Source organism: Streptomyces sp. NPDC014870 (assembly GCF_043081505.1).
Classification (GTDB): domain Bacteria; phylum Actinomycetota; class Actinomycetes; order Streptomycetales; family Streptomycetaceae; genus Streptomyces.
Genome location: NZ_JBIBWQ010000003.1, coordinates 223,737 through 281,407, shown reverse-complemented (window position 1 = coordinate 281,407; position 57,671 = coordinate 223,737). Strand labels below are relative to the sequence as shown.

The window sequence follows — 57,671 nt, the reverse complement described above, 5'->3', positions numbered from 1 at the left end:
GACGCCCGTCCGACGCGATCCGTCCGCCCGCGAGCGTACGGGGCTGGTTGGCGTCGGGGGCGTGGCCCGTGCCGGAGCCGTTCCGCACACAGTCGGGGCACTGGAAGCCGACCGACGCCGAGACCATGCACTGCGGGCAGATCGGCTTGTCGCAGCGGGTGCAGCGGATGCCTGTCTCGACGTCCGGGTGGCGGTAACAGTGCGGCAGGCCGGACTGCGGCTCCATGGAGGTCCCTCCCGAGGAGATGGGGGCGGCGCGGCGAGGAAGCGCCCCGCCCTACCTGTACGGACGGGTGGGGCGGATTGGTTCCCCGGTGGCCGGCGCGTCGGCGGGGTCGCGGGCCGGGCGCCGGCGGGCCGGGGCGGCCGACAGGTCAGGAGGCCGACGGTTCGGCGGCGGCCGGGCGCGTCTCGATGACGACCGACTCCAGGACCACGTCGCTGAGCGGCCGCTTCGTGCTCGGGTTGACCGGGACCGAGGCGATCGCGTCGACGACCTTCCGACTCTTCGCGCCGACGACCTCGCCGAAGATCGTGCGCTTGCGGTTCAGCCAGGTCGTCGCGCCGACGGTGATGAAGAACTGCGAGCCGTTCGTGCCGGGCCCCGCGCTGGCCATGGCCAGCAGATAGGGGCGGTCGAAGAAGAGCTCGGGGTGGAACTCGTCGGCGAACCCGTACCCGGGACCGCCCGTGCCGTTCCCCAGCGGGTCCCCGCCCTGGATCATGAAACCCTCGATGACCTGGTGGAACACGGTGCCGTCGTACAGCGGGTCGGCGGCGACCCTGCCGGTCGCCGGGTGCGTCCACTCCCGCTCGCCGCGGGCGAGTTCGGTGAAGTTCCGGACCGTGTGGGGCGCGTGCTCCGGCAGCAGCCGGATCTCGATGTCACCCCGGCTGGTCCTGAGAGTGGCGTAGAGCTGATCGGCCACGGTCCGCCTTCCCGTCTGTCTGCCCACTGACGCGCATCGCATCCTCGCACGGAAGGCCGGAAGCGTCGTGAGTAGTCGTGCCTATGCCCCGGATGCCCGCCCCGCATGCCGGACCGCGATCGGGCAGGCATGATTTCGAAAAGGGTGGAAAGGCGAAAAACCGACACCACCACCGAGTAGGAGGATCCCGTGACCCGGATGGACAGCGTGCGCGCCGCGGCCGATTCGGCCAAGGACAGCTACCTGCACGCCGCGGAAGTGGTGGCGCCCTATGCGGAGTCGGCCAAGGAGCAGGCCGCTCAGTACGCCGGCGCTGCCAAGGACCAGGCCGCGCGTTATGCGCACGACGCACGTGTCCGGCTCGCGCCGAAAGTCTCGAAGGCCGCTACGCAGGCCCGTGTTCAAGCTCGTGTGCAGTACGACGCCCATGTGGCGCCGCATGTACCTCCCAGGGTCGACGACGCCGCGCACCGCGCCGCGCTGATGACCCGCAAGGCCGCCCGTCAGGCGGCCGACTACACCAAACCACGTGTGGAGCACGCGGTCGCCGCTACCGGTCCCGTTCTCGACGAGGCCGGATCGCGCTCGGTGGCCGCCTGGGCCGCGTTGCGCGGTCAGGTGACACCGAAGGAGATCGAGAAGCTCGTGCGCAAGCACGAGCGCCGTGTCAGGGCCGGTCGTCTCGCCAAGGGCCTCGTGGTCCTCGGCGTGGTGGCCGCCGGCGTCTTCTGTGCGTGGAAGTGGTGGGACAAGCAGGCCAACCCGGACTGGCTGGTCGAACCGCCCGCTCCTACCGAGGTCGATGAGGGTGTCACGGAACCGTCGTCCCGGACCTCGCCGCTGTCGTCCGTCGACGGCAGTGGGGCTCTCGATCCCGAGGTGGAGGCCAAGGAGGCCGAAGCCGGGGCTGAAGCCGAGGCCGATGTGGAGGGGGACACGGGACGCGACGAGCGTCGCTGACCGTGGGCTGCCTCCGTGATCGGGTCCGTCGGGACCTTCAGGGCTTCGAGGCGTTCGAGGCGCTCGGGTGGCGTGCGGCGGTGAACGTGGGGAGGAGCGAATCGACTCCCCGCGTCCTACGCCGCCGCGGCGAGCGCCAGGCCCGACAGCTCCGTCTGGTCCGCGAGCGTGGTCTCGGTCGGGGCGTCACCGCGCAGGTGGCGTACGGAGGGCGAGGAGTTGTGGGCCTCGGCGCCGATGCGCTGCTTGATCGTGGGCGGCAGCGAGCGCTCGCGGACCGTGGTGGGCCACTGATAGGCCGACCTCTGCGCCGGTACGAGGGCGGTGGTGCGCGCTCCGGCGGGGGCGGGCGCGGCGGCCGGCTCCTCCGGCTGCTGGACGGCGGGAGCCTGCGCGGCGGTGGCGGTGGACGCCAGGCCGACGGAGGCGAGCAGGGCGAAGAGTACGGAGATGAAGGCGGTCCAGAACTGCTTGACCTTGGCGGTGGCCATGGCCCCTCGCTTTCGTCGTGTGGTGCTCGGGACGTACGTGGTGTTCGTGGTGTTCGTCATGCTCGTGCTGTTCGTCAGGTTCTCGGATGGTTCATTTCGGATTGCGCGTTTTTAGTACATTCCTCATGATGGGGACGCGGCTCCGGATTGCCCGGAACGACGCCCTCCCCGCGCAGTTCTTCGGATGAACACCACTCGTCCGGCTCAGCGCGCGCCGACCGGCTCCCCCGAGTCCCGCGCGGCCGGCGCCTGCGTACGGGCCCGCTCGGCCCACCGCACGGCCGGTCCGGTGACCGCCGCGGTCAGCAGGAAGATCCCACCGAGCACCAGCCAGCCGGGCGCGCCCCAGGTGACCAGGAGCGCCGTGACCAGGAACGGGCCGAGGGTCCGCGCGACGGGGACACCGGTGCCGTAGAAGCCCTGGTACTGGCCGATCCGGCCGGCGGGCGCGAGGGCGAAGCCGATCTGCCAGGAGCCCGCGGAGTGGCGCATCTCGGCGACCACCTGGAGCGCCGCACCCAGCACGAGGACGGCGACGGTCGTCCACGGTCCGAGACCGGCCGCGGTCACCGCGAAGACGGCGCACGAGGCGAGCATGACGACACCGGCACGGCCAACGGCGCGCGTGGCCTCGCGAAGGCCTGTCACCTTCCGCGCCGTCCGCACCTGGAAGAGCATCACGACCCCGGTGTTGAGGACGAAGAGCGCCGACACGATCCAGCCCGGCGCGGAGGTGCGCTGCACGATCCACAGCGGCACCGCGAGGCTGAGCAGCGGCAGCCGCAGCAGCATCAGCGCGTTGAGGAGGGTGAGCAGCGCGTACGGGCGGTCGCGGAGCACCGCGAGGCGCGGCTCCCCGACGGCGGTCGCCGGGGCGGGGGCTACGGCGGGCAGCCCGCGCAACAGCAGGGCGCAGACGAGGAACCCGGCCGCGTCCAGGGCGAAGACGGAGAGGTAGGCGGTACGGGTGCCGGCGTGCAGGGCGAGGCCGCTCTGCGCAGTGGCGTACACCGCGGCGGCGACCAGGAACGGCACGAAGGAGCGGATGAGGAGGAACGAGCCGACGGCCGCCGCCGTGGCGAGGGCGAGCAGGACGGCGGTGGTGCGGGGACCGCGCCGGTCGGCGAGGTGGCCCAGCCAGACCCCCGCGACCGAGCCGACGGCCCAGGCGAGGGTCAGACCGATGCCGATGCGGGCGGCGGACAGGCCGACGATCTGGCTGAAGTAGAGGGCGGACGTGACATAGAAGGCGCCGTCGCCGATCGCGTTGCTCAGCTGGGCGAGAAGCAGCGCACGGGGAGCCCTGGAGGCCTGCTGTACCACGGAGTCGGTGTTCGCCATGGACACGACGCTACGGTTCGGTGGCCCAGGGAGGCAGGTCCAATCAGGGCCCGCGATCGTGGGCCAATCGACGGCGCGGAGAGCGGCCGAGCAGCCCGCCGGGCAGCCGGACACCGCCCCGCACGGGAACGGGCCGCGCCGAGCCGGCCCCTTCGCGCCCCGGAGCCCGGGGCGTACCACCCCGTCACACCGGTCCCGGGCACGCAAAACACCCCTCCCGACCCACGTTTTCGCAGGTCAAGAGGGGTGTGAGAAGTGGAGCCTAGGGGAGTCGAACCCCTGACATCTGCCATGCAAAGACAGCGCTCTACCAACTGAGCTAAGGCCCCGGAACGAGAACAGAGTACCGGGTCACCCCCTCATTCCCGCAAAAGGATTGGGACTCCCGGTCGGCGACCACGCTCCGTAAGATGCTGACCGAGGTTCGCAGTGGCGAACCTAAGGGATGGGGAGAAGAAGTAATGGACGCAGTTCAGCAAGAAGCCACGGCTAGAGCCCGCGAGCTTCAGCGCAGTTGGTACGGAGAGCCGCTGGGGGCGCTCTTCCGTCGGCTGATCGACGATCTCGGCCTCAATCAGGCCCGTCTCGCCGCTGTGCTCGGACTGTCGGCGCCCATGCTCTCCCAGCTGATGAGCGGTCAGCGGGCCAAGATCGGCAACCCGGCCGTCGTCCAGCGCGTCCAGGCCCTGCAGGAGCTCGCCGGCCAGGTCGCCGACGGCAGCGTCAGCGCGGCCGAGGCCACCGACCGCATGGACGAGATCAAGAAGTCCCAGGGCGGCTCCGTGCTCACCGGCACCAGCCAGACCACGACCAGCTCGGGCGCGCCGACCGTGCGCCGGGTGGTGCGCGAGATCCAGTCGCTGCTGCGCTCGGTCGCGGCGGCCGGCGACATCATCGACGCGGCCGACTCTCTCGCCCCCGCCCACCCCGAACTGGCAGAGTTCCTCCGGGTGTACGGCGCCGGGCGCACCGCCGACGCGGTCGCGCACTACGAGTCGCACCAGAACTGACGCAGAGCAGCCCGTCCGGCAGCCGGTGCCGGACGGACGAGGCATGACGGGGAGCGGGCGCAGCGCGATGGGTGAGGTCTTCGCTGGTCGGTACGAACTGGTCGACCCGATCGGACGGGGTGGTGTCGGAGCGGTCTGGCGGGCATGGGACCACCGACGCCGCCGGTATGTGGCGGCCAAGGTCCTCCAGCAGAGCGACGCCCACACGCTGCTCCGCTTCGTCCGTGAGCAGGCGCTCCGGATCGACCACCCGCACGTCCTCGCCCCGGCCAGCTGGGCCGCCGACGACGACAAGGTGCTGTTCACCATGGACCTGGTGGCCGGCGGGTCGCTGGCCCACGTCATCGGGGACTACGGCCCACTGCCGCCGCGCTTCGTCTGCACCCTGCTGGACCAGTTGCTCGCCGGACTTGCCGCGGTGCACGCGGAGGGGGTCGTGCACCGCGACATCAAGCCGGCGAACATCCTGCTCGACGTCACCGGAACCGGGCGGCCGCACCTGCGGCTGTCCGACTTCGGCATCTCGATGCGCAAGGGCGAGCCCCGCCTCACGGAGACCAACTACGTGGTGGGGACGCCCGGTTACTTCGCCCCAGAGCAGATGCTCGGCGCGGAGCCGGACTTCCCGGCCGACCTCTTCGCCGTCGGCCTGGTCGCGCTCTATCTGCTGCAGGGCCAGAAGCCCGATTCCCGCGCCCTGATCGAGTACTTCATGGCGCACGGGACGCCGGGAGCCCCGGAGGGGATCCCGGAGCCCCTGTGGCAGGTGCTGGCCGGCCTGCTCCAGCCGGATCCGGAGGCCCGCTTCAAGACGGCCACGGGCGTGCGCAAGGCGCTGACCACGGCCGTCGAGATGCTGCCCGGGGCCCGCGCGGACGAGGAGCCGGTCGAGGTCTTCGACCAGATCGGCCCGCTGCCCGCAGGCTTCGGCCCCGACGGCCCCGAGTCCCCGGCCGGCCCGCCCGCGGCCGCCCCCGTCGACGTACCTCCGCAGGCGGCGCACGGTCGGACTCAGCCGCACCAGGCCCAGCCCGAACAGGCTCAGCCGCACCAGGCTCAGTCCCAGCAGGTTCAGTCCCAGCAGGCCCAGCCGCAGGCGCCCCTGCCGAGCCCCTCCGAGACGGGCAGCTTCCATCTGCCCCCGCCGCCCCCACAGGCGGTCCCCACGTCCTCCGCGCACGCGGCCTCCCCCCTTCCCGCCGCCGCCCCGGACTTCGCCCAGGCCCCCACGGCCGCGGTGCCGTTCCCTCACGCCTCTACCGTTCAATACACCGCTCAGGCCGGACAGGTTCCCACCCAGGTGCCGTCCGCCGTGGCGGTGTCCGCCGCGGCCCCGCTCCCGGCAAAGCGACCGGGACCGCCCCCGAAGGTCGCGGTCCCGGTGCTGTTCCTCGCGCTGGTCTGCTTCGCGGTCGGCATCTGGGCGCTCACCCAGACCTGACCGCCCCAGCCGCCTCCGCCCCTACCAGGCGCCAGGCGGCCCGAACTGCGGCGGACCGCCCTGCGGACCGCCGTGCGATCCGCCCTGCTGTCCGCCCTGCACCGCCTCCCGCGCCGCCCGTCGCCGCCCCGCGAGGGTCCACACGCCGAGCCCGACGAGCAGCACCGTGCCGGCGCCGAGCCCGGCCGCCGCGACCAGGACCATGCCGTCGTTCCGCGCCGCCTCGGCCCCGCTCGCGCCGTTGGCGGCCGCGTCCCGGTCGTCGTCGGTGACCTTGAAGGGTCCGGCGTCACCGTCGTAGGCGGGGCCCGGCTTCGCCGTGCCGGTGACGTTCACCCGCAGGGTCAGCGGTACCGGCTTGTCCCCGTACTCCTTGACGATCTCCGGGCTGAGCGTCGCCGTCAGGTAGTACCAGCCCGCGAAGCGCAGGGCGTTGGTGTCGCTGCTGGAGGAGAAGCGGTTCTCGAAGGCGACCGGCCGCTGCGCGTCGAGCGCCACCGTCGCCGGCTTGCCGTCATAACTGGCGGTGTTCTGGTCGACATGGCCGCGGGCCGGGTTGTCGAGCGAGAGCACCAGCGCGTTCGAGACGTATCCGGTGGCGCCGGTGGGGCTGCTGCCGAGCTCCGCGCTGGCGAAGACCTGCTGCCCCCAGTCGACGGGCACCCGGTAGAACAGTGTCTGCCCGGGCTTGATGTCGGCGCGCCACTCGCCCTGCCGCAGCGAGGTGGCCCCGTGGAAGCCCGCCCCGCCCTGCCGCTTCTGCGGGCCGCCGGCCGGCGGCGCAGGGGTGGAGGAGGGCCAGTTCTCGGGCAGCTCGGTGGGCCCGGTCTGCTTCACGCCCGGCTCGGGGACGTACCGGATCTCCAGTTCCCAGTCGTCGGGCGTGGAGACGGCCTTGGAGGTCCGCTCGACGAGCACGTAGTAGGCGCCCGCCTGCTGGCAGGTGGAGCTGTCGGGCTCGATCGTGCGGTGGGCGTAGGCGGTGATCGGCCGGGAGTACGAGGCCGACTCGAAGGAGGAGTCCTGGTAGCCGCACTGGGCACCCGAGCCGTCCTGCAGGGTCACCTTGACGCCGTCGCCGTACTCCGCCTTGCCGCCGGGCTTGGGCACCGCGACCACGGAGACGTACGCGTTCTTCTTGTCGTCGAGGTCGACCCGGTAGTAGAGCTTGCCGTCCTTCTTGATGCTGTCGCGGTAGCTCTGCCCCGCCTTCAACTGACGTGCGTCCAGGCTGGAAGCGGCGCCCTTGATCGGCTGGGCGGCCCCGTCGAACCCGTAGGGGCTCTCCCCGGCCGCCCACGCCGTGCCCGCGGGCAGCACCGCCGCCGTGACCACGGCCGCGCACACCGCCCCCACCAGGCGCCGGCCCGCACCCGGCCCCACGCGCCGCGTACCCACGCCCGGCGTCCTCACGCGCTGCGTCTTCACGCGCCTCTCCTCGTGTCCGTCACTGTCCCGCTCCCGCCCCGTACGCGCCGCGTTCGCCGCGCTCGCCGCACGAGGAGGACGGCCCCCGCGATCAGCAGGACGGCCGCGCCGCCCGCTCCGGCGGTCCGGGCGACGGTCCATCCTGCCCCGCCCGTCCCTCCGCTGTCTGCGCGCGCGGCGCTTTCGCCCCGCTTGTCGGGGTTGCCCGCCGCCACCGGAGCCGCGCCGTGCTCAGGCCCCGACAGCTCCTCGCCGAGGACCGCGATCCGCAGGACCATCGCGATGCGCGGGTTCTCGGCGATCTCCGCCGCCCGCGCGCCCAGGGTGACGGCGATGTAGAAGCCGCCCGTGGTGTGCACGGGCACGACATTGGGGTGGTGCTCGTAGCGGTTGGTCCAGGCGACCGGCACCGTCCCCATGCCCAGCGCGGCGGGACGGCCGTCGTACGTGGTCCGGGAGCTGAACTCGCCCGTACCGCCACCGACCGGGTGCCGGGCCGGGGTGTAGACCTGCGTGCCGCCGTACGAGTTCACCGAGGAGGACCCGTCGACGGTCGGTTCGTTGGCGAACTCGACCCCGTACCGCAGCTGTTGTCCCCAGCCGACCGGCACCTTGTACCAGCGTGTCTGGGAGGGCAGCAGCCGGTCCCGCCACACGCCCCGCCCCAGCTCACGGGCGTCGTTGAAGCCGGTCCCGCCCCTGACCTCACGGGGGTCCCCGGTCGGCAGGGCGGCGTCCTTGCCGCCGATGCCGTACTCCGGCCTGGACTCCGCCGGGACCGTGCCGGCGGTCAGCGGCGCCTCGATGCCGAGGACCAGCTCCAGCGGCCAGCGGGCCGCGTCGGACGCGGGCTTGCTCCGCCGCTCGACCACGAACCAGTAGCGGCCCGCCTTGTCGCAGGTCGAGTACCGCTTCTCGGTCGGGATGCGGGCAACCGCCGAGGTCAGCGGGACGGCGCCCTCGTCCTGGTGGAACAGCTCGCTGTTGGTGGCGCAGGTGCCCTCGCCGCTGACGGAGGCGTACACCAGGCTGGTGGCCAGCGCGTCGACCGTGTCCACCACCGCGCCCGCCTGTGGCACGGCCGTCGCGGAGAAGTCCGCCGTGGACACGTCGTCCAGGTCGGCCGCGTAGTACCGCTTCTCACCGGGGCCGATGGAGTCCAGGTACTGCCCCGGTACGAGCACGGGTGCCTGTCGGCTCGTCGGCGTACCGGTCACCCGCTCGCCGCGCAGCCGGTAGCCGTCGGCCGAGAGCTGCGCGGCCCGCTGGAGCTGACGGGCCAGCGCGTCGGCGTCGGGCGCGTCGTAGTAACGCCCGTTGCCCGCCTCCGCGATGCACTCCAGCTGGCCGCGCGCCGCGCCCTTCACCTGGAAGCCGACGGTGTCGATGCGCAGCCCGACCCCGTCCTTGGCGAGCTGCGCGGCGACCTCGCAGGGCGCGGGGTCGCCGCAGGTGTCCTCGCCGTCGGAGATCAGCAGGATGGTGCGGCCTGCTCCGACGGCGCCGGCGCCGGGCTTGGGCAGGTCCTGGGCGGCCTTCTGCAGGGAGAGGCCGATGGGCGTGTCCCCGGTGGGCTTCAGCGCCGCGACGGCCGCCTTGAGCCCGGCCCGGTCCAGCGGCGCGACCGGGCGGACCAGTCGGGTGTCCGTGCAGCCCTCGGGCCGGTCGGCGCCGTAGACCCGCAGGCCGGTGGGGTGGCCGTCGGGGAGGCCGTCGACGACGGTGCCGACGGCGGTGCGGGCCGCCTCCATCCGGGTCCGTCCCGAGCCGTCGTCCTCGCCCATGGAGCCCGAGGAGTCGAGGACCATCACGAGGCTCGCGCCCCCGTCCGCCTCCCCGTCGGCCGCGGCCGCTCCCGGCGCCGGCGTGAGCAGCAGCGTGAGCAACGCCCCCACCACCCAGCCGGCCGCCGCTGTCCTTCGTACCCTCAGCGCTCTCACGCTCCCGCCCCCTTGACCGCGATCATTCAACTTTGCTCTCGCAACTTACTGATTTGCTCAGGTGAACTCAAGGGGGTTGGCGTCACGGTCCTGAAACAGCGCGCACACGCCTGCCGCGGCGCCCAGGACAGCGCGAAGCCCCGGTCGCTCGAACGCGACCGGGGCTTCGCCCTCAGACCTTGTGCGACTCAGACACCCGAACCCGCGGGCACGGAGTCGGTCGCCTCCGTCCACAGATCCTGCTCGGCGCGATCCGCCTGGATCTGGCGGTACACGAGGAGCCCGCCGATGGCGGCCAGTGCGACCAGGAGAAGCTTCTTCACCGCGCGACCTCGTCTTTCGTTGACGTAGGAGACTTCTGACGCCCACTCTACACACCGACCGATACCGATCGGTGACCTAGGCCTGGCACGTCTCGCCAAAAGCAATCGGCCCGAACGGGTGAACCGTTCGGGCCGATCGTCACTGTGGGGCTAACAGGATTTGAACCTGTGGCCTCATCCTTATCAGGGATGCGCTCTAACCAACTGAGCTATAGCCCCGCCGCGCTCTGCGGTGTGTGTCCCGCGCGCTGACTCCTGAAGGTTAGCGCACGTGGGGGCCAGTCCCAAAATCGGTTCTGTGCGGCCCCCGCAGGTCACCCGCCGCAGGTCACTCGTCCTCGGCCAGCGTCAGCTCGACACCGCCCACGAATCCGGCCGACAGGTTGTAGATGAACGCGCCCAGCGTCGCCAGGGCGGTCATCAGGACCACGTCGATCACGGCGATGACGGAGGTGAACATCAGCACGCGCGGCAGCGAGAGGAACGACTGCAGATCGAAGCCGTTGGACTCGTTCGAGCCCGTCGCCTCGCTGATCGTGCCGCCGACGGTCGAGAAGACGCCCATGGCGTCCATGACCATCCACAGCACCGACGCGGCCACGACCGTGCAGACGCCCAGCGCGATGGAGAGCAGGAAGCTCACCTTCATCACCGACCACGGGTCGGCCTTGGCCACCCGCAGCCGCGCCTTGCGCGTACGGGGCGTCGTCTTCGCCCCCGTCCGCGGCCGGCGCACGGCGCCCGTGTTCTGACCGCCCACGCCACCGACCACGCCGCCTGCCACCCCGCCGCCTCCAGTACCGCCTGCCACGCCGGCCGTCGTACCGCCCCCGCCGGTGCCCGGCGCCTGCGCGCCGTACGCCTGCGGCGGGTGGTACGGCCCGCTCGGCTGCTGCGCGCCCGCGCGCTCGCCGGGCAGCGGCCCGTTGTACGTCTCGTACGAGGGCCCCTGCCCTCGGGTGTCCGTCACCGCAACCCCCTGGGAGTCCGTGGCGGAGCCACGGGCACCGTTCGCTCCGGCCCCTGCGGAGGCTCCGGCCGAACCGGCGCCCGTGGCTCCACTCACGCTCTACTCCTCGTGCTCCCCGGCCGAGGACTCGTTGCCCTCGGCTGCCTCGGCCTCGGCCGCGGTCGCGGCCTCGACGCCTTCGCCGATCTCGGCCTCGGCCTCGTCGACCTCATCGGCCTCGCTGCCCGCCTCGGCGTTGCGCGCGATGCCGACGACGGCATCCCGCTTGCCCAGGTTGATCAGCTGGACGCCCATGGTGTCACGGCCGGTCTCCCTGACTTCGTTGACTCGCGTACGAATCACACCGCCGGACAGCGTGATGGCGAGGATCTCGTCCGTCTCCTCGACCACCAGCGCGCCCACGAGGGAACCGCGGTCCTCCACGATCTTGGCGGCCTTGATTCCGAGGCCACCGCGACCCTGGACGCGGTATTCGTCGACGTTGGTCCGCTTCGCGTACCCACCGTCGGTGGCGGTGAAGACGAACGTACCGGGCCGGACGACATTCATCGAGAGCAGTTCGTCGCCCTCGCGGAAACTCATGCCCTTGACGCCCGAGGTGGCGCGTCCCATCGGACGCAGCGCGTCGTCGGTCGCGGTGAACCGGATCGACTGCGCCTTCTTGCTGATGAGCAGCAGATCGTCCTCCGCCGACACCAGCTCGGCGCCGATCAGCTCGTCGTCGCTGCCGTCCTCCGCCTCACGGAGGTTGATCGCGATGACACCGCCCGAACGCGGGGAGTCGTAGTCCTTCAGCGCGGTCTTCTTCACCAGACCGGCCTTCGTGGCGAGCACCAGGTACGGCGCGGCCTCGTAGTCGCGGATCGCGAGGATCTCGGCGATCTGCTCGTCCGGCTGGAAGGCCAGCAGGTTGGCGACGTGCTGACCGCGCGCGTCCCGGCCGGCGTCCGGCAGCTCGTACGCCTTCGCGCGGTAGACCCGGCCCTTGTTGGTGAAGAAGAGCAGCCAGTGGTGGGTGGTGGAGACGAAGAAGTGGTCGACGATGTCGTCCTGCTTCAGCTTCGTCCCGCGCACGCCCTTGCCGCCGCGCTTCTGCGAGCGGTAGTCCTCGGTCTTCGTCCGCTTCACATAGCCGCCACGCGTGATGGTGACGACGATGTCCTCCTCGGCGATGAGGTCCTCGATGGACATGTCACCGTCGAAGGGCACCAGCTTGGAGCGGCGGTCGTCGCCGAACTTCTCGACGAGCAGCGCCAGCTCCTCGCTGACGATCTGCCGCTGGCGCTCCTCGGAGGCGAGGATCGCGTTGTACTCGTTGATCTTCGTCTGGAGTTCGTCGTGCTCGGCGACGATCTTCTGGCGCTCCAGGGCGGCGAGCCGGCGCAGCTGCATCTCGAGGATGGCGTTGGCCTGGATCTCGTCGATCTGCAGCAGGCCCATCAGGCCCTCGCGCGCGACCTCGACGGTGTCACTGCGCCGGATGAGCGCGATGACCTCGTCGATCGCGTCCAGCGCCTTGAGCAGACCGCGCAGGATGTGGGCGCGCTCCTCGGCCTTGCGCAACCGGAAGCGGGTCCGGCGCACGATGACCTCGATCTGGTGCGTCACCCAGTGGCGGATGAACGCGTCCAGGGAGAGCGTGCGCGGCACGCCGTCGACGAGCGCCAGCATGTTCGCGCCGAAGTTCGTCTGCAGGTCGGTGTGCTTGTACAGGTTGTTGAGGACGACCTTGGCGACGGCGTCGCGCTTGAGCACGATGACCAGGCGCTGGCCGGTACGGGACGAGGTCTCGTCGCGGACGTCGGCGATGCCGCCGACCTTGCCGTCCTTCACCAGGTCGGCGATCTTCTGCGCGAGGTTGTCCGGGTTCACCTGGTACGGAAGCTCCGTGACCACCAGGCACTGGCGGTTCTGGATCTCCTCGACCTCGACGACCGCGCGCATCGTGATGGAGCCACGACCGGTGCGGTACGCCTCCTCGATGCCCTTGCGGCCCACGACCAGCGCGCCGGTCGGGAAGTCCGGCCCCTTGATCCGCTCGATGAGCGCGTCGAGCAGCTCCTCGTGGCTGGCGTCGGGGTGCTCCAGCGCCCACTGGGCGCCGGCCGCGACCTCGCGCAGGTTGTGCGGCGGGATGTTGGTCGCCATGCCGACCGCGATACCGGCCGAGCCGTTGACCAGCAGGTTCGGGAAGCGCGCCGGCAGGACCGTCGGCTCCTGGTTGCGGCCGTCGTAGTTGTCCTGGAAGTCGACGGTCTCCTCGTCGATGTCCCGGAGCATCTCCATGGCCAGCGGCATCATCTTGCACTCGGTGTACCGCATGGCGGCGGCCGGGTCGTTGCCCGGGGAACCGAAGTTGCCGTTGGAGTCGACCAGCGGCAGCCGCATCGACCAGGGCTGGGCGAGGCGGACGAGCGCGTCGTAGATGGAGGAGTCGCCGTGCGGGTGGTACGTACCCATGACGTCACCGACGACGCGGGCGCACTTGTAGAAGCCCTTCTCGGGCCGGTAGCCGCCGTCGTACATCGCGTACAGCACGCGACGGTGGACCGGCTTGAGGCCGTCACGGACGTCGGGCAGCGCACGCGACACGATGACGGACATCGCGTAGTCGAGGTACGAGCGCTGCATCTCGGTCTCGAGCCCGACGGGCTCGATCCGCAGCACCGGCTCTTCTTCTTCGGTGGTCACAGGGGGGTTCTCGTCGGCCATTGCTGGTCGTCAGTCCTTTCGTACGGTCAGCTGAGACCGACTCAGATGTCGAGGAAGCGAACGTCCTTGGCGTTGCGCTGGATGAAGGAGCGCCGGGCCTCGACGTCCTCACCCATCAGCACCGAGAACAGGTCGTCCGCCTGGGCGGCGTCGTCCAGGGTCACCTGGCCGAGGACACGGTGGTCCACGTCCATGGTGGTGACGCGCAGCTCCTCGGCGTTCATCTCGCCCAGACCCTTGAAGCGCTGGATCGAGTCTTCCTTGATCCGCTTGCCGTTCTGCTTGCCCAGCTCGACCAGGGCGTCCCGCTCGCGGTCCGAGTACGCGTACTCGAAGTCGTCCCGGCCCCACTTGATCTTGTAGAGCGGGGGGCGCGAGAGGTAGACGTGACCGGCCTCGACCAGCGGGCGCATGAAGCGGAAGAGGAAGGTCAGCAGCAGGGTGTTGATGTGCTGGCCGTCGACGTCGGCGTCCGCCATCAGAATGATCTTGTGATAGCGGAGCTTCTCGATGTCGAAGTCCTCGTGGACTCCGGTGCCGAAGGCCGAGATCAGCGCCTGGACCTCGGTGTTCTGCAGGATCTTGTCGACCCGGGCCTTCTCGACGTTCAGGATCTTGCCGCGGATCGGCAGGATGGCCTGGTACATCGGGTTGCGGCCGGACTTGGCCGAGCCGCCGGCGGAGTCACCCTCGACGATGAAGATCTCGCACTTGGTGGGGTCGTTCGACTGGCAGTCGCTCAGCTTGCCCGGGAGGGACGCCGACTCCAGGAGACCCTTGCGGCGGGTCAGGTCGCGCGCCTTGCGGGCCGCCACGCGCGCGGTGGCCGCCTGGATCGACTTGCGGATGATGTCCGCGGCCTCGTTGGGGTTGCGGTCGAACCAGTCCGTGAGGTGCTCGTGGACGACCTTCTGCACGAAGGTCTTCGCCTCCGTGTTGCCCAGCTTGGTCTTCGTCTGGCCCTCGAACTGGGGCTCGCCGAGCTTGACCGAGATGATCGCCGTCAGACCCTCGCGGATGTCCTCACCCGTGAGGTTGTCGTCCTTCTCGCGCAGCAGCTTCTTGTCGCGCGCGTAGCGGTTCACCAGACCCGTCAGCGCGGCGCGGAAGCCCTCTTCGTGCGTACCGCCCTCGTGTGTGTGGATCGTGTTCGCGAAGGAGTACACACCCTCGCTGTACTGCGAGTTCCACTGCATCGCGATCTCGACCGAGAGCGTGCGCTCCTTGTCCTCGGCCTCGACGTCGATGACGGTCGGGTGGATCAGCTCGCCCTTGCGCGAGTTGAGGTACTTCACGAAGTCGACGATGCCGCCCTCGTAGTGGTACTTCACCGTGCGCGCGGTCGGCTCGGCGGCCGCCTCGGCGTCCGGGTCGTCGGCGCCGACCGTGGCCTTGGCGGACTCGCGCTCGTCGGTGAGCGAGATCGTCAGGCCCTTGTTGAGGAAGGCCATCTCCTGGAAGCGGCGCGAGAGCGTCTCGAAGGAGTACTCGACCGTCTCGAAGATGTCCGGGTCGGACCAGAACGTGACCGAGGTACCGGTCTCGTCGGTCTCCTCGTGCTGCGCGAGGGGGGCGGTCGGGGCGCCCAGCTTGTAGTCCTGGGTCCAGCGGTGCCCGTCGGTCTTGATCTCCACGGAGACCTTGGTGGACAGGGCGTTGACGACGGAGACGCCGACACCGTGCAGACCGCCGGAGACCGCGTAGCCGCCGCCGCCGAACTTGCCGCCCGCGTGGAGGACCGTCAGCACGACCTCGACGGCCGGCTTGCCCTCGGACTCGACGATGCCGACGGGGATGCCGCGGCCGTTGTCGACGACGCGCACGCCGCCGTCGGCCAGGATCGTCACGTCGATGGTGTCCGCGTGACCCGCCAGGGCCTCGTCGACGGAGTTGTCGACGACCTCCTGCACCATGTGGTGCAGGCCGCGCTCACCGGTCGAGCCGATGTACATACCGGGGCGCTTGCGCACCGCATCCAGGCCCTCGAGGACCTGGATGTTGCTGGCGGTGTACTGGTTGTTCTCGTTGGGGTTGCCGGAATCGGCCACGAAGCGCCCTTTCTGGCACAGCACAGGCCGTTCTCCGGGCATACGGGAGCGGCTGCGTCGTTCGACTTGTTCCGCAGGGTGGCGGGATTACCCACCAGTCTACCGGTAGCGCCGACATGAATGGGGGTTTGCCGGTACCTGAGTCCGCATGTGCCGCCCTGCGCGGGAGCGAGACGACTCCCCATATCCGGGGAGGGGCTCCAAAGGGCTCTGACGGCCACCCAGCGCTTCGAGCGGTGACCCTTCGCGGTGGACTACGGCTTCGATCGCTGTGGGCGGTGCCCCGCCGCTGTGAGCGACGACTCCGCCCCCCGCCGTCACCCCGCTGTGGGCAGTCGTTCCGCTGGGGCTGGGGGTCCCCCCGGACGAAGTCTGGGGGAGGGTGGGCACAGCGGAACGGCGCCCCTGCGGGCGCGCTCCGCACCGGTCCCTGCCCGCACCACGGGGGGCCCGCACGTCACGGGGCCCCGCACCACGGGGCCCCGCGCCGGGCGCCCCGCACCCGCCCGGCGCCCTAGCCGTACGTGTCCCCCGGCCCCACCGACCCCGGCGCCCGCAGCGGCCCGTACCCCCGCCGCGGCCCGGCGCCCGGTCCGAGCACCTTGATCACCCGTACCGTCCCGTGCCCCAGGTCCTCGTTCAGCCGCGCCACCAGCCTCGGCGCGAGCAGCCGCAGCTGCGTCGCCCAGGCCGTCGAGTCGCACTGGACGGTCAGCACCCGCTCCTCCGGGTCGTCGTCGTAGCGCAGCGGCACGCAGTGCTTCGCCAGGTCCTCGCCGACGATCTGCGGCCAGCGCCCCATGACACCGCCCACCGCGGCCGGCGTCTCCCAGCCGCGCTCGGTGATGAGCCGGTTGATCGCGGCGCCCAGGCCGACCGGATCCCGCCCGTCGGCGTGCGCGCCCGAGCGCAGTCCGCCGCCGCGCCGCGCCTGCTTCTTCTGCTGGGCCGCCGCGCCCCGCGCCTTCGCCTGCTCCTTGGCGGCGCGCAGCGCGACCCGCGCCAGGTCCACACCCGAGGGCTCGGGCGCCGCCTCGGGGGCGGGGCCGCCCTGGCCGGTGGTTTCGTTCTCGCTCACGCGCTCACACCCCTCACAGCCTCTCCACCGAACCCCCCGCGACCCCGTACCGAACCCCCGCGAGCACCCCCGGCACGTCGTCGTCCACCGCGGCCGTCACCAGCACCTGCTCGCCCGGGGCCACCAGCTCGGCCAGGCGCTCCCGGCGCCGGGCGTCAAGCTCGGCGAAGACGTCGTCGAGGACGAGGACCGGCTCGTTCCCCTCGGCCCGAAGGAGGTCGTACGAGGCGAGCCTCAGCGCCAGCGCGTACGACCAGGACTCCCCGTGGCTCGCGTACCCCTTGGCAGGCAGGTCGCCCAGCTTGAGCAGCAGCTCGTCCCGGTGCGGCCCGACCAGCGTCACGCCGCGCTCGACCTCCTGCTTGCGCACCTCCGCGAGCGCGGCGATCAGCTGCTCGTAGAGCTCCTCGCGCGTGTGTCCCGGGCCCGGCGCGGACGGCCGGTACTCCAGCAGGATCGGTCCGCCGCCCGGCGCCAGCTGTTCGTACGCCTTGTCGGCGAGCGGCTGCAGGACACCGATCAGGTCCAGCCGCTGCGCGAGCAGCTCGGCGCCCGCACGTGCCAGATGCTGGTCCCACACGTCGAGCGTCGACAGGTCCATGCCACGCCCGCCGTGCCGCCGCGCCATGGCCGCCGACTTCAGCAGGGTGTTGCGCTGCTTGAGGACCCGGTCGTAGTCGGAGCGCACGCCCGCCATGCGCGGCGCACGCGCCGTGATCAGCTCGTCGAGGAAGCGCCGGCGCTCGCCGGGATCGCCCTTCACCAGGGCCAGGTCCTCCGGCGCGAACAGCACGGTCCTGATGATCCCCAGCACGTCACGGGGCCTGACCTGCGAGGACCTGTTGATACGGGCGCGGTTGGCGCGTCCCGGGTTCAGTTCGAGCTCGACCAGCTGGGAGCGCTCGCCCTGGGTGACGGCGGCGCGGATGATCGCCCGGTCCGCCCCCATCCGTACGAGCGGTGCGTCGGAGGCGACGCGGTGGCTGCCGAGCGTGGCGAGATAGCCGACGGCCTCGACCAGATTGGTCTTGCCCTGGCCGTTGGCGCCCACGAAAGCGGTGACGCCCGGGTCGAGCGGGACCTCGACCCGGGCGTAGGAGCGGAAGTCGGCCAGCGACAGATGCGTGACATGCATGGTGGGCGCCGACCTTCCCCCGGCTGCTGTGCACCGAGGGGTGCACAGCCTGTGGATTACTTCTTGGACTCGACCGCGTGGCCACCGAACTGGTTGCGCAGCGCGGCGATCATCTTCATCTGCGGGGAGTCGTCCTGACGGGACGCGAACCGCGCGAACAGCGACGCGGTGATCGCGGGCAGCGGCACCGCGTTGTCGATCGCGGCCTCCACCGTCCAGCGGCCCTCGCCGGAGTCCTGCGCGAAGCCGCGCAGCTTCTCCAGGTGCTCGTCCTCGTCGAGGGCGTTGACCGCCAGGTCCAGCAGCCAGGAACGGATGACCGTGCCCTCCTGCCAGGAGCGAAAGACCTCGCGCACGTCGGTGACGGAGTCGACCTTCTCCAGGAGCTCCCAGCCCTCGGCGTACGCCTGCATCATCGCGTACTCGATGCCGTTGTGGACCATCTTCGCGAAGTGGCCGGCGCCGACCTTGCCCGCGTGGACCGAGCCGAACTCGCCCTCGGGCTTCAGGGCGTCGAAGATCGGCTGGACGCGCGCGACGTGCTCGGCGTCGCCGCCGTACATGAGCGCGTAGCCGTTCTCCAGGCCCCACACACCGCCGGAGACGCCGCAGTCGACGAACCCGATGCCCTTGGCGGCGAGTTCCTCGGCGTGCTTCTCGTCGTCGGTCCAGCGGGAGTTTCCGCCGTCCACGACGATGTCGCCGGGGGAGAGCAGGTTCGCCAGCTCGTCGACGGTGGACTGGGTCGCGGCACCGGCCGGGACCATGACCCACACGACGCGCGGACCCTTCAGCTTGCCCACAAGCTCTTCCAGGCTGTGGACATCGGCGAGGTCCGGATTGCGGTCGTATCCGATGACGGTGTGACCTGCGCGGCGGATGCGCTCACGCATGTTGCCGCCCATCTTGCCGAGACCGACGAGACCGAGCTCCATCAGAGATTCCTTAAGCGTCGTGTGCGGTTTACCCGGGTCCGAGCCTACGCCCGGACCCGGGTGCACACCTGTGGGGTCAGCCGCTCAGTCGACAGCCGTCCCAAAGGGTCATCCGGAGAGCCGAACCGGCGTCAGCCGCTGAGTCGCACCGGCATGATCAGGTACTTGTACGCCTCGTCCGCCTCCGCGTCCACGGCCGGCTTGCCGCTCAGCAGCGCGGGCTTGGTGGAGGTGGTGAAGGAGAGCTGGGCGACCGGGGAGTCGATCGCGCTCAGGCCGTCCAGGAGGAAGGTCGGGTTGAAGGCGATCGAGATGTCGTCGCCGTCCAGCTGCGCGTCCACGCGCTCCACAGCCTGTGCGTCGTCGCTGGAGCCGGCCTCCAGGATGAGCACGCCCTGCTCGAAGCTGAGCCGGACCGGGGTGTTGCGCTCGGCCACCAGGGCCACACGCTTGACGGCCTCGACGAACGGAGCGGTCTCGATCACCGCGACCGAGTTGAACTCGGTGGGGAACAGCGTCCGGTACTTCGGCAGGTCGCCTTCGAGCAGCCGGGTGGTGGTGCGGCGGCCCGCGCCCTCGAAGCCGATGAGGCCCTCGCCCTTGCCGGAGCCCGAGAGCGCCAGCGTGACGGTGTCGCCGCTGGTGAGCGCCTTCGCGGTGTCCAGCAGGGTCTTCGCGGGCACCAGGGCGACCGCGGAGGCGTCCGGGGACTCCGGCTTCCACAGGAACTCGCGGACCGCGAAGCGGTAGCGGTCGGTGGAGGCCAGGGTGACCGTGTCGCCCTCGATCTCGATGCGCACACCGGTGAGCACGGGCAGCGTGTCGTCGCGGCCGGCGGCGATGGCCACCTGCGCGGCGGCGGAGGCGAAGACCTCGCCGGGCACGGTGCCGGTGGCGGTGGGCATCTCCGGCAGGGCCGGGTACTCCTCCACAGGCAGGGTGTGGAGGGTGAAGCGGGAGGAGCCGCAGACCACGGTCGCCCGTACACCGTCTGTGGAGATCTCGACAGGGCGGTTGGGGAGGGCGCGGCAGATGTCGGCGAGCAGCCGGCCGGAGACCAGGACGGTGCCGTCCTCCTCGACCTCCGCCTCGACGGAGACCCGGGCCGAGACCTCGTAGTCGAAGCTGGAGAAGCTCAGCGCGCCGTCCTCGGCCTTCAGCAGAAGGCCCGCGAGTACGGGCGCCGGCGGACGGGCCGGGAGGCTGCGGGCCACCCAGGCCACCGCCTCCGCGAGTACATCGCGCTCCACCCGGATCTTCACCGGAACCGCCTCCTGCTGTTGCTGGCTCTTCGTCGACTGCGGGACCCAGTCTGACGTACGCCGCCGACACTCGGTGCGGCTCGGGGTCAAGTCGCGACAAGAGCTCGATGAGGCTCCGGCGCCGAGTTGTGCACAGGCCCCACTTCGAAGCGGATTCCGGGCTAACTCTAGGGGGCAGTAGTAGTAGGGCCTGTGGAAACCGTGGAAAACGTCGTTTTCCCAGGTCAGCAGCTGTTTTTTGTCCACTGCCCCTGTGGGTGGAGCCGGTGGACAACCGGGGTGTTCTGTGGACACCCGAAAGTTCTGCACACCCGGTACACAGGCCATGGGGACTTCTCCCCAGCGCTGTCCCCAGCTTTACCCACGTTCCCCACAGCCCAACCGTCCCCCTTGGTGTGACGGCTTTCACTCGACGCGGTGACGCCGGGCGTTTCGTTGCCGAACAGTGGACAGCGGTGTGGAGAACCTGTGGGCAACAGACCCGCCCCTGTGGGTTGCCGGTGGACAACCGCCGAGAGGCCCTGTGGACGAAAAAATCATCCACAAGCTGTGGATCAAGGTTGCCAACAAATCCACACCCCTTTGACCTGGGGTGTTGCCCTGTCGGTCGATGCTCCTGTGGATGCGATCCGGATAACTCCTGAGTCCCCACCCTGTGGACGGAAGATCATCCCGCAATCTGTGGAGAACGCGCCACCGCCTCGACGGAATCGAACAGCGCGGCTGCGCACAGCCGTGTGGACAACGGTCCGAGCCGCCGCGGGAGCCCGCGCAGAGCCCTGCCGGAGCCCTGCCGGCCCCCCCGGAAGAGGTCTCGGGAGGCGTCGAGGAGTGTCCCCGGAGTCGTTGTGAGGAGCGTCCCCCGCCCCTCGCCGAGGGCAGACGCCGAAGGGCGCCCCGGAAGCGTTCCCGGGGCGCCCTTGGAGAGGTGCGGAGCGGCTCTCTCAGCCGTTCTTGATGCGGTTGGTGAGTTCGGTGACCTGGTTGTAGATGGAGCGGCGCTCGGCCATCAGCGCGCGGATCTTCCGGTCCGCGTGCATCACGGTCGTGTGGTCGCGGCCGCCGAACTGGGCGCCGATCTTCGGCAGGGACAGATCGGTCAGCTCGCGGCACAGGTACATGGCGATCTGCCGGGCCGTCACCAGGACGCGGCTGCGCGAGGATCCGCACAGGTCCTCGACCGTGAGCCCGAAGTAGTCGGCGGTCGACGCCATGATCGCGCCGGCCGTGATCTCGGGCGCCGAGTCCTCGCCGCCGGGGATCAGGTCCTTGAGGACGATCTCGGTGAGACCGAGGTCCACCGGCTGCCGGTTGAGGCTGGCGAAGGCCGTCACCCGGATCAGCGCGCCCTCCAGCTCACGGATGTTCCGCGAGATCCGGGAGGCGATGAACTCCAGTACCTCCGGCGGGGCGTTGAGCTGTTCCTGCACCGCCTTCTTGCGGAGGATCGCGATCCGCGTCTCCAGCTCGGGCGGCTGCACATCGGTGGTCAGGCCCCACTCGAAGCGGTTGCGGAGCCGGTCCTCCAGGGTCATCAGCTGCTTGGGCGGCCGGTCGGAGGACAGCACGATCTGCTTGTTCGCGTTGTGGAGCGTGTTGAAGGTGTGGAAGAACTCCTCCTGCGTCGACTCCTTGCTCGCGAGGAACTGGATGTCGTCGACGAGCAGGATGTCCACGTCGCGGTAGCGCTTGCGGAAGGTGTCGCCCTTGCCGTCGCGGATCGAGTTGATGAACTCGTTGGTGAACTCCTCCGAGCTCACGTACCGCACGCGCGTGCCGGGGTAGAGACTCCGCGCGTAGTGCCCGATGGCGTGCAGCAGGTGGGTCTTGCCGAGGCCCGACTCCCCGTAGATGAAGAGCGGGTTGTAGGCCTTCGCCGGCGCCTCTGCCACCGCGACCGCGGCGGCGTGCGCGAAGCGGTTCGAGGAACCGATGACGAAGGTGTCGAAGAGGTACTTCGGGTTCAGCCGCGCGTGCTGCTCGCCGGGCGCGCCCGAGCCGGAACCCGTGCCCGAGGCCGAGCCGGTGCCGCCGCCGGTGTGCCCCGGGACCGGACCGCCATGCCCGCCGGGACCACCGGGGCCACCCGGGCCACCCGGGCCACCCGGGCCACCGTGAACGGGGCCGGAACCAGGACCGCCGGGGCCTCCCGGCCGGGGGCCGTGGCCGGGCCGCGGTGTGTCGGGCAGCTCCGCCCGCTCGGGGCGCTGCGGCTGGTCGTAGGCGGACGGTCGCTCGTCGTAGCGGGGCTGCTGCGGCTGCTGCGGGCGCGGGCCGGTGTACGGGTCGCGCTCCTGGTAGCCCCCGAGGCGGGGCTGCTGCCAGGAGAGGTCGTCCTGGGTGCGCGGCCAGGCGCCCGGGTCGGGGCGCTGCTGCTGGTAGTCCGGGTAGGCCGGGCGCGCGGTGGGCAGCCCGTCGTCGGGCATCGGCCTGTGCCCGTAGCCGTCGTACTTGTCGTACGAGTCCGTCGGCGGCCGCTCGTCGTAGCGCGGCGGCTGCTGCTGGACCGGCGGCGCCGGCGGGGTCGGCTCGCCGACCGAGTCGTCGACGGTGATCGCGATCCGGATCGGGCGGCCGCACTCATGGCTGAGCGTCTCGCTGATGAGCGGCGCCAGGCGCCCCTCGAGGACCCGCTTGCCCCATTCGTTGGGGACGGCGAGAAGTGCGGTGTCGGCCACCAGTGCGAGAGGCTGGCAGCGCTCGATCCACTGCTTGTCCTTGGGCTCGATGCCCTGCTGGCCTTCGCCGAGGAGTTGCTCGAGCACGCGTGGCCACACTGCGGCAAGATCGGCAGGTACGTCAGCCACAGGGCACGCTTCCTCGCAGGTCCCACGAATGTGTGGTTCTCGGGACGGTTGGTCGAAGTCCATCAGGACAGGTAAGGACAAGACGGAAAAAGATTTAGGAGTCCAGCCACGGTAGTCGTGGCGGCTGACCTCGTTCAAGTTGTTGTCCACAGCCTGTGCACAATGGACCCCGGTGATCGGCCGGTTTGACCGGATGGCGTAGCCGCGCGTACCGTAACCAGGTCGAGTTGTCGATGGCTGCTGCCGCCTGCCTCCGATGGGCAAAGATCACGGTCAGTGATCGTGAAGCGGTGCACTCGGGCGTATTGCGAGCTACTCGTGGGCGCACGGTGACAGCCAGGCGATGTCCCGCCATCTACGAATCATTTCTGGAGCCCCCGAGTGAGCAAGCGCACCTTCCAGCCGAACAACCGTCGTCGCGCCAAGACCCACGGCTTCCGCCTGCGGATGCGTACGCGCGCCGGTCGCGCCATCCTGGCGAACCGCCGTTCCAAGGGTCGCGCGAGCCTGTCCGCCTGATCTGCTTTAACAGGTCATGACGTGCTGCCTACCGAGAATCGGCTGAGGCGGCGCGAGGACTTCGCAACCGCGGTACGTCGAGGACGCAGGGCCGGTCGCCCGCTCCTCGTCGTCCACCTACGCAGCGGTGCAACGGACCCGCACGCGCCTGGGGAGAGCGCTTCCCAGACGCGTGCGGGTTTCGTCGTGAGCAAGGCCGTCGGCGGTGCGGTGGTACGCAACCAGGTGAAGCGACGCCTGCGCCATCTCGTCCGCGAACGACTGTCCGAGCTGCCCCCCGGTAGCCTGGTGGTCGTACGGGCGTTGCCCGGAGCCGGTGACGCCGATCACGCACAGCTGGCCCGAGACCTCGACGCCGCGCTTCAGCGGCTCCTGGGAGGGGGCGCGCGATGAAGTACCCGCTGCTGGCTCTCATCAAGCTGTACCAGTGGACGATCAGCCCGCTCCTCGGGCCCGTCTGCCGGTACTACCCGTCGTGTTCCCACTATGGATTCACGGCCATCGACCGGCATGGCGCGATCAAGGGCACAGCCTTGACCGCCTGGCGCATTCTGCGGTGCAACCCGTGGTCGCCCGGCGGCGTGGACCACGTACCCCCGCGCAAGCGTCCCCGCTGGCACGAACTGCTGCGGAACGCACTGCGTGGCGACAAGGGCGGGTCCCCCGCCGAGACGAGCCCGGCCGCAGAGACCCCGCCCAATGCTCAAGGAGCCTGATTAGTGGACACGATTGCCAATTTTTTCAGCTTCATCACCACACCTGTCTCATGGGTGATCGTCCAGTTCCACAAGCTGTACGGGGCGATCTTCGGCCCTGACACGGGCTGGGCCTGGGGCCTGTCGATCGTGTCCCTCGTGGTGCTGATCCGTATCTGTCTGATCCCGCTCTTCGTGAAGCAGATCAAGTCGACGCGGAACATGCAGGCGCTCCAGCCGAAGATGAAGGCGATCCAGGAGCGCTACAAGAGCGACAAGCAGCGTCAGTCCGAAGAGATGATGAAGCTGTACAAGGAGACGGGCACCAACCCGCTCTCCTCGTGCCTTCCCATCCTGGCGCAGTCCCCGTTCTTCTTCGCCCTGTACTCGGTGCTCTCCCACATCGCCGAGGGCAAGACGATCGGTGTCATCAACCAGGAGCTGCTCGACAGCGCCCGTCAGGCCCACATCTTCGGTGCCCCGCTCGCGTCCACCTTCACGGACAGCGCCGCCGAGGTCGCCGCTCTCGACGCCTCGCTGACCTCGGTCCGCATCGTCACCGCGGTCATGATCATTCTGATGTCGGCCTCGCAGTTCTACACGCAGCGCCAGCTGATGATGAAGAACGTCGACCTCTCGGTGAAGACGCCGTACATGCAGCAGCAGAAGATGCTCATGTACATCTTCCCGGTCATCTTCGCCGTCATGGGCATCAACTTCCCCGTCGGTGTCCTCGTCTACTGGCTGACCACCAACGTGTGGACCATGGGCCAGCAGATGTACGTGATCAACCAGAACCCCACCCCGGGCAGCAAGGCCCAGGACGCCTACCTGCAGCGCCTGCTGAAGAGCGTCGGGTCGCACGGTGAGGTGCGCGGTCGTCGCCGCAAGGGCGTCGTCAAGGCCATCGTCGCCAAGGGCTCGGACCGCAACGAGAACGAGCGCCGTTTCTTCTCCGGTCTGGCCAAGGCCGGCTTCGCCGCCCAGGCCGACGGCACCGTGATCAAGAGCGACACCGTCGCCGCCGAGGTGGAGAGCGGTACCGCGGCCAAGCGTCAGCAGCCCAAGCGCCAGACCAAGGCGAAGCGCCAGGCAGCCGCCCAGCACTCCACGGCCAAGAGCGCCGAGGACGTCGCTGAGTCCGAGGCCTCGGACGAGGAGTCCACTCCCTCGCTGGAGAAGAAGCCGCAGGACGCGGCCAAGAGCGAGCCCCAGGACGTGGCCAAGGAGTCGGAGCAGGGCGACAAGCCCGCGCGCCCGAGCAGGGCCAACTCCGGGGGTTCCCGTCAGGGCAAGTCCGGTCAGCGCAAGGGCCAGCAGCGCCCGAAGCACCCGTCGTCCAAGAAGTAGAAGGAGTCCATCCGTGACGGAAGGCACCACCTCCGCCGCCGAGGGTGGCGACACCCTGACCCGCCTGGAGCAGGAGGGTGAGATCGCGGCCGACTACCTCGAAGGTCTGCTCGACATCGCCGACCTGGACGGCGACATCGACATGGACGTCGAGGCGGACCGGGCAGCGGTCTCGATCATCAGTGACTCGAGCACCCGCGAACTGCAGAAGCTCGTCGGCCGCGACGGCGAGGTGCTGGAGGCGCTCCAGGAGCTGACCCGGCTGGCCGTGCACCGGGAGACCGGCGACCGCAGCCGGCTGATGCTCGACATCGCCGGGTTCCGCGCCAAGAAGCGCGCCGAACTCGCCGAGATCGGCGCGAAGGCCGCGTCCGAGGTGAAGTCGACCGGGGCCCCGGTCAAGCTGGACCCGATGACGCCGTTCGAGCGCAAGGTCGTGCACGACGCGGTCGCCGCCGCCGGTCTGCGCAGCGAGTCCGAGGGCGAGGAGCCGCAGCGCTTCGTCGTCGTACTCCCTGCCTGATCCCTCTCGCAGTGTCGGCCCCGTCTGCTCGCCAGGCGGGGCCGATCTTGTCAGCCTGATAGTTCAGCCACCACAGTGCGCGCGCACCCATCGGTGCGGTGCGGAAGGACGGTTCCCGTGACGGAGGCAGCGGAGCTCCCCCCTGCGCCCGAACAGGCGCGGACGGTATTCGGTGAGTACTTCCCGGAGGCTGTCCGGTACGCGGAGCTCCTCGCGGACGCCGGCGTCAAGCGCGGGCTGATCGGCCCTCGTGAGGTGCCCCGGCTGTGGGAGCGGCACCTGTTGAACTGCGCGGTGCTCTCCGAGGTGGTGCCCGAGGGCGTCACCGTGTGCGATGTCGGCTCGGGCGCCGGACTTCCGGGTATCCCCCTCGCCCTGGTGCGCCCGGATCTGAAGATCACGCTCCTGGAGCCGCTGCTCCGTCGTACGAACTTCCTCCAGGAAGTCGTGGAGCTGCTGGGCCTGGACCATGTGACCGTGGTCCGCGGCCGCGCCGAGGAGGTGCTGGGCACGCTCCCCCCGGTGCATGTCGTGACGGCGCGTGCCGTGGCGCCCCTGGACCGGCTGGCCGGCTGGGGCGTTCCGCTGCTTCGCCCCTATGGGGAGATGCTGGCCCTCAAGGGCGACACGGCCGAGGAGGAGATCGACGGCGCCCGCGCCGCGCTCTCCAAGCTCGGCGTGGTGGGCACCTCGGTGCTCCAGGTCGGCGAAGGCATCGTGGACCCGCTGTCGACCGTCGTACGGGTGGAGGTCGGCGAGAGTCCGGGCGGTGTGAGGTTCGCCGCAAAGCGCGCCAAGGCCGCCCGTCCGAGCAGGGCACGTCGTCGGCGCTGAGGCCGCCGCCGAGTCGTCAACGCGGCGCCTTTGAGCCGTCAACGCGGCGCAACTGATCCGTACAAGCTGCCATACGTACGTATTTCGGAGTGTCGAGCGGTCCTGCGTCACCAGCGAGTGCATCGTGTTTCACGTGAAACGTCGCTCACTGCTGCAGGGGATCATCAGCCGCGGTCGCGCGGCTGCCACGCCCCGGGACCGCAAACCCCTCGCGAAACCCCTCGCGAGGGGGACGGGATTGTCCACAGAGGTGGATTCATCCACAGAACCACGGGCCTCGCTGGTTCACGACCCCGAAAGCATGGCAGGCTCTGTTCATCGCGAGCCTGAAGCCGAGGAGAGTGAATCCTTGCGGTCCAACGCCAACATCGCGGGACCGATGACCGATCCGGTCCCCGGTCCCCGTACCGAATCGGCGGGGGAGGATGTTTCACGTGAAACACCGCCCCCGATGGACGACACCCCCATTGGTCGTGCTGCCCAACTGGCAGTAGAGGCACTCGGCCGTGCCGGTGAGGGTCTTCCTCGGCCTGCCCAGACACGCGTGATGGTGGTGGCCAACCAGAAGGGCGGCGTGGGCAAGACGACCACAACGGTCAACCTTGCTGCTTCCCTGGCGCTGCACGGCGCCCGAGTCCTGGTCATCGACCTCGACCCGCAGGGCAACGCCTCGACCGCCCTGGGTATCGACCACCACGCCGAAGTTCCCTCGATCTATGACGTCCTCGTGGAGAGCAAGCCGCTCTCCGACGTGGTCCAGCCCGTCCAGGATGTCGAAGGCCTCTTCTGCGCGCCGGCCACGATCGATCTCGCCGGCGCGGAGATCGAGCTCGTGTCGCTGGTGGCTCGGGAGAGCCGGCTTCAGAGAGCGATCCAGGCATACGAGCAGCCGCTGGACTACATCCTGATCGACTGCCCGCCCTCCCTGGGACTGCTCACGGTCAACGCCATGGTCGCGGGCGCCGAGGTGCTGATCCCGATCCAGTGCGAGTACTACGCGCTGGAGGGCCTTGGACAGCTCCTGCGGAACGTCGACCTGGTGCGCGGACACCTCAACCCCGCGCTGCATGTCTCGACGATCCTGCTCACCATGTACGACGGCCGGACGAGGCTCGCCTCCCAGGTCGCCGACGAAGTGCGCAGCCACTTCGGTGAGGAGGTGCTGCGGACCAGCATCCCGAGGTCCGTGCGGATCTCCGAGGCACCGAGCTATGGCCAGACGGTCCTCACATACGACCCGGGTTCCAGCGGCTCGCTGTCGTATCTGGAGGCGGCGCGTGAGATCGCGCTGCGGGGCGTCGGCATCCACTACGACCCGCAGCACACCCCTGCGGGTCTTCAGAACAGCCAGCACAGCATGTCGGAGGGGATCCAGTGAGCGAGCGACGTAGAGGGTTGGGGCGTGGGCTCGGTGCGCTGATCCCCGCTGCTCCCCAGGAGCGGCAGGTACCCGCTGTCGGTGTGGCGGCGGGCAACGTCTCGCCCGGCGCCGTGGCGCCGGTGGCCTCGGACCGAGGCGTGGCCGCTGCGAAGGTGGCGACTCTGCCGCAGAGCCCTCAGTCCCCGGACTCCGTAGTGCCGGTGGCCGAGGTCGACGTGGTGGTGGAGACGGAGTCCCCCGCCGGTGCGCACTTCGCCGAGCTGCCGCTGGACTTCATCACACCCAACCCGAAGCAGCCGCGTGAGGTCTTCGACGAGGACGCGCTGGCAGAGCTGGTCACCTCCATCAAGGAGGTCGGCCTGCTGCAGCCGGTCGTCGTACGGCAGCTGGGTGCCGAGCGCTACGAGCTCATCATGGGTGAGCGTCGTTGGAGGGCCTGCCGTGAGGCTGGTCTGGAGCGGATCCCCGCGATCGTCCGGGCCACCGAGGACGAGAAGCTCCTCCTGGACGCGCTCCTGGAGAACCTCCACCGGGCGCAGCTGAACCCGCTGGAAGAGGCCGCTGCCTACGACCAGCTGCTGAAGGACTTCAACTGCACGCACGACCAGCTGGCCGATCGCATCGGGCGTTCGCGCCCGCAGGTCTCCAACACGCTGCGTCTGCTGCGGCTGTCCCCGCCGGTCCAGCGTCGGGTCGCCGCCGGTGTGCTCTCCGCCGGCCATGCGCGGGCTCTGCTCTCCGTGGAGGACCCGGAGACGCAGGACAAGCTGGCGTATCGGATCGTGGCCGAGGGGCTCTCGGTGCGTGCGGTCGAGGAGATCGTCACGCTGATGGGCTCCGAGCCCAGCGCGGCGGTCAAGCCGAAGGGACCGCGGGCCGGAGCACGCGTCTCGCCGGCGCTCACGGACCTGGCCTCGCGACTCTCGGACCGCTTCGAGACCCGCGTGAAGGTCGACCTGGGGCAGAAGAAGGGGAAGATCGTCGTCGAGTTCGCCTCGATGGACGATCTGGACCGGATCCTCTCCACCCTGGCGCCCGGCGAGGGACGCGTGATGGATCAGGGGAGTTCCGAGCAGAGCGAGGACGACACTGAGAGCTGACTCTCCGTCTGCGTCTCCGTGACCTCAGGGCGGGCCGTGCTCCGGTGAGAACCGGGACACGGTCCGCCCTTTGCCTGCGAGCGGTATCGCCCTGATCGCCCCATGGATACGATTCTGGGAGCGCGTATCCGTACTGCGATAGCCGTGGGAAGCGAGGCAACAGCCGTGGGGCGTCGGCTTGTACCGCTCACTCTGGACAACCTTCCGGACCTCCCCAAGCGATGTCGCTCCTGTGTGTTCTGGGAGCTGGACCCGGTGAGCGGTGAGGCCGCGGTGAAGGCCGGCCGCCCGGAGCTGGAGAAGGAGGCGTGGATCTCCGCGGTGCTCCTCGAGTGGGGCTCCTGCGGCCGCGTGGTCTATGTCGACGACGTGCCCGTCGGGTTCGTTCTCTACGCGCCACCCGCGTATGTGCCACGTTCCATGGCCTTCCCCACGAGCCCGGTCTCCGCCGACGCGGTCCAGTTGATGACGGCCTGGATCATGCCGGGCTATCAGGGGCAGGGACTCGGCCGGACGATGGTGCAGACCGTTGCCAAGGATCTGCTGCGGCGGGGCTTCCGAGCGATCGAGGCCTTCGGAGATGCCCGCTGGACGGAGCCGGCCTGTGTGCTGCCGGCCGACCATCTCACGGCAGTGGGGTTCAAGACGGTACGACCGCACCCCACGCATCCACGGCTGAGGCTGGAGCTGCGGACGACGCTGTCATGGAAGGAAGACGTGGAGCTGGCGCTGGACCGGCTCCTGGGAGCCGTCCAGAAGGAGCCTGCGCTCCGGCCCCTGTAGTTCTGTTGCCCCCTGTAGCTCTGTTGTGGCGGACGACGAACGGCCCGCCTCCGAAGTCCGGAGGCGGGCCGTTCCTGTTTCACGTGAAACAGGAGCGTCAGGCGGTGGGCTCGACGAAGTCCGCGAGGTCGCGGAGGATCGCAGCCTTCGGCTTCGCGCCGACGATCGTCTTTACGACCTCGCCGCCCTGGTAGACGTTCAGGGTCGGGATGGACATGACGCCGTACTTGGCGGCCGTGCCCGGGTTCTGGTCGATGTTGAGCTTCACGATCTCGATCTCACCGTGCTCGGCCGCGATGGCCTCCAGCGACGGGGCGATCTGGCGGCACGGGCCGCACCACTCGGCCCAGAAGTCCACCAGGACGGGCTTGTCGCTCTTGAGGACGACCTCGTCGAAGTCGGCGTCGGTCACGTTCTTCAGGGTGCCGGCCACGGCAACCTCCCTTGAATCTGCGGGGTGGGGTGTGAGTGGTGGGATCAGACCGCGGGGGTCTCGGCGAGCTTCTCGCTGTCGGCGAGGGCCGCGAGGAAGCGCTCGGCGTCGAGCGCTGCGGAGCAGCCTGTGCCGGCGGCGGTGATCGCCTGGCGGTAGGTGTGGTCGACGACGTCACCGGCTCCGAAGACACCGGAGAGGTTCGTCCGCGTCGACGGGGCGTCGACCTTGAGGTAGCCCTCCTCGTCCAGCTCCAGCTGGCCCTTGAAGAGCTCGGTACGAGGGTCGTGGCCCACGGCGATGAACAGACCGGTGGCGGCCAGCTCGCTGGTCTCGCCCGTCTTGGTGTTGCGCAGGGTCAGACCGGAGAGCTTCTGCTCGCCGTGGATCTCGGCGACCTCGCTGTCCCAGGCGAACTTGATCTTCGGGTCGGCGAACGCGCGCTCCTGCATCGCCTTGGAGGCGCGCAGGGAGTCCCGGCGGTGGACGATCGTGACCGACTTGGCGAAGCGCGAGAGGAAGGTGGCCTCCTCCATCGCGGTGTCACCACCACCGACGACGGCGATGTCCTGGTCCTTGAAGAAGAACCCGTCGCAGGTCGCGCACCAGGAGACGCCGCGTCCGGAGAGCACGTCCTCGCGGGGCAGGCCGAGCTTGCGGTGCTGGGATCCGGTCGTGACGATGACGGCCTTCGCGCGGTGCACGGTGCCGGCGGTGTCAGTGACGGTCTTGATCTCGCCGGTCAGGTCGACGGCGACGATGTCGTCCGGCACCAGCTCCGCGCCGAAGCGCTCGGCCTGGGCACGCATGTTGTCCATCAGGTCGGGGCCCATGATGCCGTCACGGAAGCCGGGGAAGTTCTCCACGTCGGTCGTGTTCATCAGGGCGCCACCAGCGGTGACAGCACCCTCGAAGACCAGCGGCTTCAGCGACGCACGCGCCGTGTAGAGCGCAGCGGTGTAACCCGCGGGCCCGGAGCCGATGATGATCACGTTACGGACGTCGCTCACGGGTTTCTTCCTCGTCTCTGCAGACTGCCTACTGCCTACGGGGCGGCCAGGTCGGTGACTCTCACCCCACCCAACGGATCCTACGGGGCCAGCATTCCCGAGACCGCCGCGCGGCACGGCGCGGTGTCAGGACCGCGGGTAGGTCTGCGTCAGCAGAACGTCGGCCTTGCCCTGTCCGCCCTGGTCGGCGCAGGAGGCATCGAGGACGTAGGCCTGTACGTGTGTGCCCTGGGTTCCCTGGGGCAGCACCACGAGATAGGCCGGTTTTCCCTCATAGTCACCGCGCTGGAAAGCGAGCGCGGCGTCCGAGCGGCCTGTACCGGCCTTCACGCACTCGGGCAGCGGCTCGGACGCGTTCCGCTCGTACGGGGCGTCACCGCCTTCGGCGGTGAGCGACTCGGGCTGGGTCTCCCCGGGAGCCTTGAGGGTGTCCGGCCGCAGCAGGTCCTGTACCTGGGCTTCCATCGGGCGGCCGTCGAAGGTGTCGGAGACGACACCGCTCGCGGCGCTGCTGGTCTTGTCGGCGGAATCGCTTCCGCCGAGCGACTGCAGGCCTCCCTGGGTGAGGAAGAGGCTCGTGCCGAGCGCTGCGACGCCGAGGACGGTACCGAGGGCCGCGATCCGGCGACGGCTGCGCCGGCGACGGCCGGGACCGGTGGCGGCGCGAGGGTGCCCGGCAGGGCGTTCCGCAACCGGGGCGGGCTCCGTGGAGGCTGTGGCGGGGGGCGCTGGAGGAGTACTGCTCGCTGTTTCACGTGAAACATCGAGGTCGATATCGGGGGTGGTGGCGTTCAACAGCGCCTCGGCCGCCAGGGCGGCATCGATACGACCGGCGATGTCGGCCGGCATGCGGGGCGGGCCCGGGAGCGTTCCCAGCAGCCCGCGGATCTCCGCCAGCGAGGTACGGACGTCCGCGCAGAGGGAGCAGCCCTCGATGTGCCGCCGGACGGCCGCCGTACGGGACGGGGAGAGCAGCCCCTCGGCCAGGTCGGAGATCTCCGAGACGTCCGGGTGCTGTGCTGTGTCGGCCTTGCCGGTCGTGGAAGTCACGCGCGCCCACCTCCGCCCTTCACAGCAGCCGGCCCATTCGGTCCGGTATCCGATGGCCCCGACACCGGTGGGACGGATGTCCCCGGCGTCCGGTTCCTTCCCCGGTCGGGGCCCTCGTTACCCACGGTGTCGGCGCGCAGATGGCTGAGTATGGGGAGCAGCCTGGCCCGTCCGCGTGAACAGCGGCTCTTCACCGTCCCGGTGGGGACGTCGAGGATGCGGGCGGCCTCCGCAACCGGGTAGCCCTGCATGTCCACGAGGATCAGGGCGGCCCGTTGGTCCGCGGGGAGCGTGGCGAGGGCGGCCAGCAGCTCTCGGTGGAGGTCCTGGCGCTCTGCCGGCGCCTCGGCCGACTCGGCGGGTTCGAGGAGCTGCTCAAAACGCGCGGTGTCGTCCACGGGGGAGGTCTTGCGGGAGGCGGCCTTACGGGCGCGGTCCAGGCACGCGTTCACCGTGATCCGGTGCAGCCAGGTTGTGACGGCCGACTGGCCTCGGAAGGTATGCGCGGCCCGGAAGGCCGACACCAGAGCGTCCTGGAGGGCGTCAGCGGCCTCCTCGCGGTCCCCCAGCGTCCGTAGGGCCACCGCCCACAGCCGATCGCGGTGGCGCCGCACGAGCTCACCGAAGGCGTTGGGATCGCCGGCGACATGGCGCGCCAGGAGATCCTGGTCGCTGATGCCGCCGCCTATCGGTTCTTCCAACGGTGAGCCCCCTCCCCCGAAGTCGTCAGCTGGTGATCTTGATGTCCGAGATCTTGCCTCGGTAACCCCCACCGCTGCCGGGCAGGTCGGTCAGCCAGACCAGAACGTAGCGCGTCTTCACGGGCTTGTCGGCCGTGAGCGCGACCTGCTCACCCGAGCCGGAGGTCACGGTGGTGAAGGCTTCGGCCGACGTGGGCTGCGACGAGGCGCTCTCGGGCGCTGTCCGCAGCTCGACGGAGGTCTTCCCCTGGAAGGTCACCTCCACCTTTGAGATCTCCTGGGCCGTACCGAGGTCCAGGACGAGACCCACTCCGTCCTTCAGCCTGCCGAAGTTCGAGTACCCGTAGTAGATCGACGTCTGCCAGGACGTCGTGGGGCTGCCGTCGAAGGCATTCCCTATCTCCGACGGAGTCTCGGCGCCGTCGCCCTGCGGGTCGAAGTCGCTCGCACCGGCGATCGTGACCGGCTTGCCCTTCTCGGGCTGCTTCTCGTCTTCGGTGTCCTGCGGCTGAGTGGTCTGCGGGGTCTCCTGCTTGTTCTTGCCCTGGTCGAGCAGCCGGTCGGCGATCTGCCAGCTGCCCAGTCCGAGGGCGGCGATCAGGAGTGCCGAAACGGCCCACTTGAGGACCCGGCCGGTGCGGCTCTCCAGCGGGGCGGGAGGGGCCATCACGGGCTGGGTCGCCTGCATGCCCGGACGGGGCTGCGGGCGGCCGTAGGTGCCCTGCTGATAGGTGGTGCGCTGATAGTCGGGCGGGGTGGGGAACTCGGGCTCCGGCGGGCGGATGCGGGGCATCGCCGCCACGGCCTTGGCGAGTTCGTCCGGGGTGGTGCAGGGAGGCTCCTGCCGCGAGGCCGTGGCCCCGTCGTTGGCCAGGGCGCGCATCGCGATCTCGGACAGACCGCGGTGGACCCCGGCCCGCACCTGGTCGGGAGCGAGCAGTCCGACCCCCTTGGGGAGCCCCGAGAGGCCGTAGGCGTCGCTGTCGTACGGCCAGCGCTGGGTCAGCGCCGCGTAGAGCAGGGCGCCGATCGCCTCGGTGTCCGTGCGCTGGGGGCGCTCGGCGCTGATGCCGCGCAGTGCCGCGTTCACCGCCAGGCCGCGAATCCGGTACTGGCCCGTGGAGCTGCGCAGCACGGCGCTGGGCGTCAGGCGGAGATGGGCCAGGCCTTCGCGGTGGGCGGCGGCCATCGCCTGGGAGACCTGGCTGACGAGTTGGTACGCGTCGTGCGGCTCCAGAGGGCCGGCGGCGAGCAGCGTCGTCAGCTCGGTGGAGTCGGGCAGCCACTCGTGCACCACGTACACGAGATCGTTCTCCTCGACCGCGTCGAGGACCTGGACGAACCGAGGGTCGCCGAGCAGCGCCGCCGAGCGGGCCGCCGCGAGGACCGAACGGGCCCGGGGGTGGTCGGCCGGCAGCAGGTGGACGCCGACGGCGCGCCGAAGCTTCTCGTCGACGGCACGCCAACTGCTGAAACCGTCCAGACGAGTGACGCACTCCTCCAGGCGGTAGCGCCTGGCCAACTTGTGCCCGCTGTGCAGCTCGGGAGTTTCGATGGACGGCTGTTCGCCGTTCTGCCGCTTCGCGGCCTTGTCCTCTGTGACCTCGGCGGACTGCTCCGCCGTGTCCTTCGCTTCCGCCACCCCGTCGGTCGCGGCCGTGTCCGCCTTGGCGGTCAGCGGGTCGTCACCGCTGTTGTCGGCCACGTCGACGGCAGCCGTGCTACGTTCCGCCACCGTCGTTCCTGCCTCCCCATCCGTTGCGCCACTTCCAGCAGCCATGCCAATTGTGCCCACAGTCGGCCGCTATGCACGACACGCGGCGGCCGACGATGGTTGCGCGGGCACGGATTTCCTACCGTCCCAGGCGCCCACGGACCATACCGACCATGGAGTTCAGCTCTGCGATCCGCATGCGCTTGGCGGCCACGAAGAAAACGCCGAGCAGGACGACACCGCCGACGAGCAGGGCCACGAGCGAGCCGAGCGCGCCCTCCCCGAGCAGCTTCAAGAGGCCGAATCCGACGGCGCCGGCGACGACCGCGGCGGGCAGCGAGGCGAGGCAGAGACGGGCGTAGGTCCGCATGACATGGGCGCCGTCCAGGTCGCCGCCGAGCCGGTTGCGCAGCCGGCGCCAGGCGACGCCGACGCCGACCGCGTAGGCCAGTCCGTAGGACGCGGCCATGCCGACGACGGCCCACTGGGCCGGGAGGACGAAGTAACAGGCCGCCGAGGCAGCCGCGTTGACGGCGGCGACGATGACCGTGTTGTAGAAGGGCGTCCGGGTGTCCTCGTAGGCGTAGAAGCCACGCAGGACGACGTACTGGACCGAGTACGGGATGAGGCCGAGGCCGAAGGCCATCAGGATGAAGCCCATGCCCTGGGCGGCCTGGACGCCGCTGGAGGCGTAGAGCAGGGTGCACATCGGCACACCGAGCGCGAGGAACGCGAAGGCGACCGGGACGATCGCGACGGCGGAGTTCCGCAGACCCTGCGAGATGTCGTCGCGCACGGCGCCGGGGTCGTTGTCGTGTGCCGCGCGGGAGATGCGGGGCAGCAGGGCGGCCATGACCGAGACGGTGATGATGGCCTGCGGCATACCCCAGATCAGCTGGGCGTTGGAGTAGGCGAGGAAGCCGGCGCCGTTCTTGCCGGAGGCCTCACCGGCGGCCGTGGCCAGCTGGGTGACGACGAGGACGCCCGCCTGGTTGGCGAGGACGAACAGGACGGTCCACTTGGCGAGTTTGACCGTCTTGCCGAGGCCGTGGCCCTTCCAGTCGAAGCGGGGGCGGAAGCGGAAGCCCGTCTCGCGGAGGTAGGGGATCATCGCCAGGGCCTGGACGACCAGGCCGAGGAGGGTGCCGATACCGAGCAGCCGGATGCCGTCGTCCGGGATGGTCTGCACACCCATGCTGGATTCGGCGGAGGTGCCGTAGACCCAGATGAACAGGCCGAACGTCACGATCATGACGATGTTGTTGAGGACCGGGGTCCACATCATCGCGCCGAACTTGCCGCGGGCGTTGAGGATCTGACCCATCACCACATGCACACCCATGAAGAAGATCGTGGGCAGGCAGTAGCGGGCGAAGGTCACCGCGACGCTGTTGGCCGCTGCGTCGTCGGCGATGGTGTTCGACATCAGCCGGATCAACACCGGGGCGGCGAAGACCGCCACGATCACGATCGCGCCGAGCGCGACCATGACCAGGGTCAGCAGCCGGTTGGCGTAGGCCTCGCCGCCGTCCTCGTCGTTCTTCATCGAGCGGACGAGCTGCGGAACGAAGACCGAGTTGAGGCCGCCGCCGACGGTGAGGATGTAGATCATCGTCGGCAGCGTGTAGGCCACGGTGAAGGTGTCACCGAGCAGCGCGGCGCCGAGCGCGCCGGTGATGACCAGGCTGCGGACGAAGCCGGTGAGGCGGGAGACCAGGGTGCCGGCCGCCATCACCGCACTGGACTTCAGCAGCCCGGAGGCACGGCTTGACTTCTTCGGGGCAGGGGCGGGCATCGGGTTCGGCTCCGGAGCGGGCGGGGGAACCTGGCCGGGGGTCTGCTGATCCCGGTAGAGATGGGCGAAGGCGTCCGGTTCCGGCTTCTCGTCACCGGCCTGCGTGACGAGGTCGTCCACACCGGTGAACTGGACCGTGCGGGCGTCGTCACCGTAGGGCAGATGACGCGACGGGCCGTCCGGCTCGGGCGCCGGGGTCTGCGCCCACACCCGCGGGTCCGGGCCGTGCTCGGGCGCCGCAGGCTGCTGGTAGAGCGGCTGCGGCTCCTGGTAGGTGCCCGGCGGGGGTGGGGGGTGTGCGGCGCGGTCGTAGAGCGCCTCGGTCACCGGGTCCTGCGCGGACAGATCCCGAGCCTGAAAGGGATCGTGGGTGTAGGCGTCCTGGACATAGGGGTCCTGGGCGTACGGGTCAGAGGCGGGCTGCTGCGGTGGCGGTACCGGCGCCTGGCCGGGTCCCGGGGCTGCCGCGGGCGTTCCACCGGACGGCTCGGTGCCACCCAGGCCCTGCCCGCGGTCACCGTCGTACGGCGCGTTCATGGTTACCCCACCTCATCGTCCCCGGCCGACCGGCCACGACATCGCTCAACGGTCCACTTTCTCACCCGGGCCGGACGGGTCGCCGCTTTCGTGGGCGGTGTCCGGCGTGGGGTCACTCGGCTGCCCGGGATCGTCCTGCTCCGCGGCCTCCGCCTCGGTGCTCTGGGCAGCAGCCCGCTTGCGGCGGGTGTACATCCGGGCCCCGGCGAGGACCAGGAGCAGGACGCCGCCGGCGATGACGAGCATCACGGTCGGGGTGATCTCGGAGACCTTCACGGTGAACTGCATGGGCTCGCCGTAGGGGGTGCCGTCCTTGGTGAACAGCTGGGCCGTCATCGACACCGGCCCGTTGGCGTTGGCCGAGGCATCGAACTTCACGGACTGGCTGTGCCCCGCGCCGATCTTGACCGGGAGCTCGGCGACCGGCTCGCCGTCATTGAGCTTCAGACGGGTCTTGTTCCCCGACGTGAGCCGCAGCACGAGGCCGTCCACGCCCTGCAGCAGCTTGTTCTGGACGGTCACAGGGATGGTGGCGCTGCGGCCGGAGAGCGTGAGATCCGACTTCTCGACCAGCTGGACTTCGCGCGTGAGGCTCTGGAGGTACTCGTGCACCCTGATGCGGTACAGCGAGGCCGCGGGGGCCTGACCACGCCAGGAGGTGGACATCTCACGGCTGATCGCGTTGCCGAACGGCGTCACCACGCGGTCGGGCTGGGTGAGGATGACCTTGAAGTCGTCCAGGGCCGCCCGGGTGTCCTTCATGTCGCGGAAGGCCTCGGCCGGAAGCTCCTGCTTCCGGAGCTCGCGCGGATAGCGGGAGGTGCTCGGGACCGTGGTGCCGGCGTCAGGGTCCGGCTTGACCGAGGCGGCCGCGATGAGATCGAGGGGCTGGGTCCAGCGGCCGGCCGACAGACCCCGCAGGGCTGACGCCATGGTCTGCGCCTGCGAGGTGGTCGGCATCCGCTGGGGGGCGACCACGATGCTGCGCTGCAGATCGGGCTGTTCCAGGGTGACCGCGAGCGACTGGGCCAGGAACTCCTGGACGGCCAGGGTGGAGTTCCCGGCGGGGAGCATGTCGCCCTCGAAGGCCGTCGAGAGGTAGGCGTCGCTGACGACGGCGGTGGTGCCACCGCCGATCGGTCGAGCCGCCGTCGGCGTGTACGGGAGGTCGTCCTGGAAGCTGTCGCTGCGGGCGATCACCTTCTGGGCGCCGGCCGAGGTCGCGACATCCATGATCGAAGGGTCGACAGCCCCCTCCACAGGCCAGGAGAAGTCGGTGGACGGCTTGACGTGAAGGATGGTCTCCACCGTCGTTCCGGCCAGCTCCGTCGCCGGCTGGAGGTGGCTCAGCGAGCCGGGTACGTCCTTGCCGCGGTGGGCGAGCGAGGCGATGTCCGGGTCGGCGAACGGCAGGGCCACGACCTTGCGCCCGACGACGGCCTTCTGCAGCGCGTCCAGCCATCGCTCGGCGACGGCCTGGTTCCTGCCGGGCACCGTGCCCGTGCCGTTCTTGACCTGGTAGCTCTTCGTCATGGCGTCGACGGTGGCCAGCAGGTCCGGGTCGATCACCCAGGTCACGGGGAGTTCCTTGCCCAGCGTGACCATGTGGTCGAGGCGTCCGCCGGGGGCGAGCTCGGCGGCCAGATCGTCGTTCTCGAAGACCGGCGTCTGCTGGTCGTCCGTGCCGGTCTCGGCCGAGACATGGGCAGAGGAGATCAGCGGCCAGAGGTACGTGAGCTGGGTCTTCTTCTCCGTGGCCTCGGGCTGGTACGGCAGGAAGGTGCGCTCGATCCCGAGCACGTGCTGCCCGGACTGCGAGGAGGTCTCACCCGAGAGGGAGACGCCGAGCTGGTAGACCCCGGCGTCGTCGAGGCCGAGCTTGTCGACGGGGACGGAGAGCTTGAACTCCTGGCTGAGCCCGGCCGCCAGCCGGGGAATCTTGACCGCGTAGGCGCCGCCGAGGGCAGCGGGGTCGCTCCCGGGCCGGTAGCCGGTACGGCCGGAGACCTGCTCGATCTCGCTCCGGCTCGTCATCCTGGGGCCGACCCGCACGTCCACCGTGGCGTCGGTCACGGTCTGCTTGCCCTTGTTGGTCACCGAGCCGGCGAGCGTGACCGTGTCACCCTCCACCGGTGCGCTGGGTGCCAGCGTGTCGAGAGACACATCGACGGTTCGCGAAGAGGTGGCGTCCTCGGCGGCGATGGCCGGCGTGGCCACGGCGCCCTGAAGGAGTCCGGCGAGCAGCGGTGCCCCGGCAAGGAGGGACGCCGTCCGCCGCAGCCACCGACGGGCAGGTGAGGGAAGGGTCCCCTGGATGTCTGCCGCCTCGGCCACGCGCTCGCCCGTCCTCGTCGTATCAGTGGTGTCGGTGGTTCCCCGTTGCTGTGTCCAGGCATGGTAACGAGGCACGCCGGGGGCAAGTGCCGGGGACTGCTCCAGCCGATGGGGACAAGGCGGTCGCTCCGTGGGAAAACGGGGACGCTGCCCAGGGTCGGGGCACGTACCCTTTTCTGTTGTGCCGAACGCCAACGAAGACACCCCGACCGCACTGAGCCAGGTGCAACGCCGCGCCGTCAGTGAACTGCTGCGCGTCTCCCCTGTCGCCGACGACCTCGCCGTCCGATTCCAAACGGCAGGGTTCAGCCTCGCGCTGGTCGGCGGCTCGGTGCGGGACGCGTTGCTCGGACGGCTCGGCAACGATCTCGACTTCACGACAGATGCCCGCCCTGAGGACGTTCTCAAGATCGTCCGTCCCTGGGCCGACGCGGTCTGGGAGGTCGGCATCGCGTTCGGCACGGTCGGCTGCCAGAAGAGCGGCTACCAGATCGAGGTCACGACGTACCGCTCGGAGGCGTACGACCGCACCTCGCGCAAGCCTGAGGTCTCCTATGGCGACTCCATCGAGGAAGACCTCGTCCGACGTGACTTCACGGTCAACGCCATGGCCGTGGCCCTGCCGGAGAAGGAGTTCATCGACCCGCACGGCGGCCTCGATGACCTCGCGGCACGGGTCCTGCGGACCCCTGGAACGCCGGAGGAGTCGTTCTCGGACGACCCGCTTCGCATGATGCGCGCCGCCCGGTTCGCGGCGCAGCTCGACTTCGAGGTAGCCCCTGAGGTCATCGCCGCGATGACGGAGATGGCCGGCCGCTTGGAGATCGTCTCCGCGGAGCGGATCCGTGAGGAACTCAACAAGCTGCTGCTCTCCGCTCACCCTCGCAAGGGACTGGGCCTCCTGGTCGACACCGGCCTCGCGGCCCATGTGCTTCCCGAGCTGCCGGCGCTGCGGCTTGAGAGCGACGAGCATCACCGACACAAGGACGTCTACGAGCACTCCCTGACCGTCCTCGACCAGGCGATCGACCTGGAGGAGGACGGGCCGGACCTCGTGCTGCGCCTGGCCGCGCTGCTGCACGACATCGGTAAGCCGCGCACTCGCCGCTTTGAGAAGGACGGTCGCGTCTCGTTCCACCACCACGAGATGGTGGGCGCGAAAATGACCAAGAAGCGCATGACGGCCCTGAAGTACTCGAACGAGATGATCAAGGACGTTTCGCGCCTGGTGGAGCTGCATCTGCGCTTCCACGGATACGGCACCGGTGAGTGGACCGACTCTGCCGTCCGTCGCTATGTCCGTGACGCCGGCCCGCTTCTCTCGCGCCTTCACAAGCTGACCCGCTCGGACTGCACCACGCGGAACAAGCGCAAGGCCGGTGCGCTCTCGCGCGCCTATGACGGACTGGAAGAGCGGATCGCGCAGCTCCAGGAGCAGGAGGAGCTGGACTCGATCCGGCCCGACCTGGACGGCAACCAGATCCAGGAGATCCTCGGTATCCGCCCCGGCCCGGCTGTCGGGCTGGCGTACAAGTTCCTGCTGGAGCTGCGTCTGGAGAACGGGCCGATGGAGCACGAGGCGGCTGTCGCGGCGCTCAAGGAATGGTGGGCGGCTCAGAGCTGAGTCGAGCCCGTCGATGTTTCACGTGAAACATCGACGGGCTCGAGTGTGGAAGGGGTGATGTTTCACGTGAAACATCACCCCTTCTGTCGTTGCCGCCACAGCATCAGCGCGATCGAGGCGTACACCACGGCCACCATCACGACGACGGGGACGGATCGGCCGTCGGGGGGCAGCATGAGTGCGGCAACAGCGGCGGCGCCCACGAAGGCGACGTTGAAGAGCGTGTCGTAGAGGGCGAAGACCCGGCCGCGATAGGCGTCGTCCACGGACATCTGCACCACCGTGTCCGTCGAGATCTTGGCGCCCTGGGTGACGAGTCCGAGAAGGAAGGCCGCGATCAGTAGAGGGGTCTGGGCGAAGGGCAGCCCCAGTGCGGGTTCCAGAACGGCTGCCGAGGCTGCGCAGGCGATCATCCAGCCGAATGGGCCCAGCCGTCCGATCGCCCAGGGCGAGACGAGGGCGGCCACGAAGAAACCGGCTCCGGAGGCAGCGACGGCGAGCCCCAGGAGTGCGAGCCCTTCGGACTCCGTGGAGCTCCAGGCGTAGCGGCAGAGCATCAGCACGGTCACCGTGAGCGCGCCGTAGCAGAAGCGCATCAGTGTCACCGCTGTCAGAGCCCGGGCGGCGGGACGCCGCTCGGCCAGATGGCGCAGCCCGTCCACCAGGCCGCGGGCTGTCGAGGCCAGGGCGGCGCCCAGTCGGGGTTGGACCACCTCGGGATCGGGACCCAGGAGCTCTCGGGGCATCCGCAGCGAGGCCAGGGCGGAGCAGAGATAGAGGAGGGCGCCGAACAGCACGACGGCGGAGTCGGAGTCCTCGGAGAGGAGCCGGATCCCGAAGGCGAGACCGCCGCCCACCGTCGCGGCCACGGTGCCGGCGGTCGGGGAGAGGGAGTTGGCGACGACGAGCCGCTCGTCGTCGACGACCCGGGGCAAGGCCGCCGAGAGTCCCGCCAGGACGAAGCGGTTGACGGCGGTCACCGACAGCGCGGAGGCGTAGAAGAGCCAGTCGGGTACGGAGGCCAGCATCAGCACGGCCGTACCGCAGGCGAGGAGGGCCCGCAGGAGGTTCCCGTACAGGAAGACCTGGCGGCGCTGCCAGCGGTCCAGCAGCACGCCGGCGAAGGGTCCGACGAGGGAGTACGGGAGGAGGAGCACGGCCATGGCGGAGGCGATGGCCGCGGGAGAGGTCTCCTTCTCGGGGGAGAAGACGACGTACGTGGCGAGCGCCACCTGGTAGACGCCGTCGGCGCACTGGGAGAGCAGGCGGACGGCGAGGAGACGGCGGAAGTTCGTCAGGCGCAGGAGTACGCGCAGATCACGTACGACGGGCATGGCAGCAAGACTCACATACGAAGAGGGTCCCCGGGTGAAAGACCCGGGGACCCTCGATCGACGAAGTGGATCAGCGCTTTAGCGCTCGACCTCGCCCTTGATGAACTTCTCGACGTTGGCCAGGGCCTCGTCGTCGAAGTACTGCACCGGCGGGGACTTCATGAAGTACGAGGACGCGGAGAGGATCGGGCCACCGATGCCCCGGTCCTTGGCGATCTTCGCGGCGCGCAGCGCGTCGATGATGACACCGGCCGAGTTCGGGGAGTCCCAGACCTCGAGCTTGTACTCCAGGTTCAGCGGGACGTCACCGAAGGCGCGGCCCTCGAGGCGGACGTACGCCCACTTGCGGTCGTCCAGCCAGGCCACGTAGTCCGACGGGCCGATGTGGACGTTCTTCTCGCCCAGCTCGCGGTCGGGGATCTGCGAGGTGACGGCCTGCGTCTTCGAGATCTTCTTCGACTCGAGGCGGTCGCGCTCGAGCATGTTCTTGAAGTCCATGTTGCCGCCGACGTTGAGCTGCATGGTGCGCTCAAGACGGACACCGCGGTCCTCGAACAGCTTCGCCATCACGCGGTGCGTGATGGTGGCGCCGACCTGGGACTTGATGTCGTCACCGACGATCGGGACACCGGCCTCGGTGAACTTGTCCGCCCACTCCTTGGTGCCGGCGATGAAGACCGGGAGGGCGTTGACGAAGGCGACCTTGGCGTCGATGGCGCACTGCGCGTAGAACTTCGCGGCGTCCTCGGAGCCCACGGGCAGGTAGCAGACGAGCACGTCGACCTGCTTGTCCTTGAGGACCTGCACGACGTCGACGGGGGCCTCGGCGGACTCCTCGATCGTCATGCGGTAGTACTTGCCGAGCCCGTCCAGGGTGTGGCCACGCTGGACCGTGACGCCCGTGTTCGGGACGTCGCAGATCTTGATGGTGTTGTTCTCGCTGGCGCCGATGGCGTCGGAGAGGTCGAGGCCGACCTTCTTGGCGTCGACGTCGAAGGCGGCGACGAACTCGACGTCACCGACGTGGTAGTCGCCGAACTGGACGTGCATCAGGCCGGGCACCTTGGACGCCGGGTCGGCGTCCTTGTAGTACTCGACGCCCTGCACCAGCGAGGCGGCGCAGTTGCCCACGCCGACGATGGCTACGCGAACCGAACCCATTCCGGTTGCTCCCTGTGTGATCGTGGAAGCCCTGCGGGATGCAGGGATTCACTTGGCGGTGTCGTCGGACGGATCCGGCCGGGTACTGCCCCCGTGCCGGGGCAGGCCGCCCGTTTCTCCAGATTCGTTGTCGTGCTGAGCGGCGCCCTCGGGGGCGTCGGGGCCGGATCGCTGATCCCGTCCCGCCCGCTCGCTCTCGATGAGCTCGTTCAGCCAGCGCACTTCGCGCTCCACGGACTCCATTCCGTGGCGCTGCAGCTCAAGTGTGTAGTCGTCGAGGCGCTCGCGTGTCCGGGCCAGAGAGGCGCGCATCTTCTCCAGGCGCTCCTCCAGCCGGCTGCGGCGGCCTTCCAGTACCCGCATCCGCACCTCGCGCTCGGTCTGACCGAAGAAGGCGAAGCGGGCGGCGAAATGCTCGTCCTCCCAGGTGTCCGGGCCGGTGTGGGAGAGGAGCTCCTCGAAGTGCTCCTTACCTTCGGCCGTCAACCGGTAGACGATCTTGGCGCGGCGTCCTGCGAGTGAAGCGGCGAGCGCGTCCTCGGGTGCGCTGCCCGGCTCTTCGATCAACCAGCCGTTGGCGACCAGCGTCTTGAGGCAGGGATAGAGGGTCCCGTAGCTGAAGGCCCGGAAGATGCCCAGCGAGGTGTTGAGCCGCTTCCGCAGCTCGTACCCGTGCATCGGCGCTTCACGGAGCAGACCGAGGACGGCGAACTCGAGGATTCCCGAGCGCCTGCTCATCCGTCGCCCTCCTCTGCTGCCGGGTTCCTTATGCCGTACTGATGTATCGACTCGATACATCCAGACGATAGAACGGCCGAACAGCTGCGACAAGTGGGGCCACAGTGACCGGCGTCACATCGTCAATTCACAGCAATCGACTTGCCTGATTTGGGGTGAACTTCGGCTCTAGGAGGGTTTTGGCCGTGCGTAGTCTTGCGGCATGCAGACCACCGGGAACCGAGCGACGCCGCAGGGCGTCAGTGCTCCGGGTGACCGGCTGCGGTACGGAGGGGCCTTCGGTGAGGCCTGGCCGTGCGCATTTCGGGGGGACCGGAACTCAACTGCCGCTTCCAGGCGTACGCGCCTGCCCGAGGAGTAGTCGTTCGATGAGCGAGCATCGTCGCAAAATGCCGCAGTCGCAGCCGCCGCGCGGCGGCCGCGCGGCGGCCCGGCGCGCCGCCCAGCAGCCCATGGGCCGCCGGCCGGCCCAGGGACGGGATGTCAGTACCGGCTCCCCTTCGTCGGGGTACGGAGAAGAGGACCGCCCCTACGGTGGCCGTGCCGAGGCGCGACGTGCCGCCCAGCGCGGCGGCCGTCGACGCGCGCCCGAGGGCGGCGCGGGCGGTCACGGCGCTGGTCACGGTGGTGGCCGGCGCGGTGGTGGGGGCGGCGGACAGGGCGATGGCCCCGGTCGCGGCCGTAGTGGGGGTCGTCCGCCCGGCAAGAAGCGGCTCATCGACTACCCGCGTCACAACAAGTACGGCTGGCGCCGCTGGGTGCCGTCCTGGAAGCTCGTCTCGGGACTCTGCCTGGCGTTCCTCGGCCTGCTGATGGGCGCGGCGACGTTCGCGTACTCCCAGGTGGTCATTCCGAAGGTCGACGAGGCCGCCACGGCGCAGAACAACGTCTACCTCTGGTCCGACGGGACCCAGATGGCCGCAACCGGTGGCGAGGTCAACCGGCAGATCGTGGGCATCGGCGAGATCCCCAAGGCGATGCAGAACGCGGTGATCTCGGCGGAGAACAAGACGTTCTACGAGGACAAGGGCATCGACCCGATGGGCATCGGGCGTGCTGTCTGGAACATGGCCAAGGGCGGCCAGACGCAGGGTGGCTCGACCATCACCCAGCAGTACGTGAAGAACAGCCTGCTCAACGACCAGTCGCAGACCCTGTCCCGCAAGGTCAAGGAACTGTTCATCTCCATGAAGGTCGGTACGGAGATGGACAAGCCCGAGATCATGGAGGGCTACCTGAACACCGCGTACTACGGACGCGGTGCCTACGGTATCCAGGCCGCGGCCCGGACGTACTTCCAGAAGGACTCCAAGCAGCTGAACCCGAGCGAGTGCGCCTTCCTCGCCTCGCTCCTCAAGGGTGCGACGTACTACGACCCGGCGGGTTCCACCGAGATCGACCCCGCGGCGACGCCGAAGGCGAACCTGGAGCGGGCCACGGAGCGCTGGAACTGGATCCTCGGGGAGATGGTCAAGGACAAGAGCCTTTCGGCGGAGGAGCGGGCCAAGTACCCGACCTTCCCCAAGGTGCTGCCGCCGAAGAAGAACGCGCAGCTGACCGGCCAGATCGGCTATCTGGTGAGCACGGCCAAGGCCAACTTCATCAACAACTACCCGGGGATGGACGAGAAGCAGCTCGCCCGGGGCGGGTTCACGATCAAGACGACCTTCGACAAGAAGAAGGTCAAGGCGCTCGAGGACTCGATCAAGAAGATCTACGACGAGCACATCGACCCGAAGAAGCGGCCCAAGACCGACACGCACGTTCAGTTCGGCGGGGCTTCGGTCGACCCGAAGACCGGCGCGATCATCGCCATCTACGGCGGTACGGACGCCACCAAGCACTTCACCAACAACGCCGACCAGACCGGTGCGCAGGTCGGATCGACGTTCAAGCCGTTCGTGCTGGCCGCGGCCATGGAGTACGGCGTGCGGGACCCGAAGCTGGGTGTTTCCCAGGACGCGTCCACTCGCACGATCGTCGACCCGAACAAGAGCCGCTACTCGGGCAAGAACAAGCTGAAGATCAGGAACTACGACGGCACGATCTGGCACAACGAGAAGGGCGAGGAGTGGCTGCAGGTCAACGACGATGACGCTGACTACGGCCCGATGAGCCTGCGCGAGGCGATGATCCGCTCCGCCAACTCGCCGTACGTGCAGCTCGGCATGGACGTCGGTATCGACCAGGTCCGTGAGACGGCCGTCAAGGCCGGTCTGCGCGAGAGCTCGCTGGTCAAGGCCAACGTGCCGTCGTTCTCCCTCGGTATCTCCGACCCGAGCGCCATCCGTATGGCCGGGGCGTACGCGACCTTCGCCAACAAGGGCGAGCGCAACGAGCCGTTCTCGGTCACTGAGGTGACGGAGAAGGGCAAGACCATCTACAAGCACGAGGTGAAGGGCCAGCGTGCCTTCTCCTCGGCGATCGCCGGCAACGTGACCGACGTCCTGCGCGATGTCGTCGAGAACCCGAAGGGCACGGGCCGCAAGGCCGCCATCCCGGGCTGGGACGTGGCCGGCAAGACCGGTACCACCGACGGCAACAACTCCGCCTGGTTCGTGGGATACACGCCGACGCTGTCGACGGCCATCGACATGTACCGCTTCGACGACGACGAGACCAAGGAGGGGCGCAAGTTCGAGTCGATGTTCGGCACCGGCGCCCAGCCCAAGATCCACGGTTCGTCCTTCCCCTCGCAGATCTGGAAGGACTACATGACCGACGCGCTCGAGGGCATGGACAAGGAGTCCTTCCCGGAGCCGGAGGACCTCGACGCTGAGCCCGTCTTCGGCGGTGGCGCCGTCAGCCCCACCCCGACGCCGACCGAGACCCCGTCGCAGACGCCGTCGGCGACCGTGACCCCTTCGCAGACGCCGTCGCAGACGCCCAGCACCACGCCGGACCCGGGCAAGACCTGTGACGTGTGGGACTGGCCGTGCAACGACAACGGCGGGCAGAACGGCGGCAACGACGGAGGCCCGACCGGCACCCCGTCGACGCCGACGACGCCGACGTCACCGACCCCGACGGACACCGCGACCGGCAGACCCAATGGCGGTGGGAACGGCTGGCTGGGCAGCGACTGACCCTGCTGGCCGGAAGCCTCCGGTCAAGGCCCTGAGGGCCGTCGTATCCGACCCGTACACACTTGTACTGCGCCGGGTACGGCGGCCCTCACCGTTTCTCAGGGACGTACGGCAGGATGTCCCCCATGCCGAGCCTCCACAAGACGAGTCCGCCGCAGGACCGGCCGCAGGACCCCGCGCTGGTGTGCCCCACCCGTCGTGACGAGGTCGCCGCGGCGGGCAGCGCGTTGATCGGCGGGCCCATCGGCCGTCGGGCACTGCTCGGCGGCGGGGTGCTCACCCCGGTGCGGGTGATCGCATTGGTGGCCATCGGGATGTTTGCGCTCGGCATGGTGCAGAAGATCCCCTGTTACGACTGGGCCTGGTTCCGGGGCACGACGTCCCAGTACACCCACGCCTGCTACTCCGACATCCCGCACCTCTTCGTCGGACGCGGGTTCTCCGAGGGCCTGGTGCCGTACTTCGACCGGCTCCGTGGCGACATAGAGTTCCTGGAGTACCCGGTCCTGACCGGGCTGTTCATGCAGGTCGCGGCCTGGCTCACGCCCGGCGGCGGCGACCTGGTGCACCGCGAGCAGGTCTACTGGATGGTCAACGCCGCCTTGCTGATGGTCTGCGCGGCCGTCATGGCCGTCGCCGTGGCCCGTACGCACCGCCGCAGGCCCTGGGACGCGCTCCTGGTGGCCCTCGCCCCCGCGTTCGCGCTCACGGCCACCATCAACTGGGACCTGTTGGCCGTGGCGCTGACGTCCGTGGCCGTGCTGATGTGGTCACGGCGCCGCCCGCTCGCCTTCGGCGTGCTGCTGGGGCTCGCGATCGCCGCGAAGTTCTATCCGTTCCTGATCCTCTGGCCGGTGCTCCTGCTGTGCTGGCGCGCGGGGCGGTGGCGGGAGTTCGGCACGGCGCTGGCGGGCGTGGCCGGCGCGTGGCTCGCGGTGAACCTGCCGGTCATGCTGCTCGCGCCCGAGGGATGGAAGCAGTTCTACACGTTCAACGAGGAGAGGAACGTCGACTTCGGCTCCCTCTGGCTGCTCATCAGCCAGCGCTCCGGTGAACAGATCACACCGGGCAGCGCCAACACGTACACGATGCTGCTGATGGTGCTCGTCGGCGTGGGCCTCGCCGTCCTGGCGCTCACCGCTCCCCGCAGGCCGCGGTTCGCGCAGCTGGCGTTCCTGATGGTGGCCGCGTTCGTGCTGACCAACAAGGTGTACTCGCCGCAGTACGTGCTGTGGCTCATCCCGCTCGCCGCGCTCGCCCGGCCGCGCTGGCGGGACTTCCTGATCTGGCAGGCGTGCGAGGTCATGTACTTCCTCGGCATCTGGATGTACCTGGCCTTCACGACCAGCGGCAACAAGCAGGGGCTGCCAACGGACGGCTACCACTTCGCCATCGTCCTGCACCTGCTCGGCACGCTGTACCTGTGCGTCATGGTCGTGCGCGACATCCTGGCACCCGAACGGGACGTGGTCCGGCAGGACGGCTCGGACGACCCCTCCGGAGGCGTCCTGGACGGCGCCGAGGACGTCTTCGTGCGTGGCAGGGCCGCCCACCCCGCCCGGCACGCGGCCGCCCCGGCGGTGGAGGGGCCGCGCGTGGAGTGGGGCGTCTCCAGGGACCCCCGGGTCGAGCGCTAGCGCTCGACGATCCGGTCGAACTGCGTGGTGGTGTGGCGCAGGTGGGCCACCAGCTCGTCGCCGACCTTCGGCTCCTGGGCGTCGGCCGGCACGAACAGGATCGACACCTGCATGTGCGGGGGCTCGGCGAACCAGCGCTGCTTGCCGGCCCACACGAACGGCGAAAGGTTCCGGTTCACGGTCGCCAGACCGGCGCGGGCCACGCCCTTGGCGCGCGGCATCACGCCGTGCATCGCCTTGGGAGCCTCCAGGCCCACTCCGTGCGACGTACCGCCCGCGACGACCACCAGCCAGCCGTCGGAGGCCGCCTTCTGCTGGCGGTAGCCGAAACGGTCGCCCTTGGCGACGCGGGTGACGTCCAGGACGGAGCCCCGGTACTCGGTGGCCTCGTGGTCGCCCAGCCAGAGCCGGGTGCCGATCCGGGCGCGGAACCGGGTCTGCGGGAACTGCTGCTGGAGCCTGGCCTGCTCCTCCGCCCGCAGGTGGCTGACGAACATGGTGTTCAGCGGCAGCCGGGCGGCCCGCAGCCGGTCCATCCAGCCGATGACCTCCTCGACCGCGTCGGTGCCGTCCGTGCGGTCCAGGGGCAGGTGGAGGGCGAAGCCCTCGAGACGGACGTCCTCGATGGCCGCGTGCAGCCGTCCCAGGTCCTCTTCGAGGATGCCGTGGCGCTTCATCGAGCTCATGCACTCGATGACGACACGGGCGCCCACGAGGGCGTGCACGCCGTCCACGGACGACACGGAGCGGATCACCCGGTCCGGCAGCGGCACCGGCTCCTCGCCCCGTCGGAACGGGGTGAGGACGAGCAGGTCGCCGCCGAACCAGTCCTTGATCTTCGCGGCCTCGTACGTGGTGCCCACGGCCAGCATGTCCGAGCCGAACCGGGTGACCTCGTCGGCCAGCCGCTCGTGGCCGAAGCCGTAGCCATTGCCCTTGCAGACCGGGATCAGGCCGGGGAACTGGTCGATCACGGACTTCTGGTGCGCCCGCCAACGAGCGGTGTCGACGTAGAGGGAGAGCGCCATGGCCGGCCCGGAACCTTTCTGGTGGCTGCGGTGTATCAAAGGTATGTACGAGACCTACGAGATTACGTACGACTTTACGGGCGGGAAGCCCGGGCCGTCAGCGGCGCGACATGTAGATGTCGAGCGCCTTGTGCAGGAGCTTGTTGAGCGGGAAGTCCCATTCGCCGACGTACTCCACGGCCTCGCCGCCCGTGCCGACCTTGAACTGGATGAGGCCGAAGAGGTGGTCGGTCTCGTCGAGGGAGTCGGAGATGCCGCGGAGGTCGTAGACGGTCGCGCCCATCGCGTAGGCGTCGCGCAGCATCCGCCACTGCATCGCGTTCGAGGGCCGGACCTCGCGGCCGATGTTGTCGGAGGCTCCGTACGAGTACCAGACGTGCCCGCCGACGACGAGCATGGTCGCGGCGGAGAGGTTCACGCCGTTGTGGCGGGCGAAGTACAGCCGCATGCGGTTGGGGTCCTCGTTGTTGAGGACGGTCCACATGCGCTGGAAGTACGAGAGCGGGCGCGGGCGGAAGTGGTCGCGGACGGCCGTGATCTCGTACAGCCGCTGCCACTCGGCGAGGTCCTCGTAGCCGCCCTGGACGACCTCGACACCGGCCTTGTCGGCCTTCTTGATGTTGCGGCGCCACAGCTGGTTGAAGCCCTTGAGGACATCGTCGAGCGAACGGTTCGCCAGCGGCACCTGGAAGACGTACCGGGGCTGGACGTCGCCGAAGCCGGCGCCGCCGTCCTCGGCCTGCTGCCAGCCCATCTTCCGCAGCCGGTCGGCGACCTCGAAGGCACGCGGCTCGATGTGGGTGGCCTCGACGTCCTTGAGGCGCTTCACGTCCGGGTCCTGGATGCCGGACTTGATGGCGGCCGAGTCCCAGCGCCGGATGACGACCGGCGGGCCCATCTTCACGGAGAAGGCGCCCTGGTGCTTGAGATGCGCGAGCATCGGCTGCAGCCAGTCGTCGAGGTTCGGGGCGTACCAGTTGATGACCGGGCCCTCGGGCAGATAGGCGAGGTAGCGCTTGATCTTCGGCAGCTGGCGGTAGAGGACGAGACCGGCGCCGACGAGTTCGCCCGACTTGTCGAACCAGCCCAGGTTCTCCGAGCGCCACTCGGTCTTCACATCAGCCCACGCCGGGACCTGGCAGTGGCTAGCCGCGGGCTGGCTCTGGATGAATGCCAGATGCTGCTCACGGCTGATGGTCCTCAGGGTCAGGCTCATGCGGGGCGCTCCTCGGCAGGTGTGTCCCCATCGGTCAGGGGCTCCGGCTCTCGCGCCGAAGCCTACTGTGACCGGGGAGCGCCCCGATGGGACGTGTGTCCCTCGGACCGGCGAGCGACCCGAACGCCTCAGACGAGCCCGCCGTTGAACATGCCGAGGTAGAAGCCCACGGCCGAGGCGCCGAGCCCGACGATCAGTGCGAAGCGCTCCCTGGTCGTCGCGGAGATGAACTGGCCGAAGGCACCCGTCAGGATCCCGATCAGTCCTGCCCAGGAACTCAGCACGTGCAGGTGGTGGAACATCGCGGTGATGAAGGCCACCGCGCCGAGCACGAGCGTCACTGCCACCAGGGTGTCCTGGAGGACGTGAGGCTTGCCGTCGGTGGCAAGGAGGGAGTGTCCGGGGTCGGGTTGCATTGCCTGTGCCATGGGGCACCTCCTGGCGTGCCTGCCGGACGGCGGCGCATCGTAGCGCCGCCGACATCCGTTGTGTACAGATTGCGTCCCCTCACCAGTGGATTTCAACCGGAAGCGGGTGTGCGGGTACTCTGTACGGTCTGCACCGGTGTCTGCCCAGGTCCATCCAGGGCCCCGACGCTCCCCTCGCTCGTCGAGGGTGGTTGTCAGTGGTGGCCGATACCGTTGCTTACGCATCACGACCCTCCTGCCACGGAACGACCGTGGCCGCTGAGTCCAAAGGAGGTGGGTTCCACATGCGTCACTACGAGGTGATGGTCATCCTCGACCCCGATCTCGAGGAGCGCGCTGTCTCCCCGCTGATCGAGAACTTCCTCTCCGTCGTCCGTGAGGGCAACGGAAAGGTCGAGAAGGTCGACACCTGGGGCCGTCGTCGTCTCGCCTACGAGATCAAGAAGAAGCCCGAGGGCATCTACTCGGTCATCGACCTGCAGGCCGAGCCTGCGGTCGTCAAGGAGCTCGACCGACAGATGAACCTGAACGAGTCGGTCCTCCGGACCAAGGTCCTCCGTCCCGAGACCCACTGAGCATCTAGCTCAGAAGTCATCGGGTTCGAGTAGCAGCAAGCAGCCAGAAGCAATCCCGCCGAGAGGTTCATCCAATGGCAGGCGAGACCGTCATCACGGTCGTCGGCAATCTTGTCGACGACCCCGAGCTGCGCTTCACCCCGTCCGGTGCGGCGGTCGCGAAGTTCCGTATCGCGTCCACCCCCCGCACCTTCGACCGGCAGACCAACGAGTGGAAGGACGGCGAGAGCCTGTTCCTGACCTGCTCGGTCTGGCGTCAGGCGGCGGAGAACGTCGCTGAGTCCCTTCAGCGCGGCATGCGTGTCGTCGTGCAGGGACGTCTGAAGCAGCGGTCCTATGAGGACCGCGAGGGCGTCAAGCGCACGGTCTACGAGCTGGACGTCGAGGAAGTCGGCCCCAGCCTCAAGAACGCCACGGCCAAGGTCACCAAGACCACTGGTCGCGGTGGCCAGGGTGGCTACGGCGGCGGTCAGCAGCAGGGCGGCGGCGGTAGCTGGGGTGGAAACTCCGGCGGTGGCCAGCAGGGTGGCGGCGGTGCTCCCGCCGACGACCCGTGGGCGACCAGCGCGCCGGCCGGCGGCGGCCAGCAGCAGGGCGGCGGAGGCGGCTGGGGTGGAAACTCCAGCGGCGGCGGCTACTCGGACGAGCCCCCCTTCTAGGGCACTCCCCTCGAAGACAGCTCGTACCCAAACTTCTTGATCACACAGGAGAAACACCATGGCGAAGCCGCCTGTGCGCAAGCCTAAGAAGAAGGTCTGCGCGTTCTGCAAGGACAAGACCGCGTACGTGGACTACAAGGACACGAACATGCTGCGGAAGTTCATTTCCGACCGCGGCAAGATCCGTGCCCGCCGCGTGACCGGCAACTGCACGCAGCACCAGCGTGACGTCGCCACGGCCGTGAAGAACAGCCGTGAGATGGCGCTGCTGCCCTACACGTCCACCGCGCGATAAGGGAAGGGTGACCGAAAAATGAAGATCATCCTGACCCACGAGGTCTCTGGCCTCGGTGCCGCCGGCGATGTCGTCGACGTCAAGGACGGTTACGCTCGCAACTACCTGGTTCCGCGTGGTTTCGCGATCCGCTGGACCAAGGGTGGCGAGAAGGACGTGGCGCAGATCCGCCGCGCCCGCAAGATCCACGAGATCGCGACCATCGAGCAGGCCAACGAGATCAAGGCCCAGCTCGAGGGCGTGAAGGTGCGTCTGGCTGTTCGCTCCGGCGACGCCGGCCGTCTCTTCGGCTCCGTGACCCCGGCCGACATCGCCACGGCGATCAAGTCCGCGGGTGGCCCCGACGTCGACAAGCGTCGCGTCGAGCTCGGTTCGCCGATCAAGACCCTGGGCTCGCACCAGGTGTCCGTGCGTCTGCACGCGGATGTTGCCGCGAAGCTCGGCGTCGAGATCGTCGCCGCGTAACGCTGCTCTCAGCAGTCTCAGCAGTAAGGAAGGGCCGCACCCCCCGGGTGCGGCCCTTCCGCCGTTTCACGTGAAACATTCACCGCGTGGCGCCGGTGACGATCCAGCGGCCTGAGCGCGAGCGCAGCCAGAGCGTCACCATGCGAACCGTCATCATCAGCGTCATCGCCCACCAGAGCGCGGTCAGCCCCCCGCCGAGGACGGGGACGAGGAGTGCGACCGGGGCGAAGACGGCCAGAGTGAGCAGCATGGCCCAGGCCAGGTAGGGCCCGTCGCCCGCGCCCATCAGAACGCCGTCCAGGACGAAGACCACTCCGGCGATCGGTTGCGAGATCGCGACGACGAGCAGTGCCGGGAGCAGGGTGTCCTGGACCGTCGTATCGCCGGTGAAGAGCGGGATGAAGAGGGGCCGAGCCAGCACGAGGAGAGCGCCCAGGACGACTCCGGAGACCACACCCCACTGGACCATGCGGCGGCACACCTGTCGGGCGCCGTCGGCGTCGTTCGCGCCGAGATACCGGCCGATGATGGCCTGGCCGGCGATGGCGATCGCGTCCAGCGCGAAGGCCATCAGGCTCCACAGGGACAGGATGATCTGGTGGGCGGCGACCTCGGCATCGCCCATGCGGGCGGCTACGGCGGTGGCGATCATCAGGACCGCGCGCAGGGAGAGCGTCCGGACGAGGAGGGGGACACCCGCCTGGGCGCTGGCGCGTATCCCGGCGGCGTCGGGGCGGAGGGAGGCGCCGTGGCGCCTTGCTCCCCGGACGACCACGACGAGGTACACGGCGGCCATGGCGAACTGGGCGATGACCGTGCCCCAGGCCGAGCCCGCGATGCCCATTCCGGCGCCGTACACGAGCCCCACATTGAGCAGCGCGTTGGCCGTGAAGCCGCCGATGGCCACGTACAGCGGTGTGCGGGTGTCCTGGAGGCCGCGCAGGACACCGGTGGCGGCCAGGACCACGAGCATGGCGGGGATGCCCAGGATGGAGATCCGCAGATAGGTGATGGCGTACGGGGCGGCCGTGTCGGAGGCTCCGAAGACGTCGACCAGCCAGGGGGCCGTGGGCAGCGTGGCGGCCACGACGGCGACTCCGAGGAGGAGCGCGAGCCAGATGCCGTCCATGCCCTGGCGGATGGCCGCCTTGAGGTCACCGGCTCCGACGCGGCGGGCGACGGCGGCCGTGGTCGCGTAGGCGAGGAAGACGAAGACGCTGACGGCGGTGGTGAGCAGGGCCGCGGCGATGGCGAGACCGGCGAGCTGGGGCGTCCCGAGGTGGCCGACAATGGCGCTGTCGACCATCAGGAACAGTGGCTCGGCGACGAGTGCGCCGAAGGCCGGCAGCGCGAGGGAGACGATCTCACGGTCGTGCTGCCGACGGACGGCCTTGGGGGCCGGGGGAGCCTGGGTCATGGACCAAATCTAATCTTCCACAGGTAAGAGATGCAACGTGCTTGTGATCCTTACTTGCGTGCGGCGTGGAGCCGTGGGTGTGCGCCGTTTGTTCTGATCTTGGTCCGGAAGGAAAAGTTTTTCTCCCCCACAGCCCGTGGATGGAAAACGCGCAGGTCAGAGTGGTGCTGAGGGGTGGGCTATGAGTTTGTCCACATGGCTGTCCCCCGGTCCGTGCACAGGTTCGGCGGGGTTCTCCACAGCATCGGGGCGTTCACCCACAGGCCCTGTGGATAACCAGATTGGCTGACGGTGCCCGCGGGCCTAACGTGGTCCGGCGCCCGACGCGCCAGAAGCGGAGTCAAAGCCTCTTGTTTGTCCGAGCCGTGGCGTAAGAAAGAGTGGCACGGCTAGGTCCGCGGAGCGGACGGGAGGAGGTGGCTTGGTGAGCATTCCCGAGCCCTTGGACGACCCCTGGGCCGACAGCGGACCGAGTGACCGGCTCCCCGTCGCACGCCCCCGTGGCGAGGGCCGTGGGCGCGGACGGGGCCGTGAGGACCAGCACGACCGCGGCAGCGACAGCGGCCCGTGGGACGGCGGTCTGACCGGCTTCGAGCGCGTCCCTCCGCAGGACCTCGACGCCGAGCAGTCCGTCCTCGGCGGCATGCTGCTCTCCAAGGACGCCATCGCGGACGTCGTGGAGATCATCAAGGGCCACGACTTCTACAAGCCCGCTCACGAGACGGTCTACGCGGCCATTCTCGACCTGTACGCGAAGGGCGAGCCGGCCGACCCGATCACGGTCGGTGCGGAGCTCACCAAGCGTGGCGAGATCACCAGGGTCGGCGGTGCGTCGTATCTGCACACGCTCGTCCAGTCGGTACCGACCGCGGCCAACGCGGCGTACTACGCGGAGATCGTCCATGAGCGCGCGGTGCTTCGCCGCCTCGTGGAGGCCGGAACCAAGATCACGCAGATGGGATACGCGGCCGACGGCGATGTCGACGAGATCGTGAACTCGGCGCAGGCCGAGATCTACGCGGTCACCGAGCAGCGCACGACCGAGGACTATCTGCCGCTCGGCGACATCATGGAGGGCGCGCTCGACGAGATCGAGGCGATCGGCTCGCGCAGCGGTGAGATGACGGGTGTGCCGACCGGCTTCACCGATCTCGACCAGCTCACCAACGGGCTGCATCCGGGCCAGATGATCATCATCGCGGCCCGTCCCGCCATGGGTAAGTCAACGCTGGCCCTGGACTTCGCGCGGGCCTGCTCCATCAAGCACAACCTCCCCAGCGTCATCTTCTCCCTCGAAATGGGCCGAAACGAGATCGCGATGCGCCTGCTCTCGGCGGAGGCTCGGGTCGCCCTGCACCACATGCGCTCCGGCACCATGACCGACGAGGACTGGACCCGGCTGGCGCGACGCATGCCGGACGTCTCCCAGGCACCGCTGTACATCGACGACTCCCCGAACCTGTCGATGATGGAGATCCGTGCGAAGTGCCGCCGGCTCAAGCAGCGCGCCGGGCTCAAGCTCGTGGTCATCGACTATCTGCAGCTGATGCAGTCCGGTGGTAAGCGGTCCGAGAGCCGGCAGCAGGAAGTCTCGGACATGTCGCGAAACCTCAAGCTCCTGGCCAAGGAGCTCGAACTGCCGGTGATCGCGCTCTCCCAGCTGAACCGTGGCCCCGAACAGCGCACCGACAAGAAGCCGATGGTCTCCGACCTCCGTGAATCCGGCTCGATCGAGCAGGACGCGGACATGGTCATCCTGCTACACCGCGAGGACGCCTACGAGAAGGAGTCACCGCGCGCGGGCGAGGCGGACATCATCGTCGGCAAGCACCGTAACGGCCCCACGGCGACGATCACGGTCGCCTTCCAGGGCCACTACTCCCGCTTCGTCGACATGGCGCAGACGTGACGGCTGTGCGTCAGCCGTTCTGACTCTCGGGCGGAGGAATCTGCCACGCCACCCCGTGGCCGGGGTGGGTTCGGCCGCAGAGGGCGTGTCGGGGGGTCAGCCGACCTTGCCGAGGGGGGTGAGCTGGAGGGGGCGGTTCGGGGTGTCCGGGTTGTCCACCGGGAGGGTGCCCGCCGGCCAGTCGAGGGTGATGGTCTTCGTCTCGTTCGGGGGCGTGACCAGGAGCTTCGCCACGCGGATGCCCGAGCCGCCGCTGTTGTTGACCGGGAACGTGATGTTGAAGGCGGCGGACTCGCCGTTCTTGATGACGTCCGCGCGGGGCGTGTCGCTGGTGCGGGCCACGGACAGGGTGTCGCCCGCCGCCGTCTTCAGGTCGACGCCGGCGAAGCCCTTGATGGTGCAGTCGCGGCCCCCGCCGTTCTTGAACTGCACCGTGACCACGCCTTCCTCCTTGTCGATCGTGTTGTCGACCGCGGTGACCTCCAGCTCGTCGCTGCGACAGATGCCCGCCGCCTTCCCGGTCGAGCCGG

Annotated in this window: 50 protein-coding genes and 2 tRNA genes (2 of these 52 cut by a window edge); 20 read left to right on the top strand and 32 right to left on the bottom strand. The window is 69.4% G+C overall.

Going from position 1 to position 57,671, the window contains the following annotated elements; translation table 11 throughout:
- Together ACF09C_RS09845 and ACF09C_RS09840 are read right to left on the bottom strand one after the other, a co-directional pair.
- On the bottom strand, positions 1 to 226 hold the 5' portion of the coding sequence (locus ACF09C_RS09845; RefSeq protein WP_392090780.1) for a rhomboid family intramembrane serine protease. The gene continues 641 nt to the left of window position 1, outside the view; only the first 226 of its 867 coding nucleotides appear in the window; it begins with the start codon at positions 224 to 226; the stop codon falls past the left edge of the window.
- Positions 227 to 374: 148 nt separating this feature from the next.
- The gene (locus ACF09C_RS09840) at positions 375 to 929 is read right to left on the bottom strand and encodes a peptidylprolyl isomerase (RefSeq protein ID WP_392090778.1); all 555 of its coding nucleotides are present in this window, start codon (positions 927 to 929) and stop codon (positions 375 to 377) included.
- Positions 930 to 1,118: 189 nt separating this feature from the next.
- Here ACF09C_RS09840 and ACF09C_RS09835 point away from each other — a divergent pair, with 189 nt between their 5' ends.
- The gene (locus ACF09C_RS09835) at positions 1,119 to 1,889 is read left to right on the top strand and encodes a DUF5324 family protein (protein ID WP_392090776.1); all 771 of its coding nucleotides are present in this window, start codon (positions 1,119 to 1,121) and stop codon (positions 1,887 to 1,889) included.
- Between the two features lie 116 nt (positions 1,890 to 2,005).
- On the opposite strand, the gene ACF09C_RS09830 is transcribed toward ACF09C_RS09835, so the two are convergent.
- From ACF09C_RS09830 to ACF09C_RS09820, 3 genes are all read right to left on the bottom strand, one after another.
- A complete protein-coding gene (locus ACF09C_RS09830) occupies positions 2,006 to 2,380 on the bottom strand; it encodes a DUF6344 domain-containing protein (protein WP_392091384.1) in 375 nt (124 codons plus the stop codon).
- A gap of 204 nt (positions 2,381 to 2,584) precedes the next feature.
- On the bottom strand, positions 2,585 to 3,721 hold the full coding sequence (locus tag ACF09C_RS09825; protein ID WP_392090774.1) for an MFS transporter: 1,137 nt from the start codon (positions 3,719 to 3,721) through the stop codon (positions 2,585 to 2,587).
- Positions 3,722 to 3,977: 256 nt separating this feature from the next.
- Positions 3,978 to 4,050: transfer RNA gene (locus tag ACF09C_RS09820), tRNA-Ala, on the bottom strand.
- Positions 4,051 to 4,182: 132 nt separating this feature from the next.
- Here ACF09C_RS09820 and ACF09C_RS09815 point away from each other — a divergent pair.
- Both ACF09C_RS09815 and ACF09C_RS09810 read left to right on the top strand, forming a co-directional pair.
- Complete coding sequence (locus ACF09C_RS09815) at positions 4,183 to 4,731, top strand: DNA-binding protein (protein WP_362005411.1); 549 nt, start codon at positions 4,183 to 4,185, stop codon at positions 4,729 to 4,731.
- Between the two features lie 67 nt (positions 4,732 to 4,798).
- Entirely contained in the window at positions 4,799 to 6,172 is a 1,374-nt protein-coding gene (locus tag ACF09C_RS09810) for a serine/threonine-protein kinase (RefSeq protein ID WP_392091382.1), read from the top strand.
- Positions 6,173 to 6,193: 21 nt separating this feature from the next.
- On the opposite strand, the gene ACF09C_RS09805 is transcribed toward ACF09C_RS09810, so the two are convergent.
- From ACF09C_RS09805 to dnaA, 12 genes are all read right to left on the bottom strand, one after another.
- Positions 6,194 to 7,555, bottom strand: a complete 1,362-nt coding sequence (locus ACF09C_RS09805; RefSeq protein ID WP_392091381.1) for a hypothetical protein — start codon at positions 7,553 to 7,555, stop codon at positions 6,194 to 6,196.
- A 41-nt stretch (positions 7,556 to 7,596) separates the two neighbouring features.
- On the bottom strand, positions 7,597 to 9,540 hold the full coding sequence (locus ACF09C_RS09800) for a VWA domain-containing protein (RefSeq protein ID WP_392090772.1): 1,944 nt from the start codon (positions 9,538 to 9,540) through the stop codon (positions 7,597 to 7,599).
- Positions 9,541 to 9,728: 188 nt separating this feature from the next.
- Positions 9,729 to 9,863: a DLW-39 family protein gene (locus tag ACF09C_RS09795; RefSeq protein ID WP_003958712.1), complete on the bottom strand. Its 135-nt coding sequence runs from the start codon at positions 9,861 to 9,863 to the stop codon at positions 9,729 to 9,731.
- 145 nt (positions 9,864 to 10,008) lie between these two features.
- A tRNA-Ile gene (locus ACF09C_RS09790) sits at positions 10,009 to 10,082 on the bottom strand.
- 109 nt (positions 10,083 to 10,191) lie between these two features.
- Entirely contained in the window at positions 10,192 to 10,833 is a 642-nt protein-coding gene (locus ACF09C_RS09785) for a DUF3566 domain-containing protein (protein WP_392090770.1), read from the bottom strand.
- Between the two features lie 99 nt (positions 10,834 to 10,932).
- A complete protein-coding gene (gyrA, locus tag ACF09C_RS09780) occupies positions 10,933 to 13,545 on the bottom strand; it encodes a DNA gyrase subunit A (RefSeq protein ID WP_392090768.1) in 2,613 nt (870 codons plus the stop codon).
- 41 nt (positions 13,546 to 13,586) lie between these two features.
- On the bottom strand, positions 13,587 to 15,617 hold the full coding sequence (gene gyrB, locus ACF09C_RS09775; RefSeq protein WP_392090766.1) for a DNA topoisomerase (ATP-hydrolyzing) subunit B: 2,031 nt from the start codon (positions 15,615 to 15,617) through the stop codon (positions 13,587 to 13,589).
- A 490-nt stretch (positions 15,618 to 16,107) separates the two neighbouring features.
- Positions 16,108 to 16,671: a DUF721 domain-containing protein gene (locus tag ACF09C_RS09770; protein ID WP_392090764.1), complete on the bottom strand. Its 564-nt coding sequence runs from the start codon at positions 16,669 to 16,671 to the stop codon at positions 16,108 to 16,110.
- Positions 16,672 to 16,684: 13 nt separating this feature from the next.
- Positions 16,685 to 17,806: a DNA replication/repair protein RecF gene (gene recF / locus ACF09C_RS09765; protein ID WP_392090762.1), complete on the bottom strand. Its 1,122-nt coding sequence runs from the start codon at positions 17,804 to 17,806 to the stop codon at positions 16,685 to 16,687.
- 56 nt (positions 17,807 to 17,862) lie between these two features.
- On the bottom strand, positions 17,863 to 18,741 hold the full coding sequence (gene gnd / locus ACF09C_RS09760) for a phosphogluconate dehydrogenase (NAD(+)-dependent, decarboxylating) (protein WP_392090760.1): 879 nt from the start codon (positions 18,739 to 18,741) through the stop codon (positions 17,863 to 17,865).
- A gap of 131 nt (positions 18,742 to 18,872) precedes the next feature.
- A complete protein-coding gene (gene dnaN, locus ACF09C_RS09755; RefSeq protein WP_318208253.1) occupies positions 18,873 to 20,003 on the bottom strand; it encodes a DNA polymerase III subunit beta in 1,131 nt (376 codons plus the stop codon).
- 944 nt (positions 20,004 to 20,947) lie between these two features.
- Positions 20,948 to 22,810: a chromosomal replication initiator protein DnaA gene (dnaA, locus tag ACF09C_RS09750; protein WP_392090757.1), complete on the bottom strand. Its 1,863-nt coding sequence runs from the start codon at positions 22,808 to 22,810 to the stop codon at positions 20,948 to 20,950.
- Positions 22,811 to 23,191: 381 nt separating this feature from the next.
- Between dnaA and rpmH the strand changes: the two genes are divergently transcribed.
- The 9 genes from rpmH to ACF09C_RS09705 all read left to right on the top strand — a co-directional run bounded on the left by rpmH (position 23,192) and on the right by ACF09C_RS09705 (position 29,995).
- Complete coding sequence (rpmH, locus tag ACF09C_RS09745; protein ID WP_005482975.1) at positions 23,192 to 23,329, top strand: 50S ribosomal protein L34; 138 nt, start codon at positions 23,192 to 23,194, stop codon at positions 23,327 to 23,329.
- Positions 23,330 to 23,350: 21 nt separating this feature from the next.
- A complete protein-coding gene (rnpA, locus tag ACF09C_RS09740) occupies positions 23,351 to 23,722 on the top strand; it encodes a ribonuclease P protein component (protein ID WP_362005379.1) in 372 nt (123 codons plus the stop codon).
- Complete coding sequence (gene yidD / locus ACF09C_RS09735) at positions 23,719 to 24,045, top strand: membrane protein insertion efficiency factor YidD (protein WP_315893804.1); 327 nt, start codon at positions 23,719 to 23,721, stop codon at positions 24,043 to 24,045. Before rnpA ends, yidD begins: the two co-directional genes overlap by 4 nt.
- Positions 24,046 to 24,048: 3 nt before the next feature.
- On the top strand, positions 24,049 to 25,374 hold the full coding sequence (gene yidC / locus ACF09C_RS09730; RefSeq protein ID WP_392090754.1) for a membrane protein insertase YidC: 1,326 nt from the start codon (positions 24,049 to 24,051) through the stop codon (positions 25,372 to 25,374).
- Positions 25,375 to 25,387: 13 nt separating this feature from the next.
- Positions 25,388 to 25,897, top strand: coding sequence for a protein jag (locus ACF09C_RS09725; protein ID WP_392090752.1), 510 nt, complete (start codon positions 25,388 to 25,390; stop codon positions 25,895 to 25,897).
- 117 nt (positions 25,898 to 26,014) lie between these two features.
- On the top strand, positions 26,015 to 26,731 hold the full coding sequence (gene rsmG, locus ACF09C_RS09720; RefSeq protein WP_392090750.1) for a 16S rRNA (guanine(527)-N(7))-methyltransferase RsmG: 717 nt from the start codon (positions 26,015 to 26,017) through the stop codon (positions 26,729 to 26,731).
- 301 nt (positions 26,732 to 27,032) lie between these two features.
- Positions 27,033 to 28,109: a ParA family protein gene (locus tag ACF09C_RS09715; protein WP_392091380.1), complete on the top strand. Its 1,077-nt coding sequence runs from the start codon at positions 27,033 to 27,035 to the stop codon at positions 28,107 to 28,109.
- A complete protein-coding gene (locus ACF09C_RS09710) occupies positions 28,106 to 29,212 on the top strand; it encodes a ParB/RepB/Spo0J family partition protein (protein ID WP_392090748.1) in 1,107 nt (368 codons plus the stop codon). The genes ACF09C_RS09715 and ACF09C_RS09710 overlap by 4 nt, the downstream gene beginning before the upstream one ends.
- 165 nt (positions 29,213 to 29,377) lie before the next feature.
- Positions 29,378 to 29,995, top strand: a complete 618-nt coding sequence (locus ACF09C_RS09705) for a GNAT family N-acetyltransferase (protein WP_392090745.1) — start codon at positions 29,378 to 29,380, stop codon at positions 29,993 to 29,995.
- A gap of 97 nt (positions 29,996 to 30,092) precedes the next feature.
- On the opposite strand, the gene trxA is transcribed toward ACF09C_RS09705, so the two are convergent.
- From trxA to ACF09C_RS09670, 7 genes are all read right to left on the bottom strand, one after another.
- Positions 30,093 to 30,428, bottom strand: coding sequence for a thioredoxin (trxA, locus tag ACF09C_RS09700; protein WP_362424027.1), 336 nt, complete (start codon positions 30,426 to 30,428; stop codon positions 30,093 to 30,095).
- Between the two features lie 44 nt (positions 30,429 to 30,472).
- Positions 30,473 to 31,438: a thioredoxin-disulfide reductase gene (gene trxB, locus ACF09C_RS09695; RefSeq protein ID WP_362424030.1), complete on the bottom strand. Its 966-nt coding sequence runs from the start codon at positions 31,436 to 31,438 to the stop codon at positions 30,473 to 30,475.
- Between the two features lie 126 nt (positions 31,439 to 31,564).
- A complete protein-coding gene (locus ACF09C_RS09690; RefSeq protein WP_392090741.1) occupies positions 31,565 to 32,488 on the bottom strand; it encodes a zf-HC2 domain-containing protein in 924 nt (307 codons plus the stop codon).
- Entirely contained in the window at positions 32,485 to 33,189 is a 705-nt protein-coding gene (gene sigM, locus ACF09C_RS09685; RefSeq protein WP_392090738.1) for an RNA polymerase sigma factor SigM, read from the bottom strand. Before sigM ends, ACF09C_RS09690 begins: the two co-directional genes overlap by 4 nt.
- Positions 33,190 to 33,214: 25 nt before the next feature.
- Positions 33,215 to 34,924: a protein kinase family protein gene (locus ACF09C_RS09680; RefSeq protein WP_392090735.1), complete on the bottom strand. Its 1,710-nt coding sequence runs from the start codon at positions 34,922 to 34,924 to the stop codon at positions 33,215 to 33,217.
- Positions 34,925 to 35,042: 118 nt separating this feature from the next.
- A complete protein-coding gene (gene murJ / locus ACF09C_RS09675) occupies positions 35,043 to 37,235 on the bottom strand; it encodes a murein biosynthesis integral membrane protein MurJ (RefSeq protein ID WP_392090733.1) in 2,193 nt (730 codons plus the stop codon).
- 45 nt (positions 37,236 to 37,280) lie between these two features.
- Entirely contained in the window at positions 37,281 to 39,569 is a 2,289-nt protein-coding gene (locus ACF09C_RS09670; RefSeq protein ID WP_392090730.1) for a DUF6049 family protein, read from the bottom strand.
- A 181-nt stretch (positions 39,570 to 39,750) separates the two neighbouring features.
- Between ACF09C_RS09670 and ACF09C_RS09665 the strand changes: the two genes are divergently transcribed.
- Entirely contained in the window at positions 39,751 to 41,193 is a 1,443-nt protein-coding gene (locus ACF09C_RS09665) for a CCA tRNA nucleotidyltransferase (protein WP_392090728.1), read from the top strand.
- 74 nt (positions 41,194 to 41,267) lie between these two features.
- Here the strand turns inward: ACF09C_RS09665 and ACF09C_RS09660 are convergent, their stop codons facing one another.
- From ACF09C_RS09660 to ACF09C_RS09650, 3 genes are all read right to left on the bottom strand, one after another.
- Positions 41,268 to 42,527 carry an MFS transporter gene (locus tag ACF09C_RS09660; RefSeq protein WP_392090725.1) on the bottom strand — a complete coding sequence of 420 codons (1,260 nt, stop codon included), beginning with the start codon at positions 42,525 to 42,527 and terminating at the stop codon, positions 41,268 to 41,270.
- Positions 42,528 to 42,605: 78 nt separating this feature from the next.
- Complete coding sequence (locus ACF09C_RS09655; protein WP_392090723.1) at positions 42,606 to 43,688, bottom strand: inositol-3-phosphate synthase; 1,083 nt, start codon at positions 43,686 to 43,688, stop codon at positions 42,606 to 42,608.
- Between the two features lie 48 nt (positions 43,689 to 43,736).
- The gene (locus ACF09C_RS09650) at positions 43,737 to 44,426 is read right to left on the bottom strand and encodes a helix-turn-helix transcriptional regulator (protein ID WP_362424059.1); all 690 of its coding nucleotides are present in this window, start codon (positions 44,424 to 44,426) and stop codon (positions 43,737 to 43,739) included.
- A 368-nt stretch (positions 44,427 to 44,794) separates the two neighbouring features.
- Here ACF09C_RS09650 and ACF09C_RS09645 point away from each other — a divergent pair, with 368 nt between their 5' ends.
- Positions 44,795 to 47,512, top strand: coding sequence for a transglycosylase domain-containing protein (locus ACF09C_RS09645; RefSeq protein WP_392090720.1), 2,718 nt, complete (start codon positions 44,795 to 44,797; stop codon positions 47,510 to 47,512).
- Between the two features lie 125 nt (positions 47,513 to 47,637).
- Positions 47,638 to 49,149, top strand: coding sequence for a glycosyltransferase family 87 protein (locus ACF09C_RS09640; protein ID WP_392090717.1), 1,512 nt, complete (start codon positions 47,638 to 47,640; stop codon positions 49,147 to 49,149).
- Here ACF09C_RS09640 and ACF09C_RS09635 read toward each other — a convergent pair.
- The 3 genes from ACF09C_RS09635 to ACF09C_RS09625 form a co-directional block, all read right to left on the bottom strand.
- Positions 49,146 to 50,177 carry an alanine racemase gene (locus ACF09C_RS09635; RefSeq protein WP_392090715.1) on the bottom strand — a complete coding sequence of 344 codons (1,032 nt, stop codon included), beginning with the start codon at positions 50,175 to 50,177 and terminating at the stop codon, positions 49,146 to 49,148. The two genes, ACF09C_RS09640 and ACF09C_RS09635, sit on opposite strands and share 4 nt — an antisense overlap.
- A 97-nt stretch (positions 50,178 to 50,274) precedes the next feature.
- A complete protein-coding gene (locus ACF09C_RS09630; RefSeq protein ID WP_362429834.1) occupies positions 50,275 to 51,393 on the bottom strand; it encodes a peptidoglycan bridge formation glycyltransferase FemA/FemB family protein in 1,119 nt (372 codons plus the stop codon).
- A 128-nt stretch (positions 51,394 to 51,521) separates the two neighbouring features.
- The gene (locus tag ACF09C_RS09625) at positions 51,522 to 51,821 is read right to left on the bottom strand and encodes a hypothetical protein (protein WP_392090712.1); all 300 of its coding nucleotides are present in this window, start codon (positions 51,819 to 51,821) and stop codon (positions 51,522 to 51,524) included.
- Between the two features lie 284 nt (positions 51,822 to 52,105).
- Here ACF09C_RS09625 and rpsF point away from each other — a divergent pair, with 284 nt between their 5' ends.
- The 4 genes from rpsF to rplI all read left to right on the top strand — a co-directional run bounded on the left by rpsF (position 52,106) and on the right by rplI (position 53,815).
- Complete coding sequence (gene rpsF, locus ACF09C_RS09620) at positions 52,106 to 52,396, top strand: 30S ribosomal protein S6 (protein WP_004950685.1); 291 nt, start codon at positions 52,106 to 52,108, stop codon at positions 52,394 to 52,396.
- A gap of 74 nt (positions 52,397 to 52,470) precedes the next feature.
- Complete coding sequence (locus ACF09C_RS09615; protein WP_362429840.1) at positions 52,471 to 53,055, top strand: single-stranded DNA-binding protein; 585 nt, start codon at positions 52,471 to 52,473, stop codon at positions 53,053 to 53,055.
- A gap of 58 nt (positions 53,056 to 53,113) precedes the next feature.
- Positions 53,114 to 53,350, top strand: a complete 237-nt coding sequence (gene rpsR, locus ACF09C_RS09610; protein ID WP_005315025.1) for a 30S ribosomal protein S18 — start codon at positions 53,114 to 53,116, stop codon at positions 53,348 to 53,350.
- A gap of 18 nt (positions 53,351 to 53,368) precedes the next feature.
- Entirely contained in the window at positions 53,369 to 53,815 is a 447-nt protein-coding gene (rplI, locus tag ACF09C_RS09605; protein ID WP_362429843.1) for a 50S ribosomal protein L9, read from the top strand.
- A gap of 79 nt (positions 53,816 to 53,894) precedes the next feature.
- Here the strand turns inward: rplI and ACF09C_RS09600 are convergent, their stop codons facing one another.
- Complete coding sequence (locus tag ACF09C_RS09600) at positions 53,895 to 55,232, bottom strand: MATE family efflux transporter (protein ID WP_392090708.1); 1,338 nt, start codon at positions 55,230 to 55,232, stop codon at positions 53,895 to 53,897.
- A 424-nt stretch (positions 55,233 to 55,656) separates the two neighbouring features.
- Between ACF09C_RS09600 and dnaB the strand changes: the two genes are divergently transcribed.
- Positions 55,657 to 57,141 carry a replicative DNA helicase gene (dnaB, locus tag ACF09C_RS09595; RefSeq protein WP_362414617.1) on the top strand — a complete coding sequence of 495 codons (1,485 nt, stop codon included), beginning with the start codon at positions 55,657 to 55,659 and terminating at the stop codon, positions 57,139 to 57,141.
- A 96-nt stretch (positions 57,142 to 57,237) separates the two neighbouring features.
- Here the strand turns inward: dnaB and ACF09C_RS09590 are convergent, their stop codons facing one another.
- On the bottom strand, positions 57,238 to 57,671 hold the 3' portion of the coding sequence (locus ACF09C_RS09590; protein WP_392090705.1) for a DUF4232 domain-containing protein. The gene runs 211 nt beyond the window's last position; the window shows 434 of its 645 coding nt (coding positions 212-645); the start codon falls outside the window, past its right edge; it ends in the stop codon at positions 57,238 to 57,240.

Excerpts from the sequence above, each read along its gene's own strand:
- gyrA (WP_392090768.1), bottom strand. The coding sequence starts at position 13,545 with ATGGCCGACGAGAACCCCCCTGTGACCACCGAAGAAGAAGAGCCGGTG.
- ACF09C_RS09660 (WP_392090725.1), bottom strand. The coding sequence starts at position 42,527 with ATGCCCGTCGTACGTGATCTGCGCGTACTCCTGCGCCTGACGAACTTC.
- gnd (WP_392090760.1), bottom strand. The coding sequence starts at position 18,741 with ATGGAGCTCGGTCTCGTCGGTCTCGGCAAGATGGGCGGCAACATGCGT.
- ACF09C_RS09645 (WP_392090720.1), top strand. The coding sequence starts at position 44,795 with ATGAGCGAGCATCGTCGCAAAATGCCGCAGTCGCAGCCGCCGCGCGGC.
- rpsF (WP_004950685.1), top strand. The coding sequence starts at position 52,106 with ATGCGTCACTACGAGGTGATGGTCATCCTCGACCCCGATCTCGAGGAG.
- ACF09C_RS09625 (WP_392090712.1), bottom strand. The coding sequence starts at position 51,821 with ATGGCACAGGCAATGCAACCCGACCCCGGACACTCCCTCCTTGCCACC.
- ACF09C_RS09630 (WP_362429834.1), bottom strand. The coding sequence starts at position 51,393 with ATGAGCCTGACCCTGAGGACCATCAGCCGTGAGCAGCATCTGGCATTC.
- murJ (WP_392090733.1), bottom strand. The coding sequence starts at position 37,235 with ATGAACGCGCCGTACGACGGTGACCGCGGGCAGGGCCTGGGTGGCACC.
- ACF09C_RS09830 (WP_392091384.1), bottom strand. The coding sequence starts at position 2,380 with ATGGCCACCGCCAAGGTCAAGCAGTTCTGGACCGCCTTCATCTCCGTA.
- ACF09C_RS09715 (WP_392091380.1), top strand. The coding sequence starts at position 27,033 with ATGGCAGGCTCTGTTCATCGCGAGCCTGAAGCCGAGGAGAGTGAATCC.
- rpsR (WP_005315025.1), top strand. The coding sequence starts at position 53,114 with ATGGCGAAGCCGCCTGTGCGCAAGCCTAAGAAGAAGGTCTGCGCGTTC.
- ACF09C_RS09825 (WP_392090774.1), bottom strand. The coding sequence starts at position 3,721 with ATGGCGAACACCGACTCCGTGGTACAGCAGGCCTCCAGGGCTCCCCGT.
- yidD (WP_315893804.1), top strand. The coding sequence starts at position 23,719 with ATGAAGTACCCGCTGCTGGCTCTCATCAAGCTGTACCAGTGGACGATC.
- ACF09C_RS09600 (WP_392090708.1), bottom strand. The coding sequence starts at position 55,232 with ATGACCCAGGCTCCCCCGGCCCCCAAGGCCGTCCGTCGGCAGCACGAC.
- ACF09C_RS09815 (WP_362005411.1), top strand. The coding sequence starts at position 4,183 with ATGGACGCAGTTCAGCAAGAAGCCACGGCTAGAGCCCGCGAGCTTCAG.
- ACF09C_RS09635 (WP_392090715.1), bottom strand. The coding sequence starts at position 50,177 with ATGGCGCTCTCCCTCTACGTCGACACCGCTCGTTGGCGGGCGCACCAG.
- ACF09C_RS09810 (WP_392091382.1), top strand. The coding sequence starts at position 4,799 with ATGGGTGAGGTCTTCGCTGGTCGGTACGAACTGGTCGACCCGATCGGA.
- ACF09C_RS09615 (WP_362429840.1), top strand. The coding sequence starts at position 52,471 with ATGGCAGGCGAGACCGTCATCACGGTCGTCGGCAATCTTGTCGACGAC.
- ACF09C_RS09640 (WP_392090717.1), top strand. The coding sequence starts at position 47,638 with ATGCCGAGCCTCCACAAGACGAGTCCGCCGCAGGACCGGCCGCAGGAC.
- rplI (WP_362429843.1), top strand. The coding sequence starts at position 53,369 with ATGAAGATCATCCTGACCCACGAGGTCTCTGGCCTCGGTGCCGCCGGC.
- ACF09C_RS09650 (WP_362424059.1), bottom strand. The coding sequence starts at position 44,426 with ATGAGCAGGCGCTCGGGAATCCTCGAGTTCGCCGTCCTCGGTCTGCTC.
- ACF09C_RS09655 (WP_392090723.1), bottom strand. The coding sequence starts at position 43,688 with ATGGGTTCGGTTCGCGTAGCCATCGTCGGCGTGGGCAACTGCGCCGCC.
- recF (WP_392090762.1), bottom strand. The coding sequence starts at position 17,806 with ATGCATGTCACGCATCTGTCGCTGGCCGACTTCCGCTCCTACGCCCGG.